General features: G+C 61.4%; 53 protein-coding genes (2 of these 53 only partly in view). 26 read left to right on the top strand and 27 right to left on the bottom strand.

Going from position 1 to position 55,835, the window contains the following annotated elements; translation table 11 throughout:
* A protein-coding gene (locus JQR87_RS18355) for a TonB-dependent siderophore receptor (protein ID WP_407294442.1) crosses the window boundary here: on the bottom strand, positions 1-963 show its start. The gene continues 1,176 nt to the left of window position 1, outside the view; the window shows 963 of its 2,139 coding nt (coding positions 1-963); its start codon is at positions 961-963; its stop codon lies beyond the left edge, outside the window.
* A 175-nt stretch (positions 964-1,138) separates the two neighbouring features.
* On the opposite strand from JQR87_RS18355, the gene JQR87_RS18350 reads away from it, so the two are divergent.
* The 4 genes from JQR87_RS18350 to JQR87_RS18335 all read left to right on the top strand — a co-directional run bounded on the left by JQR87_RS18350 (position 1,139) and on the right by JQR87_RS18335 (position 5,301).
* Positions 1,139-2,107: a helix-turn-helix transcriptional regulator gene (locus tag JQR87_RS18350; RefSeq protein WP_407294444.1), complete on the top strand. Its 969-nt coding sequence runs from the start codon at positions 1,139-1,141 to the stop codon at positions 2,105-2,107.
* Positions 2,108-2,444: 337 nt separating this feature from the next.
* Positions 2,445-3,215, top strand: a complete 771-nt coding sequence (locus JQR87_RS18345; protein WP_407294446.1) for a substrate-binding periplasmic protein — start codon at positions 2,445-2,447, stop codon at positions 3,213-3,215.
* Positions 3,216-4,559: a GGDEF domain-containing protein gene (locus tag JQR87_RS18340; RefSeq protein WP_407294448.1), complete on the top strand. Its 1,344-nt coding sequence runs from the start codon at positions 3,216-3,218 to the stop codon at positions 4,557-4,559.
* 16 nt (positions 4,560-4,575) lie between these two features.
* On the top strand, positions 4,576-5,301 hold the full coding sequence (locus JQR87_RS18335) for a substrate-binding periplasmic protein (protein ID WP_407294450.1): 726 nt from the start codon (positions 4,576-4,578) through the stop codon (positions 5,299-5,301).
* A 38-nt stretch (positions 5,302-5,339) separates the two neighbouring features.
* On the opposite strand, the gene JQR87_RS18330 is transcribed toward JQR87_RS18335, so the two are convergent.
* The 3 genes from JQR87_RS18330 to JQR87_RS18320 all read right to left on the bottom strand — a co-directional run bounded on the left by JQR87_RS18330 (position 5,340) and on the right by JQR87_RS18320 (position 10,976).
* Positions 5,340-8,222 carry an AsmA family protein gene (locus JQR87_RS18330; RefSeq protein ID WP_407294452.1) on the bottom strand — a complete coding sequence of 961 codons (2,883 nt, stop codon included), beginning with the start codon at positions 8,220-8,222 and terminating at the stop codon, positions 5,340-5,342.
* Positions 8,223-8,458: 236 nt separating this feature from the next.
* The gene (locus JQR87_RS18325) at positions 8,459-10,078 is read right to left on the bottom strand and encodes an NAD(P)/FAD-dependent oxidoreductase (RefSeq protein WP_407294453.1); all 1,620 of its coding nucleotides are present in this window, start codon (positions 10,076-10,078) and stop codon (positions 8,459-8,461) included.
* Between the two features lie 166 nt (positions 10,079-10,244).
* Positions 10,245-10,976, bottom strand: coding sequence for a carbonic anhydrase (locus tag JQR87_RS18320; RefSeq protein ID WP_407294455.1), 732 nt, complete (start codon positions 10,974-10,976; stop codon positions 10,245-10,247).
* 292 nt (positions 10,977-11,268) lie between these two features.
* Between JQR87_RS18320 and JQR87_RS18315 the strand changes: the two genes are divergently transcribed.
* A complete protein-coding gene (locus tag JQR87_RS18315; RefSeq protein WP_407294456.1) occupies positions 11,269-11,727 on the top strand; it encodes a DUF1456 family protein in 459 nt (152 codons plus the stop codon).
* Between the two features lie 63 nt (positions 11,728-11,790).
* Here the strand turns inward: JQR87_RS18315 and JQR87_RS18310 are convergent, their stop codons facing one another.
* Positions 11,791-12,183 (bottom strand): DUF4168 domain-containing protein, encoded by a 393-nt coding sequence (locus tag JQR87_RS18310; protein WP_407294458.1) that lies wholly within the window; start codon positions 12,181-12,183, stop codon positions 11,791-11,793.
* Positions 12,184-12,332: 149 nt separating this feature from the next.
* Between JQR87_RS18310 and JQR87_RS18305 the strand changes: the two genes are divergently transcribed.
* Together JQR87_RS18305 and JQR87_RS18300 are read left to right on the top strand one after the other, a co-directional pair.
* Complete coding sequence (locus JQR87_RS18305) at positions 12,333-13,820, top strand: ATP-binding protein (RefSeq protein ID WP_407297630.1); 1,488 nt, start codon at positions 12,333-12,335, stop codon at positions 13,818-13,820.
* Positions 13,807-15,207 (top strand): sigma-54-dependent transcriptional regulator, encoded by a 1,401-nt coding sequence (locus JQR87_RS18300; RefSeq protein WP_407294460.1) that lies wholly within the window; start codon positions 13,807-13,809, stop codon positions 15,205-15,207. The genes JQR87_RS18305 and JQR87_RS18300 overlap by 14 nt, the downstream gene beginning before the upstream one ends.
* Before the next feature lie 67 nt (positions 15,208-15,274).
* On the opposite strand, the gene JQR87_RS18295 is transcribed toward JQR87_RS18300, so the two are convergent.
* From JQR87_RS18295 to JQR87_RS18260, 8 genes are all read right to left on the bottom strand, one after another.
* On the bottom strand, positions 15,275-17,629 hold the full coding sequence (locus tag JQR87_RS18295; protein WP_407294462.1) for a putative bifunctional diguanylate cyclase/phosphodiesterase: 2,355 nt from the start codon (positions 17,627-17,629) through the stop codon (positions 15,275-15,277).
* Positions 17,616-18,695, bottom strand: coding sequence for an ABC transporter substrate-binding protein (locus JQR87_RS18290; RefSeq protein ID WP_407294463.1), 1,080 nt, complete (start codon positions 18,693-18,695; stop codon positions 17,616-17,618). Before JQR87_RS18290 ends, JQR87_RS18295 begins: the two co-directional genes overlap by 14 nt.
* 141 nt (positions 18,696-18,836) lie before the next feature.
* On the bottom strand, positions 18,837-19,412 hold the full coding sequence (locus tag JQR87_RS18285; protein WP_407294465.1) for an antibiotic biosynthesis monooxygenase: 576 nt from the start codon (positions 19,410-19,412) through the stop codon (positions 18,837-18,839).
* Positions 19,413-19,661: 249 nt separating this feature from the next.
* Entirely contained in the window at positions 19,662-20,762 is a 1,101-nt protein-coding gene (locus JQR87_RS18280; protein WP_407294467.1) for a PQQ-dependent sugar dehydrogenase, read from the bottom strand.
* Between the two features lie 32 nt (positions 20,763-20,794).
* Positions 20,795-21,238 (bottom strand): hypothetical protein, encoded by a 444-nt coding sequence (locus JQR87_RS18275; RefSeq protein WP_407294469.1) that lies wholly within the window; start codon positions 21,236-21,238, stop codon positions 20,795-20,797.
* A 66-nt stretch (positions 21,239-21,304) separates the two neighbouring features.
* The gene (locus tag JQR87_RS18270; RefSeq protein WP_407294471.1) at positions 21,305-22,309 is read right to left on the bottom strand and encodes an ArsA family ATPase; all 1,005 of its coding nucleotides are present in this window, start codon (positions 22,307-22,309) and stop codon (positions 21,305-21,307) included.
* Complete coding sequence (locus JQR87_RS18265) at positions 22,300-22,563, bottom strand: cory-CC-star protein (protein ID WP_407294472.1); 264 nt, start codon at positions 22,561-22,563, stop codon at positions 22,300-22,302. The genes JQR87_RS18270 and JQR87_RS18265 overlap by 10 nt, the downstream gene beginning before the upstream one ends.
* On the bottom strand, positions 22,560-24,242 hold the full coding sequence (locus JQR87_RS18260; RefSeq protein ID WP_407294474.1) for a carbon starvation CstA family protein: 1,683 nt from the start codon (positions 24,240-24,242) through the stop codon (positions 22,560-22,562). The genes JQR87_RS18265 and JQR87_RS18260 overlap by 4 nt, the downstream gene beginning before the upstream one ends.
* Positions 24,243-24,653: 411 nt before the next feature.
* Between JQR87_RS18260 and JQR87_RS18255 the strand changes: the two genes are divergently transcribed.
* The 11 genes from JQR87_RS18255 (at position 24,654) to JQR87_RS18205 (ending at position 37,046) form a co-directional block, all read left to right on the top strand.
* Positions 24,654-26,711: a methyl-accepting chemotaxis protein gene (locus JQR87_RS18255; protein WP_407294476.1), complete on the top strand. Its 2,058-nt coding sequence runs from the start codon at positions 24,654-24,656 to the stop codon at positions 26,709-26,711.
* Between the two features lie 82 nt (positions 26,712-26,793).
* The gene (locus JQR87_RS18250) at positions 26,794-27,753 is read left to right on the top strand and encodes a PfkB family carbohydrate kinase (protein WP_407294478.1); all 960 of its coding nucleotides are present in this window, start codon (positions 26,794-26,796) and stop codon (positions 27,751-27,753) included.
* Positions 27,746-30,145, top strand: coding sequence for a glycoside hydrolase family 65 protein (locus JQR87_RS18245; protein WP_407294480.1), 2,400 nt, complete (start codon positions 27,746-27,748; stop codon positions 30,143-30,145). The genes JQR87_RS18250 and JQR87_RS18245 overlap by 8 nt, the downstream gene beginning before the upstream one ends.
* Positions 30,146-30,248: 103 nt before the next feature.
* Complete coding sequence (locus tag JQR87_RS18240; protein WP_407294481.1) at positions 30,249-30,740, top strand: Na+/H+ antiporter subunit E; 492 nt, start codon at positions 30,249-30,251, stop codon at positions 30,738-30,740.
* Positions 30,740-30,991, top strand: coding sequence for a monovalent cation/H+ antiporter complex subunit F (locus JQR87_RS18235; RefSeq protein ID WP_407294482.1), 252 nt, complete (start codon positions 30,740-30,742; stop codon positions 30,989-30,991). Before JQR87_RS18240 ends, JQR87_RS18235 begins: the two co-directional genes overlap by 1 nt.
* Positions 30,987-31,280, top strand: coding sequence for a cation:proton antiporter (locus JQR87_RS18230; protein WP_407297632.1), 294 nt, complete (start codon positions 30,987-30,989; stop codon positions 31,278-31,280). Before JQR87_RS18235 ends, JQR87_RS18230 begins: the two co-directional genes overlap by 5 nt.
* Entirely contained in the window at positions 31,273-32,184 is a 912-nt protein-coding gene (locus tag JQR87_RS18225) for a hydrogenase subunit MbhD domain-containing protein (RefSeq protein WP_407294484.1), read from the top strand. Before JQR87_RS18230 ends, JQR87_RS18225 begins: the two co-directional genes overlap by 8 nt.
* Positions 32,181-32,480 (top strand): NADH-quinone oxidoreductase subunit K, encoded by a 300-nt coding sequence (locus JQR87_RS18220; protein ID WP_407294486.1) that lies wholly within the window; start codon positions 32,181-32,183, stop codon positions 32,478-32,480. Before JQR87_RS18225 ends, JQR87_RS18220 begins: the two co-directional genes overlap by 4 nt.
* The gene (locus JQR87_RS18215; RefSeq protein ID WP_407294488.1) at positions 32,477-33,901 is read left to right on the top strand and encodes a complex I subunit 5 family protein; all 1,425 of its coding nucleotides are present in this window, start codon (positions 32,477-32,479) and stop codon (positions 33,899-33,901) included. The genes JQR87_RS18220 and JQR87_RS18215 overlap by 4 nt, the downstream gene beginning before the upstream one ends.
* On the top strand, positions 33,898-35,394 hold the full coding sequence (locus JQR87_RS18210) for a complex I subunit 5 family protein (protein ID WP_407294490.1): 1,497 nt from the start codon (positions 33,898-33,900) through the stop codon (positions 35,392-35,394). Before JQR87_RS18215 ends, JQR87_RS18210 begins: the two co-directional genes overlap by 4 nt.
* The gene (locus JQR87_RS18205) at positions 35,391-37,046 is read left to right on the top strand and encodes a proton-conducting transporter transmembrane domain-containing protein (RefSeq protein WP_407294492.1); all 1,656 of its coding nucleotides are present in this window, start codon (positions 35,391-35,393) and stop codon (positions 37,044-37,046) included. The genes JQR87_RS18210 and JQR87_RS18205 overlap by 4 nt, the downstream gene beginning before the upstream one ends.
* A gap of 127 nt (positions 37,047-37,173) precedes the next feature.
* On the opposite strand, the gene JQR87_RS18200 is transcribed toward JQR87_RS18205, so the two are convergent.
* The 8 genes from JQR87_RS18200 to JQR87_RS18165 all read right to left on the bottom strand — a co-directional run bounded on the left by JQR87_RS18200 (position 37,174) and on the right by JQR87_RS18165 (position 43,547).
* Positions 37,174-37,569, bottom strand: coding sequence for a hypothetical protein (locus JQR87_RS18200; protein WP_407294494.1), 396 nt, complete (start codon positions 37,567-37,569; stop codon positions 37,174-37,176).
* Positions 37,570-37,756: 187 nt separating this feature from the next.
* Entirely contained in the window at positions 37,757-38,389 is a 633-nt protein-coding gene (locus JQR87_RS18195) for a DUF2238 domain-containing protein (RefSeq protein WP_407294496.1), read from the bottom strand.
* Positions 38,390-38,493: 104 nt separating this feature from the next.
* On the bottom strand, positions 38,494-38,937 hold the full coding sequence (locus tag JQR87_RS18190) for a ketosteroid isomerase-related protein (protein ID WP_407294498.1): 444 nt from the start codon (positions 38,935-38,937) through the stop codon (positions 38,494-38,496).
* A gap of 86 nt (positions 38,938-39,023) precedes the next feature.
* Positions 39,024-40,421, bottom strand: coding sequence for an ATP-binding protein (locus JQR87_RS18185; protein ID WP_407294500.1), 1,398 nt, complete (start codon positions 40,419-40,421; stop codon positions 39,024-39,026).
* The gene (locus JQR87_RS18180; protein ID WP_407294502.1) at positions 40,418-41,095 is read right to left on the bottom strand and encodes a response regulator; all 678 of its coding nucleotides are present in this window, start codon (positions 41,093-41,095) and stop codon (positions 40,418-40,420) included. Before JQR87_RS18180 ends, JQR87_RS18185 begins: the two co-directional genes overlap by 4 nt.
* Before the next feature lie 83 nt (positions 41,096-41,178).
* The gene (locus JQR87_RS18175; protein WP_407294504.1) at positions 41,179-41,784 is read right to left on the bottom strand and encodes an outer membrane protein; all 606 of its coding nucleotides are present in this window, start codon (positions 41,782-41,784) and stop codon (positions 41,179-41,181) included.
* A gap of 136 nt (positions 41,785-41,920) precedes the next feature.
* Complete coding sequence (locus JQR87_RS18170) at positions 41,921-42,931, bottom strand: SDR family oxidoreductase (protein ID WP_407294506.1); 1,011 nt, start codon at positions 42,929-42,931, stop codon at positions 41,921-41,923.
* A gap of 208 nt (positions 42,932-43,139) precedes the next feature.
* Positions 43,140-43,547 carry a hypothetical protein gene (locus tag JQR87_RS18165; protein WP_407294508.1) on the bottom strand — a complete coding sequence of 136 codons (408 nt, stop codon included), beginning with the start codon at positions 43,545-43,547 and terminating at the stop codon, positions 43,140-43,142.
* Between JQR87_RS18165 and JQR87_RS18160 the strand changes: the two genes are divergently transcribed.
* Entirely contained in the window at positions 43,531-44,430 is a 900-nt protein-coding gene (locus tag JQR87_RS18160; protein WP_407294510.1) for an acyltransferase family protein, read from the top strand. The genes JQR87_RS18165 and JQR87_RS18160 overlap by 17 nt on opposite strands.
* Here JQR87_RS18160 and csgH read toward each other — a convergent pair.
* The 5 genes from csgH to JQR87_RS18135 all read right to left on the bottom strand — a co-directional run bounded on the left by csgH (position 44,416) and on the right by JQR87_RS18135 (position 47,399).
* Positions 44,416-44,841 carry a curli-like amyloid fiber formation chaperone CsgH gene (gene csgH, locus JQR87_RS18155; protein ID WP_407294512.1) on the bottom strand — a complete coding sequence of 142 codons (426 nt, stop codon included), beginning with the start codon at positions 44,839-44,841 and terminating at the stop codon, positions 44,416-44,418. The genes JQR87_RS18160 and csgH overlap by 15 nt on opposite strands.
* Before the next feature lie 21 nt (positions 44,842-44,862).
* Entirely contained in the window at positions 44,863-45,792 is a 930-nt protein-coding gene (locus JQR87_RS18150; RefSeq protein ID WP_407294514.1) for a hypothetical protein, read from the bottom strand.
* A gap of 22 nt (positions 45,793-45,814) precedes the next feature.
* Positions 45,815-46,300 (bottom strand): curli production assembly protein CsgB, encoded by a 486-nt coding sequence (locus tag JQR87_RS18145; protein ID WP_407294516.1) that lies wholly within the window; start codon positions 46,298-46,300, stop codon positions 45,815-45,817.
* Positions 46,301-46,416: 116 nt separating this feature from the next.
* Positions 46,417-46,797 carry a CsgE family curli-type amyloid fiber assembly protein gene (locus JQR87_RS18140; RefSeq protein ID WP_407297634.1) on the bottom strand — a complete coding sequence of 127 codons (381 nt, stop codon included), beginning with the start codon at positions 46,795-46,797 and terminating at the stop codon, positions 46,417-46,419.
* A gap of 17 nt (positions 46,798-46,814) precedes the next feature.
* Entirely contained in the window at positions 46,815-47,399 is a 585-nt protein-coding gene (locus JQR87_RS18135; RefSeq protein ID WP_407297636.1) for a helix-turn-helix transcriptional regulator, read from the bottom strand.
* 280 nt (positions 47,400-47,679) lie between these two features.
* Here JQR87_RS18135 and JQR87_RS18130 point away from each other — a divergent pair, with 280 nt between their 5' ends.
* From JQR87_RS18130 to JQR87_RS18120, 3 genes are all read left to right on the top strand, one after another.
* The gene (locus JQR87_RS18130; RefSeq protein WP_407294518.1) at positions 47,680-49,380 is read left to right on the top strand and encodes an OPT family oligopeptide transporter; all 1,701 of its coding nucleotides are present in this window, start codon (positions 47,680-47,682) and stop codon (positions 49,378-49,380) included.
* A 201-nt stretch (positions 49,381-49,581) separates the two neighbouring features.
* On the top strand, positions 49,582-49,974 hold the full coding sequence (locus JQR87_RS18125) for a hypothetical protein (protein ID WP_407294519.1): 393 nt from the start codon (positions 49,582-49,584) through the stop codon (positions 49,972-49,974).
* Positions 49,975-50,126: 152 nt separating this feature from the next.
* Entirely contained in the window at positions 50,127-50,456 is a 330-nt protein-coding gene (locus tag JQR87_RS18120) for a hypothetical protein (RefSeq protein ID WP_407294521.1), read from the top strand.
* A gap of 475 nt (positions 50,457-50,931) precedes the next feature.
* On the opposite strand, the gene serA is transcribed toward JQR87_RS18120, so the two are convergent.
* Entirely contained in the window at positions 50,932-52,161 is a 1,230-nt protein-coding gene (serA, locus tag JQR87_RS18115) for a phosphoglycerate dehydrogenase (RefSeq protein ID WP_407294522.1), read from the bottom strand.
* A 198-nt stretch (positions 52,162-52,359) separates the two neighbouring features.
* On the opposite strand from serA, the gene JQR87_RS18110 reads away from it, so the two are divergent.
* From JQR87_RS18110 to JQR87_RS18095, 4 genes are all read left to right on the top strand, one after another.
* Entirely contained in the window at positions 52,360-53,754 is a 1,395-nt protein-coding gene (locus JQR87_RS18110; protein ID WP_407297638.1) for an FAD-binding oxidoreductase, read from the top strand.
* 16 nt (positions 53,755-53,770) lie between these two features.
* Positions 53,771-54,436, top strand: coding sequence for a fumarylacetoacetate hydrolase family protein (locus JQR87_RS18105; protein ID WP_407294524.1), 666 nt, complete (start codon positions 53,771-53,773; stop codon positions 54,434-54,436).
* A gap of 104 nt (positions 54,437-54,540) precedes the next feature.
* On the top strand, positions 54,541-55,500 hold the full coding sequence (locus JQR87_RS18100) for an SdiA-regulated domain-containing protein (protein ID WP_407294526.1): 960 nt from the start codon (positions 54,541-54,543) through the stop codon (positions 55,498-55,500).
* A 58-nt stretch (positions 55,501-55,558) separates the two neighbouring features.
* Positions 55,559-55,835, top strand: the beginning of a protein-coding gene (locus JQR87_RS18095; RefSeq protein ID WP_407294527.1) for an SdiA-regulated domain-containing protein. 632 nt of this gene lie beyond the right edge of the window; 277 of the gene's 909 nt are visible here — the first part of the coding sequence; it begins with the start codon at positions 55,559-55,561; its stop codon lies off the right edge, out of view.

The following is a 55,835-nucleotide window of genomic DNA, read 5'->3' as shown; positions in this document are numbered from 1 at the left end:
GACGCGCCCATAGGCGCCATTGTCGAAGCGATGGCTCAGCTCAGCGACGATATCTGTGCTGCGGCTGTCGAAATCGCCCCAGTCGGCGCCCAGGTAGGTTGAGCGGCTGAACTCTTCCAGGCTGCCGTTGATGGCGGCCGGATAGCCGTTGTGCGGCAGGATGTCCTTGGTCTGGTGGATCAGCCCGAAGGACACGACGGTGGCGTCGGATAGGTCAACGTCCAGTGCACCGTAGAAGCTCTCGCTGGTATTGGCGTTGTAGTCGACCTCGCCATTGGTGTCGGCTCGCGAGATGACGGTGCGACCGCGCACGCGACCTTGCTCGTCAAGCGGGCCGGACAGGTCGGCTTCAAGGTAGTTGGTGTCCCAGCTGCCGTAACGCCCGGTGACGCTGCCCTGAAATTCGCTGGTTGGGCGTTTTCGCACCATGTTGACGATGCCGCCCATCTCGCTCGTGCTGTTGAACAGGCCTGACGGGCCGCGCATGACCTCGACCCGATCGTACGGCGACAGCGAAGGCAGCGTGCCGTTGATGCTGGCCATCGGCGCGGGCAGACCATCGATGTTGAACTCGTCGTATTCGTAGCCGCGTGCGTAGATCGACGAGCGGCCGCTATCGTTGGTCAGGGTGCGCAGACCGGTAGAGTACTTGGCCAAGTCGTCGAGGTTCACGAACTGCCGATCACGGATGTAATCGCTGGTATAGACGCTGATCGATTGTGGAATATCGCGCAGCTCGGCTGGCGTCTTGGTGCCGACAGTAGCGGCCGGTACGGTATAACCGCCGCTCTGCTCCGACGAGGGCATGTCGTACAGGCGATTGCCTTCGACGGTAATGCTCTCTAACTGGGCTGGCTCGGCCTGCGTGGCGACGCTCTGCGCCAGCGCGCTCAAAGGAAATGGTGCGAGCAGCCCGGCGAGCAGCACTGGCCGAAGGCGTGGAACGTTGAGATATCTAACCATGGGCGGCTCCTGTCGCAATGAGCGTCGAACGGAGTTGGCAAGCGTTCGCGCCATCTAATGATAATGATTTGCATCGAGCATTGTCGACGCGTAGTCTGCCATGCGTCCGGTTGACGAACCTTTGCGTGACCGAACATTTGCTTTGCGATCACTTGCGTTCGAGAGGCAGCGCGGCATGAATCAACCTGATCACATCATTCGTGGCGAAGAGTTGCCAGCCATGAGCAGGCCGGGGCTGCGTCTGTCCAACGAGGATGACGACCGCCTGCTTTTCGGCCGGGTGAAATGGGCGCAGCTGCGCGATGGTCTTTCTCTGCACTGGTCCGACTGTGAGGAGCTACAGGACTTCGTCACTGAAAATGTGGTCGGCCCGCGCTTGTCGTTCGTGCTTTTTCTCAAGGGTCATAGCCAGGTCAGCTATGGTGACCTGTCGCTGACGCTTGGCCACCCTTCGACAGGGCGGGCACCTGAAGGTGTGGCCGTGTCGATGAACGAGCCTGTCCAGTTCCGCCGCCAGGCACGCCGCGGCAGCCATATCCGCAAGCTTGTGGTAAGCCTGACACCCGATTGGTTCGAGGGCCGTGGCGAGGTGATCGGTGCGACAGATGGGGCGATTCGCAGCTTCATGGCCAGTCATCTGGCGCCGCGTGTCTGGAAACCCTCGCCACGTCTGCTGTCGCTGGCCGACCAGATGCTCAACCCACCGGGTTACGACGCCTTGCTGGCGAGTCTGTATCTCGAGAGCCGGGCGCTGGAGATTGCCTGCGAGGCGTTGGCGAGCCTTGGCCGCAGCGCGGCCGCGGTCGAACCTGGCTTGCGGCCTCAGGAGTACCGACGACTGAAACGGATTCTCGAACTGCTTGATAGCGGAGAGGCCGACGATTGGAGCCTCGATCAGATCTCCCGAGAAGCGGGAGTGAACGCCACTACGCTACAACGCCAGTTTCGCTTGTTCAAAGGCATGACGATATTCGAATACCAGCGTGCACGGCGATTGAACGTGGCGCGTGAGGTTCTGGAGCGAGAAGGCGCCAGCGTTATCGAAGCCGCTTGGCGCGCCGGTTACAACAGCCCGGCCAACTTTGCCACAGCGTTCAAGCGGCAGTTCGGCATTTCCCCGAAGCAGGTGCGTGCACGGGTGTGAGCTGATGAGCTGTGAGTCCCACCGATGCCATCCGATTAGTGAGCGGCGGAAGCCGATAAACGGCTGACTCTTATAGCCAACCGTCTGGCACTGCTTCGGAAACAATCTGTTCCGGACCGCCAACACGGACCGCACGGCTCTCTGCAAGCCGCTGCCGGGTGCTCTTCTCAAACTGTTTATAGGCCCCATTCGTCGGCAGGCTTTGCTGGACGCAATCCCAGCGTTCAAGTCAGTCAGGGTTATGCCGACTAAAGGTGCTCTACTGCTGTTTGAATCGCGCCATCATGATGGCCAGTTCCTGTTGCACGCCGGACGCTAGTGTCCGAGAGGTCACCTGATGCTTCGAACCTCGCTTCCCCGTCTCACATTAGCCCTAACGCTGGTCGCAGTGCTGTTTGGCATTCCAGCCGCATCTGGCGCTCACAGTGTTACGGTCGTCACCGAGGAGCTGCCACCCTACAACATGACGGTCGATGGCAAGGTCACCGGGATGAGCACTGAGGTGGTGCAGGCGGTTCTGGACGAGGTAGGCGAGGTCGCGCGTATCCAGTCAATGCCATGGGCACGCGCTTACGACATTGCGCTGAACTCCGAAAATGTACTTATCTACTCCATTGCCCGCACTCCCCAGCGCGAGGAGCTGTTCAAATGGGTTGGCGTTATCGCGCCGACGCGCTGGTTCCTGTTCTCCCTGCCTGGCACCGAGTTCAAGCTCAAGAGCCTCGACGATGCTCGTAACTACCAGATTGCAACCGTCAAACAAGACGTTGGTGAGCAATATCTGATCGATAAGGGATTTGCCATCGGCCGTAATCTCCAGTCGAGCAACAAATACGAGCATAACTACGAAAAGCTCAAGGCTGGGCGGGTGGATCTATGGATTTCCAACGAGCTCAATGCTCACTATCTGGTCCGTCAGGCCAGCGGCAATCCTGACGATACGGCAATCCCTCAATTGAGCCTGGATGACCTCGATGGCGCGAACGGCCTGTGCATGGCCTTCAGTCGCAACACGCCGGATGAGGTGGTCGAGCGGTTCCGTCAAGCGCTCGCCCGCGTCCGTGCCGATGGCCGCTATGACGCCATCGCCGCTCGATGGCTTGAATGAATGAGCGACAATGCACCCAACCCCGCTCCTCCTGCGAATGCACCTCGGCAGACCTCCTCGCTCGGGCGTCGCCTGGTGCTGGTTACGCTCGGCTTTTGCCTGTTGTTCACTGTGGGTACCGTGGGGCTGCGGACCTGGCTAGCCTGGCAGGACAGCCTGACCGCCATGAATGCCGAATTGGTGCTGATCGACCAGGTGTTCCAGAGCAACCTGGCCAAAGCCATCTGGGAAATGGACAGTGATGCCCTGAGAACTCAGCTGGACAGCGTCGCCGAGGCTGCCCCGGTTGGCCGCGTCGAGCTGCAGGTCATCCGGGCAGGGCGTGCACCGGAAATCATTCAGCGGCAACGGGCCCAGCAGCAGGGTGCGCACCGCGCGCCGGTGCTGCAGCGTGTGCTTACCTACGAAGCCTATGCCGGCGCCCAAGAGACGGTCGGCGAGCTGAGGCTGGAAGGTAACGAAGGGCTACTCTGGGAGCGGCTTATAGATGAAGTTGCCGAAATAATCATCACCCAGGTCATCCAGTCGCTTCTTCTGGCGGGGTTGATCATGTGGATGTTCAACCGCACCGTGACGCTGCATGTACAACGGATCGCTCGACACCTTACTCGTCTCACCCCAGAAAATCTGAATCAGACTTTGCGCCTCGATCGATCAGTCAGACGCCACGATGAGCTGAGTCTGCTGGAATCGGGGATCAACAGTGTGCAGTCCAAGCTGTCGGCGTATCTGGAAAGGCAGTATCAGGACGAGCTAATGCTTGCCGCTCACCGGGACCGCCTCGCCGAATTGGTCGAAGAGCGAACTGCCGAGTTGCGGACCGCTAACGTGTTGTTGGAGCAACTGTCGCGTAGCGATCCGCTGACCGGATTGGCCAACCGCCGGCATTTCGACGAGATAAAGGAAGTCGAATTCCGCCGTGCGCTACGGCTCGGTCAACCACTGACCGTGCTGATGTGCGACGTGGATTTTTTCAAGCGCTACAACGACCAGTATGGCCACGCACAGGGCGACCAATGCTTGCAATCGGTCGCCGATACACTCAAGCACGTGTTTGCCCGTGCCGGTGAGGTGGTGGCGCGGCTTGGTGGTGAGGAATTCGTCGTGCTGTTGCCCGGCGTGGATGAAGAGTCCGCGTATCGTTCGGCTGTACGACTGCAGCAACGGCTTGCCGAGCGGGAGATGCCGCACGAAGCCTCCGCCGTTTCGCGTCACGTCACGCTGAGCATTGGCCTGGCTGGCGTCGATCCGGACAACATGGGCCAATTTGAACAACTTCTGCACCGTGCGGACGAGGCTCTTTACCGAGCCAAGACGCAGGGCCGCAACCGTATCTCCGACTGATTGCGAGGACCGCACGATGCGCCTTATTGCCTGGATCGCTGTTTCCCTGGGGTTACTTGGCGCGTTGGCACATGCCGGGCCGGTGCGGGTGGTGACTGAGGAGACGGCCTATAGCTATCTTCAGGATGGCAAGGTCAGCGGCCCGGCCACTAAAGTGGTCGAAGCGACCTTGCAGCGCGCTGGGCTGGCTGGCTACCAAATCAGCCTATACCCCTGGGCACGGGCCTACGACATGGCGCTACAGGAGCCAGACGTGCTGATCTACCTCATCGCGCGCTCTTCGGAGCGCGAGGCGCTGTTTCGCTGGGTGGGCGAGGTCATGCGCATCGACTATCACTTCTACAAGTTGCGCGAGCGGGACGATATCAAGGTGCCCGACCTGGAGGCGGCGAAAGCGTATCGGGTCGGGGTACTACGCGAGGATGTCCGCCAGCAGTACCTGCAGGCCAATGGCTTCAACAAGATCGTGGTGACTGCGCATAATCACGACAACTTCAAGCGGCTGCTCAACGGTCAGGTTGACATTGTGCCAATGCCTGAACGGGACATATTGGCGCTTTGCAGGGAGGCCGGCCTGGATCCGAACGAGGTCGAACGTGTTTTCACGCCCGATAGTCCGACGCGGCTGTACATGGCGTTCAGCCGGAAGACCGACGACGCCACCGTGCTCCGCGCGCAGTCAGCGTTTGAACATCTGCAGGCGGAAGGAACGGTGGATCGCCTGATGGGCGGGCAGCCCTGACCTCAGACACCAGACCCAAGCCATCGGCCCGGTCACGCTCAATTGCCATTCTTTTGTTCGAACTCGTTGAGCGCCCTGCGACAGCCGATACCGGACCCCTCTCCAAGTCCGGCTTCCAGCCAGGGGAGGATGGCCAGGGGTGGGGCGACCAAGGCGCCGACGGCACTGGCAATGGCACGAGCGGCCAGTTCGCCGGTCACTACGCTGACCTGAGGGTTGCTGAGCGTGCCCTTCAACTCGATTGGCGAGTTGCCGGACAGGAAACTGATGTCTTTGGCATGAGCCTCGAAGGCCAGATCCAGACGCTCGCTGTCGAGCTTGATGGTACCGCCTCCTGTGATGTTGCTATCGGTAGTACTGATGAGGAACTGCTCCAGTTTCGCGGTGCCGTCAGTCGAATCGAAACGCAGGTAGGTGCAGTTCATCGGGACCTGATCGACGTTCGAGAGCGCTGCAACCGCAGCCTCCCCCGCATCCAGGCCGAGCAGCTCTACGGCCAGTACATCCAGCTGGCCGCCCGACATGGCCAGCTCCAGTTTGCCGTCCAGCGCGGCCGCCATTTCTCCCAGGGACTCACCTTCGAATACCAGGTCCAGCTGCCCGCCGATGGTTCCTGCGGAGTCCTTTGCAACCTTGGACAGGTCGGCTTCGCGCAGAACCGGAGAAAGGTTGATGCTGGTGATATCCAGATGCAGCTCACCGGTCGGTTGCTCGGGGCGAACGTCGAGCCGCAGGCGGCCGCTCGCCGTCCCTTTGCCGATGCTGAGCGTCAGAGGCTCAGTTACCAATACACCTTCGTCCAGCTCGGCTTTGAAGTCGACAGCGTTCAAAGGAATCTCATTGGCCAATACCGTGTCCGCCTCGTAGCGAATGATGGCGTCGCGGTCGCGCAGGGCATCGAGCCCAAGCGGTTCGCTGGAAAATACCTGATCGTCGTTGGGGTCTGTCGGAGTGTCAGGCGCCTTCAAGTCATTGAGGTCAAGCGTGTCTGAATGCAGGTTGGCCCAGAGCATCGGGCGACCAGCGAGGCTTAGGCGAACGTCACCGCTGAGATCGCTTTGGCCCCATTTGGCTCGGAGATCCTGCAGGCGCAGCTGTGGGTCGTCCCAGAGCAGTTGGCCGCTCAGCTGATAGCCCGCAAGTGAGGGCAGGCTCAAGCCAGTGAATGGGTTGAGGTTGGCCGGGTTCGGGCCTTCAAGCGATACCGCGAGTTCAGCTGCGCTGAGCTGCAACGGGTCGGTGACCGTGCCCTTTACGGTCAGGTGGCTTTGGCGCGACTGCACGGTGCCCTCGACGGGGTATGGTTGATCGTCGAAAAGCGCTTCCAGCGCGCCGACATCCAGCTCGAAATGCAGCGGGACCTCGTTGCGCCAGGCATCGCCCGTCAATTGCAGGCCGGAGTCAGTGGTGCTGGCGTCGACCTCGACCCGCAGGTCGCGTGCCGGGCTTTCATAGCGCAGGTGCGTGTCGCTAAGGCGGGCAGAATTCTGTGCCAGCTTCGTGTGCAGCTCGCCGTCCAGCGTGCCCAGTTTCGAATAGCCCACTGGCTCAAGCGCGCGACCTAGGTCGATCTCTTCGATCATCAGGTCGACTGTTCCGCTGAGCGAGTCTTTGATCAGATCAAGGGAGCCGTTGGCGCTGATGGCGCCCTCGCCTTGCGCTACGTGTAGCCGCTCGATTTCCAAACGTTGCTGGGCCAGGCTGCCCTTGAGCACGATGTCGCTCAGTGCGGAGCTGCCGTACAGAAGCTGCCCCAGCTTGAGGTCCACCTCGCCGCGATAATGACGTAACGGTTGCAGCAAAGCTTGCGCGCGCTGTTGCAGCGACCGCTCTTGCGATTGGCCGCCGTCCTGCTCAGATTCGAGAAGGCGCATTACGCCCCAACGATTGAGGTCGAGCTTGTTGCCTTGCATTTGCAGAGTCAGCTCGGGTGTATCGCCACGCTCCAGGACCAGCGAACCGGTCAGATGACTTTCGCCTGTCTTCAGGTCCATGTCCTGTAGCGCCCAACGCTGTCCGTCACGCTTCAACTGAGTGTTGAAATCGAATGCTGGCACGTCGATCGCCGGGTTATCGAAGCTCATCAGTTCGGCCGTATCCGGGGCGCTTACCTCTAGGGTTCCCTGCAGTGCATCGAGCTGTGGTAGTTGCTTGGCTTCACCATTGAAGTGCGCCTGAATCTCGCCCAGCTGCCCATCGAATCTCACGGCATAGGGCGCACCGCTGGCCAACGCCTGCGACGGTGGCTCGCCTGTCAGACTCAATGTCAGTGGCTTGCCCTGAATGTTGCCGGTGCCTTCGATAGACAGTTGACGTTGACCCGGAGCGTTATCGGTCGTCGCAATGTCGAGTGTCACGCGGGCGTTCAGTCCGGCGTCGCGATAGGTCAGCTGACCGTTATGGATACGGATCGTATCCGGCTGAATTGGCAGCGCATCGCCACTTGCGCTGCTTTCGTTCGAATCTGAGCTGGAGCTGGAGCTGGAGCTGGAGCTGGACTTGGACTTGCCGTCGTCCGGCTTGCCGCTGCTTCCGGTCAAGGCGGCCCAGTTGGAGCGGCCGTCTTCCTGTCTGGCAAGGTGAATCTGGGGCTGGTCGAGTTCGAGCAATTGCAGGTTCAAGTTGCCCGTCAGTAGTGCACCGACATCGAGTTTCGCCTGCATGGCGTCAAGCTTGAGCATATAAGGATGCTTGGCCCACTCGGGGTTGTCGATCTGGACATCGTCAATGTTGATCCCCAGCGGAAAGCCCCAGTCGATGTCGAGGTTGCCGATTTCGACGGCGCGCCCGTCGAGGCGCTGACTCAGCTGGGCTTCGATCTTTTCGCGGGCCCACTGGGTCTGTACCAAGACTGCTGCCAGTACTACCAGCAGCACCAAGGCCGCCAGTACGATCCCAATGATTTTCGCTGCCTTCGCCACCTTGCCTCCCGATCCGGTCCGCTCGCGCATGAATGAGGATGAGCTGCGTCAGGTGCAGCCGTGTAAAGGTGTCGACCCCACACTGACCGAAAAAGATCACTGTCAATTTCCAGCGCAGTTTCGTGGCGTGCAGCCGCGAATGCCGCAGACACGCGGAGCGAAGGGGGTTCGATGAGTGTGGGTGTTCCGAGAGAAACACGGACGAACGGCATCGCCATTGTCCGTGTTGAAGAAGGTCAGCCCTGAAGATCGGCCAAGATTGCCGTTGCCACCGCTTCGGCAACCTTGATGCCGTCGACACCAGCCGAGAGGATGCCGCCAGCGTATCCAGCACCTTCACCGGCGGGATACAGACCGCGGGTATTGATGCTCTGTAGCGACTCGTTGTCGCGCTTGATCCGCACCGGTGAAGACGTGCGTGTCTCGATACCGGTAAGAATCGCATCGGCGCGGTCGAAGCCGCGAATCTGTTTGCCGAACGCGGGCAAGGCTTCGCGGATGGCCTGTATCACGTAATCCGGCAACGAAGGCGCCAGGTCGCCCAAACGCACACCGGGCTTGTAGGACGGCTCGACTTCGCCGAATTCGCTGGACGCACGACCACGGATGAAATCGCCCACCAGCTGGCCCGGCGCGCAATAATCGCTACCGCCCAGCTCGAAGGCGCGCGATTCCAGCTGTTCCTGCAGCTCCACGCCGGCCAGAGGTCCGCCGGGGAAGTCCTCATCGGGATTGATACCAACGACGATGCCGGCGTTGGCGTTGCGCTCGTTACGTGAATACTGACTCATGCCATTGGTGACCACGCGGTTCGGCTCGGACGTAGCCGCCACCACGGTGCCGCCCGGACACATGCAGAAGCTGTAGACCGCCCGCCCGTTTTTGGCGTGGTACACCAGCTTGTAATCGGCCGCGCCCAGTTCCGGATGCCCGGCGTACTTGCCCAGGCGTGCCTGGTCAATCAGCGATTGCGGGTGCTCGATGCGAAAGCCCACGGCAAAGGGCTTGGCCTCGATGTATACGCCCCGCTCGTGGAGCTTGCGAAAGGTGTCGCGCGAACTGTGACCCAGTGCGAGCACCACGTAGCGGCTGCGCAACTCTTCTCCGTCGGCCATAAGCACGCCCTGGATGCGGCCATCTTCAATGATGAAATCGACCACGCGGCTATCGAACCGCACGTCGCCGCCAAGTGCCTTGATTTCCTCACGCATGGTGGAGACCACGCCGGTCAGGCGGAAGGTGCCGATGTGCGGCTTGCTGACAAACATGATCTCTTCCGGCGCGCCGGCGCGGACAAATTCATGCATCACCTTGCGGCCGTAGAACTTCGGGTCTTTGATCTGGCTATAGAGCTTGCCGTCAGAGAACAGCCCCGCGCCGCCTTCGCCGAACTGCACGTTGGATTCGGGGTTCAGCACCTTCTTGCGCCACAGCGCCCAGGTGTCCTTGGTGCGGCTGCGCACATCGCGACCACGCTCCAGTACGATCGGCCGGAATCCCATCTGCGCCAGGGTTAGCGCGGCAAACAGCCCGCACGGGCCGAAGCCGATCACCAGCGGGCGCTCCTCTAGCCCGTCGGGCGCCTGGCCTACCGGGTAGTAGCCGGTGTCCGGTGAGACACGAATGTTGCGGTCGTCCGACAGACGCGCCAGCACCTTTGCTTCGTCCGCCACGCTGGCGTCGACGATGTAGACGAAGGTGATCTCGCTGTTCTTCTTGCGCGCGTCATAGCTGCGCTTGAATACATTGAAACCGACCAGTTCGGTATCGCTGATCCCAAGGCGCGTAACGATCGCGTGGCGAAGGGCCTCGGCGGGATGGTCGAGCGGCAATTGCAGTTCGTTGATGCGGATCATGACAGGTCCTGGCCGGTGACCCCGGCAGAGGGAGAGTGGAGGCGCAGTGAACCGGGGCGGCTCGCGCGGCGCGCAGTGTAGCCGGGGCAAGCCAGGCTGTCATGAGTGCGGACGGAGTGGAACGAGTCGGCCTTCGCGGATGCGACGGCCGGTCGGCTCGGTAGGGTTACTGCAGTATCACCCGAGCGTTCACGGGTTGCAGTGGGCGATTATTGGCATGCCCCACGGCATCGGTCAGGGCTTGGATCTGCTCGCTTGATGCCACGACAGGTTGCTTGAGCACCAGCCAGCGAACCCCTTCCGAGCAGGGCGGCGTGGTCAGCGAGCCATTGAAACGGTAATAATCCAGATCAGCCGGCAGCATGTCGCGAATGTTCACCTGCTGCGCTACGGGCTGATTCGTACCCTTTGCCGGCGGGGTGTTCCACAGGTTACGCAGCACGGCGTTCTGCTCGCCTTCTTTGAACATGACGGCCACTACAGCCAGTTTGCCGTTTTCGTCTGCATGCACCAGATGGCCCTCTAGCGGATACGACTGGCCGTTGATGTGGTTTTCGCTAGGCATGTGGAAGTGAAACTGGATCAGCTGAAACGTCTTGCCATCCAGCGTGAGCGTGCTACCGGGTTCATAGGCGACCTGCACGGTATGACCGTTGTTCACGACCTCACTCGCACCGGCCTTGTAGTCGATTGCCAGAGGTTTGAGCTCCGCTTCCACAAAACCTTCCAGATTGACCGGCGACTGGTTTTGACCGCCGCATGCACTGAATTCGGGAGTAAGCGTCGCCCAGTTTTCCGGGCCGGCCTCGCCCGAATAGTCCCAGTGCATGCTGGGGGTGACTGCGACAGCGCTACTGCAGAAGAGCAACGTTGCCAGCGAAGGGGCGATTATTTTCATGTGGTTTTTCCTCGGCTTAAGTATCGAACGTAGCCATTGCACGGCCCGGTGAGAACCGCTGGCCGGTGCGTGTAGCTTTCCGCACCCATTGCGGTCTAAGCGCGTGATGGTGCAGCTGAGGGCAGGAGTCTTGTTTTTGCCGCTCAGATTGTTTGTCGCCTAAAGCCTGGCCATGTTCGCCTCATCCGACAGGGGGCGATCGCTGTCTAACGGGTGAGCATTCCGCTTCCCTTTCTGGTGAGCGGACTTCACCATGCGCGCCTTGTTTACGGTTTTGAAGTCGGAGCGACCCATGATCAATAACGATGTGATGCGCAGCGTGCGCTACATCCTCAACGTCAACGACGCCAAGATCGCGGAGATCACGCGGCTTACGGGTTGCGATATTCCCGACAGCGAAGCGGTGGCCTATCTGAAACGGGAAGATGAGGACGGCTTCAAACCTTGTCCGGACCGGATCATGGCGCATTTTCTCGACGGGCTGGTGATTTACAAGCGCGGCAAGGACGAGAGTCGCCCAACGCCGCCCATTGAGCTTCCGGTGAGCAACAACACGGTGCTGAAGAAGCTGCGTGTCGCCTTCGAACTGAAGGAGGACGACATGCATGCGATTCTCCGGTCGGTCGACTTCCCCGTTTCCAAGCCGGAGCTGAACGCGCTGTTTCGCAAGGCCGGACACAGCAACTACCGGGTCTGTGGCGACCAGCTGCTGCGAAATTTTCTCAAAGGTCTGGCTCAGCGAGGCAGCTGACCGATCGCTGCGCACAAAATAGCCCCGCGATGTCTGCGGGGCTATTTGTCGGCGCGAGCAGGCTTAGCTCTGAATCATCGAAATGACCTTGTCGCGCAGCTGAGGGTTGTTCTGTACCGCCTGGTTGATGGCGTTGTACTCCTCAATGCTCAGGTCGTTGTCTTCTACCGTCTTCATCATCTGCTGGTTAGCCTGCTGCTGCAGTTGCTGGGCTTCGGCCGGGTCACCGATTTCCTCCAGTTTGGCTGTAAAGTCCTGGCGGATCTCCATGATCTCGCCCAGCGAGTCCGCGAATTTTTCAAGCTTCTTGTCGCTGATATCCGACGCCTGCATCACCGGTGCGACTTGCTGCGGCTGTGGCTGGCTGGCTTGCTGAGCGGAAACTTGCGAAACACCAGCAGCCATGAAAATAGAGAGCAGGCTGGCGGAAACGAAGCGAGCATTGGGCTTGGTCATGGGGCGATATCCTTTGTTTGAAGACGGCCAGACCAGTGCATCAGCCATGCCAATCTTCAGTCGAGCGGCTATGTAACTGATTTTAATGCTAATTGACCATCCGTCCTGTTCGTCTCGACGGGCCGAAACGCGCTGTGTATCGTGCCAAAATGGCACATGTAGCAGTTTGGCGAATAACTTCAAACTTGCGCGGCGCGCTTTTATTGAAGGTTGTAATCCCTCTGGTCGCGATCATGCTCGGCTTCAGCTATCTGTTGCTGTGGACGGTCGAGCGCAACAGCGAGCGGCGCTTGCAGGAAGAGGTCGAGCTGGTGGCTCGGGCGGTGCGGCTGCCACTCAGTGACAGTCTGGAGAAGAAGCACGAACGCACCTCGCAGCAAGTGCTCGAGTCGGTACTCGGCGTGGGCCGGGTCTATGGGGCCTACCTCTATGATGACAAGGGCGAGCTGGTGGCCTTCGCTGGGGCGATCGAGCCGGACCTGGACCAAACTTCTGTTCAAGCGTTGGCAGCTGATGGCAAGCACCGTGGTGGTTATCAACGGATCCGTGGCCGCGAGGTGTATTCCTATTTCCTGCCGTTGGAGCAGAACGGCGGACGCATCAACGGGTTGCTGCAGGTAACCCGTCGCTGGAACGACTTCGAGCGCGACACTCGCAGGCTGCGGTTCATCGCGGGCATCTCGGCGGCGGTGCTGGCGCTGGCAGCGGTCTGCATCGTTCTGCTCGGACACTGGTCGGCGATTGGCAAGCATTTGCAGCAGCTGACCCAGAGTATGGCCCGAGTCGCTGCTGGCGATCGCGAGCATCGTGCGCCACGCAGCGGCCCGCAGGAGATTGCCGTGCTGGGTCGGGCATTGAATCAGATGCTCGACAGCATTGCCGATGCCGAGCAGCGCATGGCAGAACAGAAGGCGCGCGAGGCGGAGCTTGAGGCACGCTTGCGGCGATCACAGCAGCTTGCGGCGGTGGGTCGGTTGGCAGCGGGCGTCGCCCACGAACTGGGCAGCCCTCTTAGCGTGATCGACGGCAAGGCTCAACGCGTGCTGCGCAGCGAGGCGTTGGAGGATAGGCAGCGCAAGGGCTTGTTGCAGATTCGCAGCCAGGTGCGGCGCTTGAGCGAGATAGTCCGCCAGTTGCTGGACTTCGGCCGCGCCGCCGGACGGCCGGCACGTCGCATGAGTGCCGACGTGCTGGCCCATTCCGCCGCCGCCGCAGTGGCCGATGAGCTGGCTGCGCTTGATGTCACTCTTGAACTGCAGGCCAGGTCTGCTCCCCTGTACTGTGAGGTCGACCCGCCGCGCTTCGAGCAGGCGCTGACCAACCTGTTGCGCAACGCCGCTCAGGCCAGTCCCGGTGGACGAGTGCTGATGCGTTGGTGGCGCGAGGATGAGTGCCTCGTCTTCCAGGTTGAGGATGATGGCCCCGGCGTCGCCGAACAGCACCGTACCACTCTGTTTGAACCGTTTTTTACCACCAAGCCGGTTGGCAAAGGCAGCGGCCTTGGACTTGCTGTCGCTCACAGTGTGGTCGCCGAATGCGGCGGACGGATCGAGCTGGTCGAGAGCTCGCTGGGGGGCGCAGCGTTTCGTATCTCCCTGGCCCTGGCCGACGAGGAGAACAGCAATGCAAACGGCTGATGGCCCAATCCAGCGGGTGCTGGTGGTAGAGGATGACGACGGTCTGCGCCAGCTGCTGGTCGAGGAACTGGAGGACCGAGCCCTCCAGGTTCGATCCGTTGCGAGTGCAGAGGAGGCCGTGCCGCTGCTGGACGGCTGGGAGCCGGATCTGGTGCTGAGCGATCTGCGCCTGCCGGGCGCCGATGGGATGGCCTTGTTGCGGCGGGCCAAGGCCATGCAGGCGTCGCCGGCATTTCTGGTGATCACGGCGTTCGGAAGCATCCAGCAGGCGGTGGCGGCGCTGAAGGAAGGTGCCGACGAGTTCCTGACCAAGCCGTTGGATCTCGACCATCTCGGCCTTGCTGTGTCGCGCGCCTTGGAAACCCGGCGCTTGCGCGACGAAGTGCGGCGTTTCCAGCAATTACTCAGTGATGACCGTTTCCACGGCATGCTGGGACGCAGCCGGGTGATGCGTGACTTGTTCGGTCAGATCCGCCAGCTGGCCCGTGCGTCAGGCCCGGTGCTGGTCATCGGTGAAAGTGGCACCGGCAAGGAGTTGGTTGCGCGCGCGGTGCATGCCGAAAGCGAGCGGGCAGGGCGGCCGTTTCTTGCAATCAACTGCGCGGGGCTGCCGGCCGAACTGCTGGAAAGCGAATTCTTCGGTCACACGGCTGGTGCTTTTACCGGTGCCAGCCGCGCCCACAAAGGGCTGTTTCAGCAGGCTGATGGCGGCACTTTGTTTCTCGACGAGATCGGCGAAATGTCGCTTGCGCTGCAGGCCAAGCTTTTACGTGTGTTGCAGGAGGGCACCATCCGGCCGGTGGGTGGCGAGCGCGAGCTGAGTGTCGACGTGCGCATCATTGCGGCGAGCAATCGCCCTCTTGAAACCGCTGCTGGCCGCGAGTCCTTTCGTGAGGATCTGTTCTTTCGCCTGGAGACCTTCATCCTGCAGGTGCCGCCGTTGCGTGATCGCGAAGAGGATCGCGAGCTGCTCGCCGCCGGCTTCGTCGCGCACTACGCCGCACGGGACGGCCGCCCGGTGCGTGGCCTGTCGCAGCCAGCGCTAGAGCGGATCAGACGGTATCCCTTTCCAGGAAACGTGCGGGAGCTGCAGAACGCTATGGAGCGCGCGGTGACCTTCTGCCATGGCCGCAGTGTCGAGCCGGAGCACTTACCGGCACGCATTGCCGGTTTTCAGGACAGTCCGGCCGAACCCCAGGCGGATGAATTGCTCGGCCTCATGATTGACGGCCCTTTGCTGCCTACCCTCGAAGAGTTGGAGATGCGCTATATCCAGTATGTGCTGGAGCGCGTCGAGGGCAACAAGCGGCGCGCCGCAGCGTTACTCGGTATCGGCCGGCGCACGCTGTATCGCCGTTTGGGCGAAAAGGAACAGGATGAGAGCTGAGGCTCGCCGCAAACATTCAGAATGCCTGAGGTGCAGGCAATCCAGCTGAAACTGAGTTCGGCCTGTGCTAGTGGCTCACCAGTGGCTCAAGGCGCGGGTCGCCTTGAGCGCGCTCGCGGATCGCTACCCACTCAGCCAGTGCGCTGATCGAGCGCGGCGGTGAGATCAGGTAGCCCTGGAACAGATCGCAGCCGGCCTGCAACAGTGCCGCCTGCTTTTCCATGGTGTCGACGCCTTCGGCATTGACCCGTTTGCCCTGTGCGCGACAGAAGGCAACGATGGCCGCCAGGCTTTCCTGCATGTCAGGACGGGTCAGGCGTCTGATGATGGCCATGTCCAGCTTGATCGTGTCAGCCGGGTATTCGAGCAGCTGTTGAATGGAGGTGTAGCCAACGCCGAAATCGTCGATTGCTACGCGAAAGCCCGCGGCTCGGATCTCCCGCACCACGCCCATGGTGGAGCTGCTCAGCTCGGCGGCGTAGGTTTCGGTCAGCTCGATTTCGATCTGTCCGGGCGCGACGCCATGAAACGCGGCGCGCTCGATCAGGTAGCGGCAGATGTGATTATCAGTCAGCTGCGCCGACGAAATGTTGATCGCGAGGATGACGCCTTCGCCGAACAAACCGACCAGGTCCGGGTAACCCGCCAGTGCGCGATCAATTACCCAGCTGTCGATCTTTGGAAACAGTCCGGCGCGCTCGGCTATGGGAATGAACTCCCCAGGCGATACCGTGCCCAGCGTCGGAGAATGCCAGCGCAGCAGCGCCTCACAGCTGACCACAGTGCCGTTACGGTCCACGGCCGGCATGTAGACCAGGCGCCATTGCTCATCGCCACCCAGCGTACGCAATTGTTCCTCGATTGTTCTGATTCGCTCATTCTGTTGTTCAAGTTCAACCGAGTACGCCACTGCGGTGTTCTTGCCTTCGGCCTTAGCCTGGTACATCGCGGTGTCGGCGCGGGTCAGCAATTGGGTGACCGAGCTGGCGTCGGCCGGGTAACGCGCGGTACCGATACTGACGCTGACGGGATAGGTGCGCTCGGCCAGGCGAAAGCCCCCGCGGCAAAGCGCGACCAGCGCATCGGTCAGCGCCGACAGCGAGTCGTCCACGGCGCGTGCTGTCAGTAGAATCGCGAATTCATCGCCAGACAAACGGGCAAAAGCTGTCTCTGTGTCGGAATATTCCGCTTGGTGCTGGTCAAGGACGCCCTGCACACGTTGCGCGAACATGCGCAGCAGTGCGTCGCCGGCATCATGGCCGTGTTGATCATTGACCCGTTTGAAATTGTCGAGATCCAAGAACAGCAGGGCCAACTGTCGGCGTTGCTGCGAGCACTTGGCGTACATAGCAGTGGCCAGCACGCCGAAATGCGCGCGGTTGCTGATCTGGGTCAGGCTGTCTGTCCAGGAGATCTCCTGGATGCGTTGCAAGGCGGCAGTGTTGCGCTCGTGCAAGGTCTTCATGTTGGCCGTCAGGCTGCCGATCTCACCACCGACACGCGGGTCGTCGAGCGCTTCGCGTTTGCGTAACAGCAGCTCGGTGAGTTGACTGTCCAGTTGGCTGATCGGGTCGGTGACATAACGCCGAATCAATAGCAGCAGCAGGCCGATCGAAATCAAACAGAGCCCGCCGCCTCCGATGATGAAAGCCAGGCTGAGCATCCGCAGCCGGTCGGCGATGTAATCGGATGAGGGCGTCAGCCGTGCAGACAGCGAGCGCGACAGCGCAATGTCAGCTGAAAGGCCCAACGCTGCGGGTTGCAGCTTCGGCGCGATCTCGACTACAGCGTCGTATTCCTGTTCCAGCCGTTGCTTGAGCTTGATGAAGCGTTCCGGACGCACCGCCAGTTGTAGGGCGAAGGCCTCCCCTCGCTGGCTAGGCAGTGGCCGGCTATTGGACGCCGGCAGGATGAAGTCGGTATCGAGCAGCAGCGCGCCGCCTTCGGCATCCTCGACGTAGGTCATCTCGCCGGTGTCTGGGGCTTGCTTGGCCTTGCGAACGATTTGTTGCTGGGTGGCATTCATGGTCGCAAATGGCGACAGGCTGCTTTCGAAGTAGTAAGCCACTTCGCCATCGGGTTGCACGATAGCAAACGAAACGAACGACATCCGAGTGGTCGAGAGTGAGCGGATGCTCTGCTGGATGCGCAGGCCTAACGTTTCATTGCGGTATGCCGTGTCGGATTCGCGTAGAAACAGCAACAGCGCTTCGCTGTCAGTAATCGCGTAGAGCATGCTGCGGTTGAACGCCTCGTAGTCCAGATAGGCCGACTTCAAGGCGAGCAGTTGTTGTGCCAGTCGCGCCTGTTCAAGGCCCAGCAGCGAGGCGCGTTGGGTCAGATAGGCAGTCATGGCGGCTAGCAGCTGGATGATCAGAATGACAGGAAAGATCACCAGCAGTGCGCGTTTACCGAGCGTCATGGGCATTGATGAGCGCACTGATGATGCGCCGCCGCGTCTGTGTCGCCTCCAGTGGTCGCGGCTCGTAGATCTGGCTCGTTCGCACGACCTGCTCGGGCGGGTAGATGCTCGGGTCTTGGCGAGTCTCCTCAGGCAGCAACGCCTTGGCCGCGGCGTTGGTGGTCGCGACACCGAGTTCGGCCGCATTCAGTGCGGCGATTTCAGGGTCGTTGAGAAAGTTCAGGAAGCGGTAGGCCAGCGCTTTGTTCGGGCCTTGTTTGACAGGCACCGACAGGCAGTCGACCCACAACAGCGTGCCCTCCTTGGGTACCACGTAGCGCCAGGGCTCGCCTTCGATGCCTTCGACTTCGTTCAGCACCTGCTGGTCGCCGCTATAAGCCAGAGCCATATCGGCTTTGTCGAGGTGCCGCTGGCTGCGCAGCGAGGTGATCACATATTCATAGGTGAGCACGGCGTTCGACTGCCTCACCAGCAGGTCGAATGCGGCCTTCAATTCGTCGTTGTTGGAGGTGTTGATCGACCGTTGTTGATAAAGCAACGGGCCTGCGAGGATGTCTTCGTGATCTTCCATCATGATGATGTGCGGCTCGTCGCGTGCGGCCGGCTCCAACAGGTCAGCCCAGGACGTGGGCGCGACCGATAGGCGATCGGTGCGGTAGGCGATACCAAGCGTGCCCCACATGTAGGGAATGCTGTACGGCCCGCAGCTGTCGCGCCAGCGCTGCGGTACATGCTTGAGGTTGGGCAGCAGCGCTTCGTCGATCGGCTCCAGAAGGCCTCGGTCGCCAAAACGGTTGGCGCTGATGCGCTCGGTCAGGGAGAGGTCGATCTGATGGTCCGGCTTGGCTAAAACCTCGTCGCGCTTGTCGCCGCTATCGAAGTAAACCTGCTGAATGTCGACACCGGTTTCGGCCCGCCAACGCTCGATGACGGTTTCGCTGATGTACTCCTCCCAGTTCAACAAGCTCAGCGTTTCCGCAGCATGCGTCGCTGCCGAGGGGTACATCAGGCAGATCATGGTTAGCAGTGTGCTGCGACCCAGACAAGGTTTTTTCTTATTGTTCATCATGTGTCCATTCGCGGCTGAAGTGTCCGAGGCGCGCCAAAGGTGACTATAAGGTCAGCGTAACGGCGCGCGGTGGTGGCACTTTAATGGCGTCAGGCGAATGGCGGCAACAAATTTGTAATGGTAGCGTTGCCGTTCCGATCAGCGGGCCGTAACCGGCTGTTTGGACGCGCGTGCTCGGCCGCGTGGCGAGGCCTGCAACCAGGGCGCAAGCAGCCGCGTGGACAAGGGTATGAACAGGTAGGTCATCAATGGCGTCAGTGCTAGAGTGCTGAGCAATATCCGCATGACCAGGCTTAGCTCGCCAAGCAAGCCACCAAACATCACGTTGAATAGCAGCGAGACTGGGAAGAACGCCAGCCAGATCGCCACGCTCTGTTTCCAACGTGGCGGCGGCGGGCTGTCAGTGCCGCCGAACCAGGCATCAATGCCGCGTGCGCGATGCTCGTGGGGCTGACCGAAAAGCTCGCTGCCGCGCTGCAGCCAGGCCCGACGGGAAGCCGAATGCTCCCATGAATCGAGGGTCTGCTCATCGGCAAAGCGGAAGACGATTTGAAACTCGTCATCGCCAGGCGGAGGCGCCAGTACGCCGGAGCCGAGATAGCCGGGAAAGTCGGCGGCCAGTAGTTCACCTTCATGCAGCCAGGCGAGAAGATCATGGTAGCGGCCATCGCGCACGCGGCGGGCCACCATCAGAGTGACGGGTTCGGTAGACATTGTGTATCTCCAGCATCAGACCGGCCACCCGGGTAGGGCATTCGGCAAACGCAGCGCCGGGGTATTGGGCTGCGAACTAAGTCAGGCAAGGATCATGCCTTGGTCGTCGGACAGCGCCCCGCCTGGTTAGGTCGGTAGATGCGACAGACGACGGCGCACTATACGGAGATTTTGTGCGCTTGGAAGGGGCGCCGTACGACGCCCTGCACGGAAGTCGAGCAGAAGGTTCAGGCCGACGGTTTGCTGGACTCAGTCCTGATCTGAATCTGATGCCGGCGTCACTTTCAGGAGGCGGCCTTCAGGGCCATCTGTGAGTAGATAAATGGCGCCGTCTGGCCCAGCCTGGACATCCCGTATCCGCTCGTCTAGTTCGGCAAACAACGTTTCCTGTTCGGCGACCTTGCCGTCGATCAAGCGGACCCGGCGGACTTCCTTGGCGGCCAGCGCTGCGTTGAACAGGTCGCCCTGCCAGTCTGGAAACAGGTCGCCGTCGTATATCGCCAATGCGCTTGGCGCGATGGAGGGTGTCCAGTGCAGTAAGGGTGCGACAGTATCCGGCTGGCTCTGAAAAGGGCTGACCTGCGCTCCGGTGTAATCGAGGCCGAATGTCGCCAAGGGCCAACCGTAGTTGGCCCCGGCCTCGATCAGGTTAATTTCGTCACCCCCCTTCGGGCCGTGCTCGTTGATCAGCAGCCGGCCGTTTTTTCGGTCATAGGCGATGCCCTGGACGTTGCGGTGGCCGTAGCTGTAGATCTCGTTTGCCATGCCAGTGCGGCCATGAAAGGGATTATCCTCGGGCGCTTTGCCATTGCGCGTCAGGCGGACCAGCGTTCCTAGATGGTTATCCAAGTTCTGAGCCTCTTCGCGGTAATCGAAGCCGTCGCCCAAAGTCAGAACCAGCGTCTTGTCGGAAAGAAACGCGATGCGCCCGCCGTAATGCGAACCGCCCGCCTTGGCGGGGCGTGCGTCGAACAGTGTTTCCACCTGTTCCAGACGGTCCTCCACGAGCCGCCCTCGTATCAGCCGCGTATTGTTTGCGCTGTCGGTGCCGTAGGCCAGGGTCAGGTATACCCATGGAGTGGTCCTGAAGTCGGGGTCCAAGGCCACGTGCATAAGGCCAGCTTGGGCGTTCTGATAACCCATGGGTACGCCTTCTATGGGCTCCTCGCGAAGCTCGCCATCAGCCTCGATCATTCGCAGCCGGCCCACGCGCTCGGTTACCAGCATCCGCCCGTCGGGTAGAAACGCCAGCGCCCACGGATACTGCAAGTTTTCGGTCAGGATTTCGATCCGGTATTCGCCGCGTGCGGCTGTGTGATTTACCAGGGCGAAAGCTAGTGCCGCTGCCATGAGCGGTTTCTGGAGCCTTAGCATGAGCGCTCTCAATGGCGTGGCCTCCGAAGCGTGGCGAACAGAAGACCGCCGAACGCGCCGCTGAGCATCATGGCAGCGGTGCCTTCGGCGCTGCGCGTGGCGGCGATCAGCGTTGGCATCGGCGCGACCGCGTCGGCGATCTGAAATGCCGCCAGCAAGCCAAGGCCCCCGGCCAAAAAGTACAGAGGCAGCCGCCAGGCGGGCAGAAGTCGGGACGCGAGCGAGGCAAGGGGCATAGCGAACAGAAGCGTGACGGCCATGATTGCTGCGTACGCCGGGGTGAAGCCCAGCAGGTCATGAGCAGTAGCGTTCAGCCGCACCGGCAGACTGATCGGTACGCCCAGGCCCTGAATCGCAGCTAAGTTGATCTGGGTTTGAATGATCGAGCCGAGAACCGTGGCAAAGGCCGTGGCCAGTAGGAAAATCAGGACGGCGCGCAGGTAGGCGGTCATGCTCAGCTTCCGGAATTTGTACCGAGGATTATCTACAGGCCTCGTCGCTTAGCGTCATAAAGACTGTTACGGGGTTTTTTCCCGATCAGCTAGGCGCCTCCCAAACGCATCGAGCGCGGCTTCACCGATCACCTCTTCGGCCAGCAGTGGCAATTGCTGCAGTGGCAGGTCCGCTAACGCCTCGTGCAGTGCGTTCAGGTGTCGCTGCTCCACCGCATGGCGTTCGGCGAGAAAGGCCCCGGCGTCGGCGGGTGACCGCTTGTTCACGATCAGCCCAGCCACATTGATACCGCTGCGTTGAAGTTGGGCATGTAATTCGATGGTCTCCAGTACCGGCAGGCGTTCGGCGGCCAGGACGATGACGAAGGCGCAGCGCTGTTGATCCTGGATCACGTCGCGCAGCTGACTGAAACGTTCACGGCGGCGGTAGAGCAGCTGGCGCACGCGCTGCTGGCGATCCTCGCCGTCTGCCTGTTCCTGGCCGAGTACGCTTTCGCCAAGACCGCTGTCGTCCTTGCCGAAGTTGCGCAGCACATCGCCGAAGCGCTTGCTACGTTCCTGGCGTTGCAGCAAGCCTTCGGTCCAGGCTGTCATCATTTCCGGTAATGCCATCAGGCGCGAGGTATGGCCGGACGGCGCGGTGTCGAAGACGAGCAGATCGTAATCAGCAAGCCCATTGACGACGGTATCGGCGATGCGTTCGAGCAACGCTGCTTCGTGCATCCCGGGCGCGTCGCGCGATAGCGCCATGTGCTTGTCGACCTCGCCGGCCAGGTGCGGTGGCATCAGCCGTCGCAGGGCTGCGCCGACCTCGTCGAGGTGTTGGCGAACGGTCTCGTCGGGGTCGAGCTCCAGGCCGTCGAGCCCGGCCGCCAGGCGCACGGTGTCCGAGCCAATGGCACGATTCCAGAGATGCCCGAGGTTATGGGCCGGGTCGGTGGAGATAAGCAGCACGCGGCGCCCGGCGCGCGCCTGTTGTAACGCGACGGCAGCCGCGACAGTGGTTTTGCCGACGCCGCCCTTGCCGCCTATGAACAACACCCGTCTCTTTGCAGCCAGCGTCAGCAACATCCAATGTGGTCCAGTGGGGAATGCTCCATGCCCATGCGCAAGTGCCAGTCATGGAAGCGCTCGTAGAGTTCCGGCATCAGCTCCAGGGTGTACCAGGCGGCGGGGTTGGGCACGCCCAGCGCCTCGGAGAACACCAGCAGCATGAACAGGTCGTCCTCGTCGCGTCGTGCGCGGGCGAAGGTACGTCGATACGGTGCGACGTAGAACTCCTTCAGCCCGTGCGACAAGCGCTCCAGAAACGGTTGCTGTGTCATGGGAGCGGCTCGTCGGTGGTCATCTCCGCGGCAGGGTCGCGGCCTTTGCGCATGGCGATCACCGCTTCGAGCGTTACCCATAGCGCAGCGATCAGGATCACCACATCCATGCCCAGCAGTAGCCAGTTCTCTGCGCGGTAAAATTGGCCCATCTGCACCAGCAGCGCGTAGATGGACATCGCCAGCAGGAACACCAACGGGACCAATGTAAACATCGCCGGGCGACCCTGCTTGATCAGCAGCACAGTGATGATCGACAGCGTCAGCCCCGCCAGTAGCTGGTTGGTGGTCCCAAACAATGGCCAGATCGCCATGCCACCGCTGCCCTCGGAGCCGGCCCCGAAGGCCAGCGCCATGCACACACCGACGGCGATGAAGGTACCGACCACAGTGTTGACCTTCATGCCTGCCAGCTCGCCGGCCTCCTGGATCACGAATCGTTGCAGGCGCAGCCCGGTGTCCATGGTGGTGCCGGCAAAGAGGATCGCCATCACTGCGAGAATGGTGGCGCCGAGATCCGCCGGCAGGCCCAGGCCGTTGGCCAGCAGGGTGCCGCCGCCCTGGACGAAGGCATTCACGCCGCCCTGACCGAACGCCGTGTACACCTGTTGCCAGTCGAGCAGCGTGGCGAAGCCAGCGGTGCAGCAGATGATGGCGGCTAGCGAGAGCATGCCTTCACCCACCGCGCCGAAATAGCCGACGAAGCGGGCGTCGGTTTCCTTGTCCAGCTGCTTGGAGGTGGTGCCCGAGGCGACCAGTCCGTGGAAGCCGGAGATCGCCCCGCAGGCAATGGTCACGAACAACAGCGGCACGATGCTCGGGCTGTCGGCTGGCAATTCGGCGTTGTAAGCCGGTGCCACCAGCTCCGGCGCGCCGAACAACACGGCGAGATAGAGCAGACCGAGACCGACGAACAATTGCAGGCCGTTGATGTAGTCACGCGGTTGCAAGAGCACCCACACCGGCAGCAGCGAGGCGATGGCGGCATAGGCGAACAGCAGCAGAATCCAGAATGACTTGGCGCTCAGGCCCAGCACCGTGTCCGGCAGTGTGACCGGGAATTGGCTGCCAAGCAGAATGAGTAGGTAGAGCACGATGACCCCGCCCAACGAGGGCCAGAGCAGTTTGACGTTGTAGCGGTAGATCAGCTGGCCGATCACCAGCGCGACGACGATCGCACCCCACACAGGAATTACCGAAGTAGGCGTCGAGACCAGCAGGTTGGAGATCACTGCAGCAAAGGCGCCGTTGACCATCAGCAGCACCAGGAAGATCACCACCAGGAAAAGACTGCGCCCACGCGAGCCGATCAGCCGGCCACTGAGCATGCCGACCGACTGGCCCCTGTTGCGCGCACTGGCCCAAAGCGCGCCAAAATCGTGGATGCCGGCAAAGAAGATCGTGCCCAGCACTACCCAGAGAAACGCCGGAACCCAGCCCCAAATCACCGCAATGGCGGGACCGACAATGGGTGCCGCGCCGGCCACGGACGTGAAGTGGTGTCCCCAGAGCACGAATTTGTTGGTCGGCACGTAATCGACGCCATCGCGCATGGTGTGGGCCGGCGTGCGGTAGTTCGGGTCGAGGCGGTAAATCTTCTCGGCGATGAACTTCGAGTAGAACAGATACCCCAGCGACATAGCCGCCAGCCCCACAATCATTAACGCAATCGCACTCATCGAAGGCTCCTCGCACGCGTGCCCGATCCAGACACCACGCAGGCTTGGGCTACCGCCCACTGATCCATGCCACCGGCGTGGGTGGCGGTCCGCTATTGTCGGCGCGGTGCCGACGTTGGTGATTCGAGCGGTAGTAGCGCGAAAGGTTTCGCAGCGCTCGAGAACGGGGCGTTGCGCCTGTCTTTGGTGCACGAGCGCCGGTGCCGTTGAAGTGCGTCCAGCACTCTGTCAGGCAGAACCGTAGAAGCCGACTAAACTTGCCGTGACGGCATGGTGGCGTAGTGCCTTTATCGTCGAGCTGCTTTTGTTGTTCTCCCAGTCGCCCGGGTGGTGGCTCGCCATTTGCTTCGCATCACGCAACACACCGGAACGCCGGTTCGTAGAACGTCAGGACGATCAAGGAGATCGGCAATGAATGCCTTGTTGTTGCCAGGAATGCGCACCCTCGAGCGCTTCAGTTTTGCCCGCAAGTTTCAGCTGCTGGCGCTGATGTTCGTGTTGCCAGTGGGGTACGCGATCTGGACCATCGGCCAGGGTTACACCGACAAACTGCAGCTGGTTGCCAACGAACGCTCCGGCGTGCGTCAGCTCGCAGCGCTGGACCAGGTCGAGAGGTTGCTGGTCTCGCAACGCAACCTGACGGCTCGCTGGAAGGCCAGCGAAACCAACCGCGAGATCAGTAACGAAACCCAGGCCCTGATAGACGCCATGAGCCTCAGCGAAATGGAGCTCGACAAGCGTCTATCAGCGCTACAGGCGCGCTTGAGTGACGAGGGCAGTAGTGCCGAAGTGCTTGCAGCCGTGGGCAAGCTGCAGGCGAAGCGCGACGGTTTGCGCACCGCGGCATTGGCCGGCACGGCCTGGTGGCCTGACGCCTACAACCTCTTTACCGATGCGCTGCAACAGGTCGTGACCGTGCGCGAGCAGATCGCCACCGACAGCGGCCTGATCCTCGACCCCTGGCTTGAAACCTACCTGATGATGCAGATGGTTACTCAGGGCACCCCGAGCCTGCTGCAGCAGCTCGGGGTGCTGGCCAGCGTCGGTCAGGGCGTGGTCGCTTCCGGCCATTTCAGCATGCAGAGCCGCCTGCAATTGCGCGATATCCGCAGCGACAGCGGCGCCTTGCGTATTCAGTTGGGCAAATACGGCGATCATCTGCAAGGCAATCTCCCCGCTTCGCTGACTGCCTGGGAACAGGGCTACCGCGGCAGCCTGCAGGCTGTCGATGCGTGGATGGCGCAACTCGACACTGACCTGTTCGACGGCAGCGTCAAGCTGGATGCCAGTGCCTTCGAGCAGGGCATGGACGCTGCGCTGCAGCAGACCCACCAGCTGCAGACGGCCACCTTGGCCGCGCTCGATCAACGCCTGGCTGAGTATCGCGAGCAATCGCTGCGTGCCTTGACGCTCACCGCCATCGCGTTCGGCCTGCTGGTGCTGCTGGCCTTGTACACGCTGATCTGCCTGCAGGCTTCGATTCGTGCCAGCACGGCGCGTATCACTGCGATGGCACAGGCGCTGCGCGACGGCGACCTGCGCTGCGAAACCCCTACCCATGGCCAGGACGAGCTCGCGCGGATCGGTACTGCATTGAACGAGGCGGTCGCACAGTTGCGCGACTCGCTACAGGGCGTCAACCAACAGAGCGCAGGTCTGGGCGGCACCGTGCAGATCCTGGCCGGGCAGGCGCAGCGATCGTTGCGCTCGGTGGAGGAGCAGCAATCGCAAGTCAGCCAGATTGCTACTGCTGCGACTGAAATGGCGGCTACTGCGCAAGCCGTCGCCGAGAGCTGCGAACAAGCCTCGCAGGACGCCGAGCAGACACGCCAGATCGCCGAGCAAAGCAACAAGCGCAGCGTGCAGACCACTGCCAGCATGCGCCAGCTGACCCTGCGGATGGGCGAGACGTCCGCCGCGCTGGGGCAGCTGCGCGAGCAGGCGCAGCAGATCGACCGCGTCGTCGACGTCATAAAGGGCATCGCCGAGCAGACGAACCTGCTGGCGCTGAATGCGGCCATCGAAGCTGCACGGGCCGGTGAGCAGGGGCGCGGTTTCGCGGTAGTGGCTGATGAAGTGCGCAGCTTGTCACAGCGCACCCAGGAATCGACCCGCGAGATCAGTGCAACGGTAGAGGCCTTACAGCGGGTGGTCCTGCAATCGGTGGAGTTGATGGATGCTGCGTGCTGCCAGGCCGACAGCGATGCTGGTGCGGTGACCGAACTGGGTGATCACCTCGGCGAAATTGCCGGTGCGGTGCAGCGCGTCAGTGACATGATTGTGCAGATCGCCACCGCCGTGGAGCAGCAAGCCGCTACCGCCGAAGACGTCAGCGGCAACATCCAGCGTGTCGATCAGGCCGCGCTGAGTCTGCTGGAAGGTGCCCAAGCCGTCCACGGTGTGGCTGATCGGCTCGGTGAAGGCACGCGCAGCCTGGCGCAGAATACCGCGCGTTTCCGACTTGGCTGAGTCGGCTCGCTCAGCGAAACGCGAACCCTCGCCGGCGGTTCAGGTCCGTTGAAGAACGAGCCTGAGCCGTCGGAGCATACCCATGCAACGCCTCACCCTGCTGTCGCTTGGCAGTATCAATGCCGATTTCCAAGTGCGGGTCGACGACCCCGCTGGCAGCCGCGAAACCCAGCTCGCCCATGACTTGTGTCGCTTGTCCGGCGGCAAAGCGAGCAATACGGCTTTTATCGGCGCCCGTTTCGGTCATCGCAGCCTGTTGCTCGGCCGCGTCGGTGACGATGAACTGGCCGAGCAGGCGCTCGGCCCGTTGCGCCAGGCAGGTGTTGAGGTCGATAACGTCGGGCGCGCTGCCGGCCAGCACACCGGGGTGTCGATGATCATGGTGCCTCCTGGCGGCAAGAAGAACATTGTCCTGGCGACGAACGCCAATGACTGCTGGGAAGATGCGGCGATTGACGCTATGGCTGCAGCGATCGACAGTTGCAAAACCCCCGCTTTGCTGGTGTTCGACTACGAAGTGCCAGCCCGGGTGGTAGACCAAGCCCTGGAAGCGGCAGCGCGAAGGAACATCCCCGCAGTGCTCGATCCGTCCTTTCCGGACCGGGTGGACCAGAAGCTGTTGCCCAGGCTGCATGCAATTACCCCAAACGTTTCAGAAGCCGAAGGGCTGGTCGGTCATTCACTCGATTCGATAGACAGGCTCGCCAATGCGGCGCGCCAACTGCAACGCGACGGGCCTGTTGTGGTGTGCATCAAGCTGGGCGATGGAGGTTGCGTGCAGGCGACTGCTGACCAGACCCTGCACATCCCGCCGAGCGACGTGGAGCCGGTCGATACCACGGGCGCCGGCGATGCCTTTACCGGCGTGTTCGCCGTCGCCTTGCTCGAAGGCCTCGAGCCACGCCAGGCTGCCGCCTGGGGCGTGGCGGCGGCGAATCTTGCTGTCAGGGGGTACGGCTCGCAGCCTGCGTATGCCGATCGGCAACAGGTGGTTGAGCTGGCACAGAGGTTACTGAACAGCGCGAGAACGCTCGATGGCTGAGCCGAGCACACGGTGCCAGATCGTCTTCGATCATTACGATCGCAACGATGAGCGCCGTCGCGAAGCGCTGCTCGCCCTTGGCAACGGTGTCTTGTCGTGGCGCGCCAGTGCGCCGGAAGCGTCAGTTCAGCCCCATGCGGATCAAAGCGAGCACTACGCAGGGTTTTACCGTGCCGGTTGGTATGACGAGGCACCGCGCAAGGTCAATGGCGAATTGGTGCATATGGCGGCGTTGGTCAATCTACCGGACCCGTTCGGACTCAGCTTCGCGTTGGAGGATACCGACTGGTTCAGCCTCGACAGAGTGGACCTGAAGCGCTATCGGCAGGCGCTGAATCTGGACGACGGCGTGCTGGAGCGGCAGCTCGAGTTCAGGCTTGCCGCGCATCGGGTGCGACTGCTTGAACGGCGTCTGGTCAGCATGGCGACCCCGAATCTCGCCGTGTTGCGCTGGGAGCTGCAGCTGCCGCCCGGCCTCAAGCTACGCCTGCGCGCAGTGCTGGACGGTGGCGTAAGCAACGCCGGCGTAAGCCGCAATCGTGCTTATGAGGGGCGGCGACTGCAGCATGTTGCGTTCGATCAGGACGAAGCGGGCACTGCCGCACTCAGTGCCCGGCTGCATGATCATCGTCGTCGATTAGCGATTGCGACGCAGATCCGGACGCCGGAACACCAGATGCAATGGCGCGCGATGACCTGCGAACAGCGGCTGATTCAGCAGGCGGAATGCAGGGTGCCTGGCGACGGCCGGCTGATTATCGAAAAGTATGCGGTGGTGCTCATCGACGATGAGCGGCCGGCAGCCGACGAAGATGCCCGTTTCGAGGCGCTGCGCCAGTTGCCGCGTGCAAGTTTTGAACTTCTCGAGCAGGCGAGCGCCGGGGACTGGCAAAAGCTGTGGCAGGGTCACGCACTCGCGTCGGATGAACCAGAGCTGCAGCGCACGCTGCACTTTCACGCTTTTCATTTGCTGCAAACGGTGTCGCCACACACTGTCGGGCGCGATCTGGGCTTCCCGGCCCGTGGCTGGATGGAAGGCTATTACGGTCAGGTGTTCTGGGACGAGCTGTTCGCGTATCCCGTACTTGCAACCCATTGGCCCGAACTGGCCAGAAGCCTGCTGGACTACCGCTATGCGCGACTCGACAAGGCGCGCGAGCGTGCCCGTCGCGTCGGGCTGCGTGGTGCCATGTTTCCCTGGCGCAGCGCCCGAACAGGCGAGGAGGAGACCCCGCCCTGGCAGTGCAACCCGATGTCGGGGCGCTGGATGGCCGATCACACCGGCCTGCAGCGACACATTGGTTCAGCTGTAGCTTACGATGCCTGGCAACTCTTTCTGGCCACTGCCGACGAGGCGCTGTTGGCCGGGCCCGTTGGCGAGCTGATCATCGAAGTGGCGCGGTTCTGGGCCAGCATCGCGCGGTTCGATGCGTCACGGCAGCGTTACCTGATCTGCGGCGTGATCGGCCCCGATGAGTATCACAACAGCTACCCGGACGCTGCAGAGCCAGGCCTGAACAACAACACCTACACCAACCTGATGGCGGCTTGGACGCTTGACCGCGCGCAACAGGTGCTGGCACTGCTCAGCGAGCCTGATGCGCTCGCCCTGCGACAACGGCTGGCGCTGGAGCCAGACGAGCCGGAGCATTGGCAAGCGGTCGCAAAAGGTCTTTACCTGCCCTTCGTCGACGACCAGCTGCTCAGCCAGTTCGAGGGTTTCGACAGGCTGGAAGCGCCCCCCCAGGAGTGGCTGCACGGTGACCGGCCGCGACTGGACTGGATGCTCGAAGCGCGGCACGACAGCTGCGACCGTTATCAGCTGACCAAGCAGGCTGATGTGCTGATGGCCTATTACCTGCTGCCTCAGCACCGGTTGGAGCGGATTCTTGAACGCCTTGGGTATCCCCATGATGACGCCAGTACACGCCGCACCTTGGCGTATCACCTGGCTCGCATCACCCATGAGTCGAGCCTGTCCAAAGTGGTCTGCGCCGGTGCGCTCGCCAACATCGACCGTGAAGCGTCCTGGTCGTATTTTGAACAAGCGCTTGAAACCGACCTGGGTTCGCCAGGCAACGGCGGTACGCAGGAAGGCGTGCATCTGGGCGCTATGTGCGGTTCGCTCGATGTGCTGCAGCGCCACTATATGGGCGTTCAGCTGGAGCTCGATGGGTTGCATTTGACTCCGTCACCGCCGGCTGCCTTGCCGCCGCTCTCATTATCGTTACTGTTCCGGCAGGCACGCCTCTATCTGCGACTGGCCAATGGCTCGCTGGAGGTCAGGGCCGACGCCAACAACGCGAACCCGGTGCCGCTGCACTACGCTGAAGGCGCGCGCCTGCTGGCGCCAGGCGAATCGCTGGAGATCCATTGCAACCCGCAGAGCTGACCTTTCGGCAACGCATTGAAACAAGCCTGAACGCCTGATCAGCGGAACGCCATGGCGTCGGCTCGTTCAATACAGAACGTGGCAAAACAAGGGGATGGATCGAATGAGCGGACTCGGAGGGCGGCACCGCTGGCTCGACGGGCTGGGCTGGGTGGTTCTGTATGCGATGGTCTGGGCGCTGTTTACCGAAGGTGGCGGCTGGGCCCTTGGCGTACCCAGCATTCTGCTCGCCGCTGGGTTGTCGCTCTGGCTGGGCCTGCGACCCTGGCACCCTTCGCTTCCTGCTCTGCCAGGCTTCCTCGGGTTCTTTCTCGGCAACATGGCTGCTGGTGCCTGGGACGTGGCGTTGCGCGCAGTGCATCCAAAAAGGCCGCTGCAGCCGGCCTGGCTCGACTACAGCCTCACATCTTCGTCGCCACAGGTGCGGCTGGTGCTGTCGGCGTTGGTCGGTCTGTTGCCGGGCACGCTGGCCTCTCGGGTGGAAGGCGACCGGATGCGCGTGCATGTGCTTGATCGACGCCAGCCCTGGGAGGCAACCGTGCAAACCCTCGAACGGCGACTGGAGCAATTGCTGTCACACGGAGACAGGCCTTGATGGCGCTGTATTCCGCTTGTCTGCTGCTGACCATCCTTATTGGACTCGGGCGCGTCGTGCTCGGGCCAGCTCAGGTCGACCGGCTGCTGGCCGTTCAGCTTTTCGGTACCACCGGCACGGCCTTGCTGCTGGTACTGGCCCAATGGCAACAACAACCGGCGTTGCGTGATGTGGCGCTGCTGCTGGGCTTGCTGGCGGCCGTAACAAGCGCTGCGCTGGTGCAGTTGCTGCGCAGGGGGCGGCATGATTGAGTCGCTGCTGGTTGGCTTCAGCTGGCTGCTGCTTATCGGTGGTTTGCTGTTTTTCGTGGCAGGGAGCATCGGCCTGCTGCGCTTTCCGGATACCGTCAGCCGCCTGCATGCCCTGACCAAGGCCGATACCCTGGGCCTCGGACTGGTCATCGCCGGCCTGTCGCTGCGTGCCGACAGCCTCTGGGAAGTCGGCCAGATGGTGCTGACCTGGCTATTGCTCCTCGCATCCAGCGCAACCGCGTGTCAATTGCTGGCACGTCAGGCCGGAGAGGCACCGCACGATGACTGAGTGGCTGTTCGACGGGGTGCTTGGTCTGCTCGTGCTCGGGCTTGCTTTCGGCGCGCTGCATGGGCGCAACCTCTACGCCAGCGTGTTGCTGTTCATTGCTTTTGGGCTGGCGCTGGCGCTGATTTGGGCGCGTCTCGGCGCTGCGGACCTGGCACTTGCCGAAGCGGCCATCGGTGCGGGCCTGACCGGCGTTCTATTGTTTACCGCATTGGCGCGCCAGCCAGGCTCGGCACATCGGCCAGACGTTACCGGCACCCGACTGCGCCTCGGCGCAGCGTCTGTGGTCCTGCCGATGCTGATGCTGCTGGCGCAGGGGCTCGCGCCGTTGACCGAGGCCGAGCCGCGTTTGGCAGCGCTGATCGACCAGCATCTGGATCAGACCGGCGTCGGCCATCCGGTGACCGCCGTGCTGCTGAACTACCGCGCCTGGGACACGTTGCTCGAACTGGCCGTCCTGCTATTGGCACTGCTCGGTGCGCGGCAACTCGGGCCGCGGCCGCTGGATCTGGCAGAACCCTGGCCTCTGCTGCGTGCCTGGGCGCGTGCGCTGGCCCCGCTGCTGGTGCTGGCCGCCGGCTACATTCTCTGGCGGGGTGCGAGTGCGCCCGGTGGCGCCTTCCAGGCCGGTGCGCTGCTGGCCTCGGGGGTGGTGCTGCTGCGGTTGTCAGGGCAGATTCCCCGGCTGCGCTGGTCGTTCGCACCGCTGCGCCTGCTGGTGCTCGGGGGCTTGCTGGTGTTCGTCAGCGTCGCGCTGGTGACCGCCTGGCTGGGTGGGGGCTGGCTCACCTATCCGCTTGGGGCAGCCAAGCCGCTGATCCTGTTGATCGAGGCCGTCGCGACGCTGTCGATTGCCGCTAGCTTGAGCCTCTTGGTGGTGGGCGAGGGGGAGGACGTCTCCTCATGAGCAGCAGCCTGTTCTGGATGATCGTCGGTGCTGCGCTCTGGCTGCTCGGGCTGCATGGGTTGCTGACGTTGCGCGAGGCGCTACGCCGGATCATCGCTTTCAACCTGATGGGCAGCGGTGTGTTTCTGGTGATGATTGCGCTGGCGTCGCGCCACCAGCCGAGCGATCCGCTGCTGGTGGCGTTGGTGGTTACAGGACTGGTGGTGGCAGTCAGCGCCACGGCGCTTGCGCTGCGTCTGGCCGGCGTGGCGCAGGGCGGAAAGGCGCAGTCGCATCAAGAGGATACGCAGCAATGAACGCGGCGCTGTGGAGCCTGTCATTGCCGTTGGTTGCGGGCCTGCTGCTGGTGTTGCTGCGGCCGGGTCGCAGCGGTCTCTGCGTGATTCTGATGAGCGTCGCCAGCCTGATCGCGGCGGCGTTTGCCTTGCAACAGGCGATAGACCTCGGGCCACAACTGATGCAGATCGGCGATTGGGAAACGCCTTTGGCGATCCGCTTCCAGCTGACCCCCCTGACGGCCCTGCTGATGGTGTTCACCGCGGGACTGCATTTGCTGGTCGCTCTGTACGCGGCACGCAGCCCGCACGCCACGGGCAGTGAAGATTACTGGCCGTTGTCCTGTCTGTTGCATGCCTCGCTGGTGGCGCTGTGGCTGTCGGCGGATCTGTTCAATCTCTACGTGACGCTCGAGCTGCTCAGCCTCTGTGCCGTAGCGCTGGTTGCGCTGGCCGGCCGCAAGGCTTATCGCCCCGCCTTCAACTACCTGATGTTGTCACTGGCCGGTTCGCTTGCCTACCTGTTCGGTGTCGCGCTGTTCTATGGTCGCTATGGTGTGCTCGACGTACCGGTGCTGGCCGAGCTGGCCGAGGCCGATAGCACGACCCGGTTGGCGCTGTTGTTGATGAGCCTGGGGCTGATGCTCAAGGCGGCGCTCTGGCCGCTGCACCTCTGGTTGCCGCCCGCACACGCTGGCGCGCCGACGGCCGTCAGTGCCTTGCTTTCGGCTCTCGTGGTCAAGGGGCCCATTTATATCCTGTGGCTGATCTGGAGTGAGATCGCGCCGCCAGAGCTGGGACGTCAGGCCGGGTTTCTGTTTGCCGGAGCCGGCATTCTTGCGCTGATCTCCGGTGGTTGGTCGGCCCTGCGTGCGCCGCGTCTGAAGGTGCTGGTCGCCTATTCGACCGTTGCACAGCTGGGCTATGCCCTGTTGGCGCTCGGCCTGCTGCTTCACTGGCAGGAGCCGCGAATGGAAGCAGCTTTGTGGCTGTTCATTCTGGCGCACGGGCTGGCCAAGGTTTCGATGTTCTTAGGTGCCGGTGAGCTGCAACGGGTGCTGGGCACGCGTCGGGTACGCGCGCTCAAAGGTGCCAGCCAGAACATGCCGGTGGCCATGGCGACGTTCGCCGTCGCTGGGGGCAGTTTGATCGGTCTGCCGCCCAGCGGAGGCTTCCTGGCCAAATGGCTGATGCTGCAACCCCTGTTCGAGCAACCGCACCATTGGCCTTGGGCTTTTGGTGTGCTGCTCGGCACCTTGATGTCGGCAGCCTATGTGTTTCGCGTGGTGGCGCTGGGCTTTGATCGAGCGCGGCCCAATCCACCCAGCATCAAGCCGGATCTCGTCGCGCAATGGCTGGCGATGCTGCCGGCACTGCTGGTGCTGAGCCTGGCGCTGATCAGCGAACCCTTGCTGCTCTGGCTCGGTGGGGTGGCGCGATGAACTGGACGCACTGGCTTCCACTGGCCATCGTGTTCAGCTCGCTGGTGCCGGGGCTGCTCATTTTTACCCTGCGTGAAGATCAGCATCGGCTGCGGGTCACGCTCAACCTCGTTGGCGTGGTGATCAAGCTGCTGTTGGTGGCGGCAATGATCTATGGCGTCAGCCGCGGCCTGGAGTTTCGTTTCAGCCTGCCGTTCTTGCCCGGTGCGCCGCTGGTGCTTCAAGGGGACGCGCTGTCGCTGTTGTTCGTCGCGCTGTCGTCAGTGCTGTGGATGGCCACGACCCTTTACGCCATTGGGTATCTGGAAAACTCACCGCTGCAATCACGCTTCTTCGGTTATTTCAGCCTCTGCGTCAGTGCCACGGTGGGCCTCGCCCTGGCGGGTAATCTGGTCAGCTTTCTGCTGTTCTACGAAATGCTGACCCTGGCGACCTTTCCTCTGGTGGTGCATCGCGGTACGCCGGAATCGCTGCGGGCCGGTCGTGTCTATCTGGCGTATACCGTAGGCGGTGGTGCGCTGGTGCTGATGGGCGTGGCGCTGCTACATGGGCTGGCAGGCGGCCCGGATTTCCAGCCAGGCGGCTATCTACTGCAAGCGGTCGGTGAGCACGATTTGGCATTGCGTGTCGCCTTCGTTCTGCTGGTCGCCGGGCTTGGGGTCAAGGCGGCGCTTATCCCGCTGCATGGCTGGTTGCCCAAGGCGATGGTGGCACCGGCGCCGGTCAGTGCGCTTCTGCATGCGGTGGCGGTGGTGAAAGCCGGCGCGTTCGGCATCATCCGGGTGGTTTATGACGTCTACGGGGCCGAGGCACTGGGCCAGCTGGATATGGCCGGGCCCCTGCTATGGCTGGCCGCGGCGACCATTCTTTACGGCTCGATGCGGGCCCTGCAGCAACAGGAACTGAAGAAGCGACTAGCGTATTCCACCATCAGCCAGGTGTCATACGTCACCCTTGGCGTGGCGCTGCTCGGACCGATCGCAGCGGTCGGCGGGCTGGTGCATCTGGTCCATCAAGGGCTCATGAAGGTCACACTGTTCTATTGCGCAGGCAATTTCGCCGAAACCCTGGGTATCCATCGTATTCGCGAGCTGGACGGGGTTGGCCGGCGCATGCCGCTGACGATGGCCGCGTTCAGTATTGGCGCGCTGGGCATGATCGGGATTCCGCCTATTGCCGGCTTCGTCAGCAAGTGGGCGCTGGGCATGGGCGCGCTGGAGGTCGGTCAGGACTGGGTGCTGCTGGTCTTGATGGGCTCGGCGCTGCTCAACGCGGGTTACTTCCTGCCGTTGCTCTGGCGCGGCTGGTTTGCAGAGCCAGCCGACTGGCATGACGACAACTGGCGCGAGGAGCGCTGGGAAACCCACTGGATGTTGCTCTTGCCTGCGCTGTTCACAGCGGCGATGTCCGTGCTTGTGGGTGTGCTAGCGGGTACGGCCCTGAGCCCACTGGGCTGGGCGCAATTGATCGTCAACCGGGAGTTCGCGCTATGAGCGGTGCCTGGCTCTGGGTGTTGGTGCCGCTGGCACCGCTTTTGGCCGCGGCCAGCCTGGGGATTTGGCGTGAGCGCGCAATCGGTTGGCTGTGGCTTGCCTGCATTCCGGCACTGGTGCTGACCGCCCATCCAATGCCAACGCTGGGCTTGCCGATGCTAGTGGATGGCGTGCGCTGGGGCGTCGATGATGAACTGTCCCGCGCCTGGCTGGCATTCACCGCGTTGCTCTGGGGATGTGCAGGCATCTTCGCTTCCAGCAGCCAGAGAAACGATCCGCAGCGGCTGCGCTTTTGGACGTTCTGGTTGTTGGCCCTGACGGGTAATTTATTGCTGATCATCGCTACGGACGCACTGAGTTTCTATCTCGGCTTCAGTGCAATGAGCCTCGCCGCCTACGGGTTGATTGTCCATCAGGGCGGACCGGGCCCGCGACGTGCCGGGCGGCTGTACCTGCAACTGGCGATCTTCGGTGAGATGGCCCTACTGGCCGGTTTGATGCTGCGCAGCCACGCTGCGCAGGGCGAATTCAGCTTCGCCGCCTGGCAAACGCTGCCCATGGATGGGCTGTCATTGATACTGCTATTGATTGGTCTGGGGTTGAAAGCAGGGTTTTGGCCTCTGCATGTCTGGCTGCCGCTGGCGCACCCGGCCGCGCCAGCGCCCGCAAGCGCAGTGTTGTCCGGGGCGATGCTCAAGGCCGGGTTGCTGGGTATCTGGCGCTGCCTGCCGGAGAGCGACCCGTTGCTGTCGAGTTGGGCGGACGTACTGCTCGCCATGGGTATTTTCGGTGCGGTCTATCCGGCAGTGCTCGGGCTTGTTGAGGGCAAGGCGAAGGCGGTGCTGGCCTATTCGTCGGTCAGTCAGATGGGTTATCTGGTGATGCTGCTGGCCCTGGCCTGGCGGCATTCCGAGCAGCTGTCGGCAATGACCGTTGTGCTGATGCTCTACGGCGTTCATCACGGCCTGGCCAAGGGTGCGCTGTTTCTGGCGGCAGGTTTGATCCATGCGGGTCGCTTGCCGCGCATCGGCTGGTTGATTCTGGTTGTACCGGCACTGGCGATCATCGGGTTGCCATTGAGCACCGGCGGGGGCGTCAAGACGGCCCTGAAAGACGTGTGGCATGTCGGTGAGTTCGAAGGTTGGCTGATCTGGCTCAGCCTCAGCAGCCTGACGACCTCGCTGTTGTTGATACGTGCGCTGTGGCTGCTACGTCTGGAGGGTCGAGATGCGCCGGCAAGCCGCCCGCCGTTGGCCCAGCTGCTGCCCTGGGCTCTGCTCAGCAGTTGCTCGTTGATCTTGCCCTGGCTCTGGCCCGCCTTGCGCGAGCCGATGCTTCACGGCCTCTATCCGGGTGGCGTCTGGTCTGCACTGTGGCCACTGCTGTTGGCGTTGGGTTTGGCTGGCGTGGCGCTCAAGCGTGGCTGGAAGGTTCCGACACGCCTATCCCATCTACCCAACCCGGCAGTGTCGTTTTCGCTGCGGCTGCGACGTCTGGTGCTCCGCCCCCCGGTGCCTGTGCCAACTGTCCGGCTGGATGCCTCGCGATGGCGACAACGGGAACGCCGCTGGAATCGTTTCTGGAGTATCGGTGCACTTTCCATGAGCGCCTGGCTATTGGCCGCTTTGCTGTGGTTAGGCTGGATATGGTGAGGACGAAGTACGGTTCCGATTGTTTGGTCATGCTTATTGCTAGTTAAAAGTTACCCTGGCCAGTTCTAAAGCGATCTGGGTAAAGAATAAAAAAGGCGCCAACGGCGCCTTGAATTGAAGCGTTTATTCAGACCGTGCCGAGCCCGGTTCGGTCGCTGCCATCCTCTGCCAGTAATTGCCCGAGCGGAGTACGGTCGAAGCCATCATCGGCAATGCGGTCCGCTTGTGGTGTCAGGTCGAACCCGTCTTCAGCGAACTGCTCGCTGAGTGGCGTGCGGTCGAAGCCATCATCGGCAATGCGGTCTGCTTGCGGTGTCAGGTCGAACCCGTCTTCAGCAAACTGCTCGCTGACTGGCGTGCGTTCAAAGCCATTTTCGGAAACAGCTCGGTCTGTAGATAGGCCCTGTTGCACGGTTGCTGCGCTCCGTGCTTCACCCAGTAGAGGTTGCGGGTGGCTTGGCGGGATGGCGAACGCAGTGGAAGCGACGCTTGCCATAATTACGCTTGCGAATAGCTTTTTCATGAAAGTGTCCTCGGTAGTAGTGGGTACGGGACTTATGCTACGGCCGAGAACGAATTGGACAAACGTGAGCGTATCAATAGTGCAAATCGACGAATGCGATAGTTCAAGAAGTACTGATTAATTACGCCGCTCATAATTTAATTTAATTGAGGCGATAGCATTTACAGAGTGAGTTATCAATAAACTATTAGGCCGCTCGGCTTGGCTGATGGATACCGATTGCGGCCATGCTTCGGTCATGTGATTTCACCATCAATGTCATCGCGGTCAGGCTGCCAAGCAGCGCGCAGAACATATCGGCCTGGGTATCCCACTGGTCACCCTGCATGCCGAGAAAGGCTTCGGCTCCCTGACCAAGCGCCAGCGCCGCCGCCCACTCGACCAGTTCGTAAACGGCGCTGAGCATCATCGCCATGCTTACGCAGACAAAGGGCAACAGGTGCTTGCCATGAACCCGGTCCTTGCGCACCAATAGCTCGCGCGCGATCAGCGCAGGCACAACGCCTTGGAAGAAATGCCCAACCCGGTCGTATGGGTTGCGGCTGAGTTCCAGCCAATCCTGCAGCCAGAAGCCGACCGGCACGCGGGCGAAGGTGTAGTGACCGCCGGCAATCAGGCCAAGCGCCTGTATGGTCAACAGAACGTACAGCAAGGACGAGAGCGGAAATCGCTTGTGGGTGTAAACCAGTACCGGCAGCAGGATGGCCACTGGAAGGACCTCCATTAGCCAGGTGGTGCGGTCGTGCGGGTTGATGGCCGATGCCACCCAAGCAAGTACAACGAGGCACATCAGGGTTTTGAGCAATAGCTGTCGGTGCATTCCACCTGCCTTTTCAGAGTCGGTCACTATGCAATGGACCACGAAACCGAGGGGATGACTGCTGCTAAGCGCTCAATCGCTCCGGTCCGGGCAGTGTAACGTCGTCAGGGCAGGGCTTTCTGGGCGTAGGAGCGGGTCTCGAGTCCAAGCTGAGATCGGAAGCTTTCCATATCGAACATGGTGCAGATCTCGCGGATCTGCAGGCCCGGCGTCAAAGTCCAGAACGCCATCGCCGAGATGCTCAACACCTTGTCACTGGTTGGGTAGCCGAGCGCGGGTGTTTCGATGGTCCCGATCAAGGTGCTCCAGGTGACCACCTTGTCGCCCTCGGCGACGCACTCTTCTACAACCACTTCCAGATCGGGCATAGCGGTACGGATCTGGGTCACCATCGCGGCGAACTCGGAGCTGCCCAGCGGGTGGCCGACGAAGGAACTCTTGTAGAGAAAATCCTTGCTGTGCAGCTTCTCGGCCAGTGCCAGGCGTCCGCGGTTCCAGCTCAGGTCGATGTGTTGGCGGACCAGCCGTTTGTTGTCGTCCAGTGACATCTGTCGCATCCGGTGAAGTGTCGGGCTACGAACTGTAGCAGCCGCTAGCTGGCGCTTGCATCCGTCCGCAGCCCCCCTTCGTCGGGTCAGTTGAGTGGCAGGCGTAGTCGGAACGCAGCGCCGCCCAGCTTAGAGTCATCCAGCCTGAGCTCACCGCCGTAGCTATCGATGATGTCCTTTACGACCGCCAGGCCGATGCCCTGGCCAGGGTGCTGGGCGTCCAGCCGCTCACCGCGACGGAGAATCCGCGCTCGCTGGTCAACCGGCACGCCAGGCCCGTCATCCTCAATGCTCAGCATCAGATGATGCTCACCCTGCTGCAGGCTGATGCGAACCTGATGGAGACAGAGTCGGTAAGCGTTCTCCAGAAGATTGCCGAGCAGTTCCATCAGCGCGCCCTGTTCCAGCGGGACGATCGCCTTTGCTGGAAGCTGCATGTCGACCTGCACACGCTTGTCCTGATAGACCTTGTCCAGAGTGCTGCACAGCCGAACCAGCAGCGGCTGTAGCGCCACACGGTGCCGCACCAAGCCGCTCTGGCCGAGGCTCGCCCGCTGCAGCTGATAGCCGATCTGCTGGCTCATGCGCTCGATCTGCGCACGCATGACACGGGATTGTTCCCTGTTGTCGGGCTGGGTGCTGATCACGTCACCAACGCTTTGCAGGACCGTCAGCGGTGTTTTAAGGCTGTGGGCGAGGTCGCCTAGCGAGTTGCGGTACTGCTCGCGCTGACGGCGCTCACCATCAAGCAGTCGGTTCAGCGAACGGGTCAGGCGCAGCAGTTCGCGTGGATGCTCATCGCTGAGCCGATCCAATCTGCCAGCCTCGACCTGGTCCAGCTCGTGGCTCAGTCGCTTGAGCGAGCGAAAGCCCCAGGTCAGGCCAAGCCAGAGCAGCGTCAGCAGCACCAGCAGGCCCCCGCCGAGCCAGATATAGAGTTGTTGCCGAAATTCCTCGAACAGGCTGCGGTATTCACTGGTGGGCTGCATGGTGACAAAGCTGTAAGCCTGCCGCTGGTCATTGGTCATGCGCAGCTCGACGTCGTAGACGAAATACTCGACGCCATCGTCCCCTCGGACACGCAGGAATTCGGCGACGTCACCTTCGAGGCGCGGCTGGTAGCCAATGGACTCATCTTTGGCCGAACGTGACTGCCAAAGCCGCTCGCCTTGCGGATCGAAGATGTAGCCCAGCAGCTTGGCATCGGGCAGGTCAAACTCTTCGTCAGGCAACCGATCCGGCATGATCAGCCGTCCCGCTTCGAGGCGCGATGCGGTAATCAGCGTGTTGGCATCGGCAGCCAACCGCTCTTCAATGACGCGTTCGAACGCCATGCTGAACGCAGTCTGCAGTACCGGCAGGAGGGCAAGCATGAATAGAATGGCGAGGCAGGCCGCACCCAGCATCAGTCGCAGGCGCAGCGACAGGGTGGCGTTACGCGACGCTCTTGCCAGAATCAGACAGCGTCGCCAACGGCGGCTCATCGGCAGCGCTCGGTGAAGAGGTAGCCCAGGCCTCGCACGGTGTCGATGGGTTTAAGCCCGCCTTGGGCTTCCAGTTTGCGACGCAGCCGTCCGACTAATACCTCGATGACGTTAGCGTCGCGCTCGTTGTCGTCCGGGTAGAGCTGTTCCATCAGGCGTTCCTTGGCTACCACTTGCTGCTGGTGGCGCATCAGGTATTCGAGGATACGGTACTCGAAGGCGGTCAGCAGCAGCGGCTCGTCATCCACCAGTGCCTGTTTGCGGTTGAGGTCGAGCTTCAGCGGGCCCGCCTCGATGCTCGCCTGGGTAAAGCCGGACGAGCGACGCAGCAACGCGTTGAGTCGAGCCTCCAGCTCCTCGAACTGGAAGGGTTTGACCACATAGTCATCGGCCCCTGCGGCCAGCCCTTCGACCTTGTCCTGCCAGTTACCGCGCGCTGTAAGAATCAGGATGGGAAAGCGCTCGCCGTTGCTGCGCAGCTGGCGAATCAGATCCAGGCCTGAGATGCCCGGCAATCCGAGGTCGACCACTGCCAGGTCATGATTGAACTCACGAGACTGGTAAAGCGCCTCTTCAGCATTAGCCACCGCGTCGACCACGTGCCCGCTTTCGCTCAGGCGAGTCAGTAGGTGGTGGCGCAGCAGCGCCTCGTCTTCCACCACCAGCACTTTCATGTGCGGCTCCTGTCATGCAAAACGGCCGGGACAATCCCGGCCGTGTTCTCGTTGTTGCAACCTTGCGGGTTGGAACCCTCTACTTAGAACTTGTAGTTCACGCCGAGGTAAGCCTGCTTGGTGCTGTGCAGGTCGATCGAGCCGACCTTGCCAACGCCGCGCTCGGCTACTTCCGTGCCGGCATTGCTGCGCAGGTAACGGTAGCCCGCTTCGATAGAAGTGTTGTTGCCTACGTCTTGCAGTACACCAGCCTGCAGGCCCACCAGATACCCGATATCGCTGTCGCGGCGGTAACCGCTGGACTCGTTCTCGAGCTTGGTCAGACCGGCGCTGGCACCACCGAACAGGCGGGTGGTATCACCGACCGGCAGGAACATGTCGTAGCTCCCGATCAGGTTCTGCTGACGCAGCTTGAGCGAGTGGCCGTAGTCATCGGATACGTTTTCATAGGTGGCATAGTACCGCGCTTCGTCGGTCATTTGTCCGGCACGGAGGCCCCAGGTACCGCTGTTCTTGATGGTGTCATCGAAGCGGTTCGTACCCGGCATGTTCTGCTTCAGGGTGCTGGAACGGTCAACGTTGACGGTGCTCTTGCCCCAGGTGAGTCCGGCGAAGTTGTCGGCGGCTTGGGCGCCGAGGGTGAAGACGCTGAGGGTGGTGGCAAGGGCCAGAGTGTTCAGCTTGTTCATGTGTTGCTCCTTTTCAGGCGTGGTAAAAGTTCACGTCTTCATCCTGCCTGCGGGCCGCTGAACCGATCCTGAACCCTGACTGAACCTAAGCTGAACGGTTGCAAGACGGCGCAGCGTGAGCTGCGCCGTCGATCTCCTAGCGCCCGCGGCGACCCAACAGGGCGACCAGCGCGGCCGCACCCACGGCTACGGCGGCAGTGGTGGCGACCGGATGTTGCGTGGCGCGGGTATATAGGCTGCGGGTCAGCACCATCCCCGGATAGTTGCCGCTGGCGCTGCCGTCACCGGCGCTGCCGACATCGCTTGCGTAAAGCGCGCCGCGGGGGTGTCGATCCGGCCGGCCGCTCTTGATGGCGTCGTAGACAAAGGTGCGGTTGACCCAGTCGGCCAGGTGCGGTGCGTTTTGCGCGAGCCGCGAGAGCAGCTTGGCGTTACCGATATAAACGTCGCGCTGCGGGTGTTCGGCGGCATGCAGGATTGCCCGGGCGACCACCTCCGGTGCATAGACTGGCGGCGGAAACACCGGCGCGCTGGGCAGGTAATTCTTTGAGTGGTCCATGAACTGGGTGTCGGTCGATGAGGGACGTACCAGGGTCACCGACACCGGCGTGCGCGACTTCTGCAGTTCGACGCGCAGCACATCCGTCATCGCCTTGATCGCGTGCTTGCTGGCGCTGTAGCTGCTGTGAAATGGCAGGGCGTTGGCTGACTCGACACTGCCGATGTTGATCAGCGCACCGCCCTTGTCGCGCAAGTGCTTCACGGCAATGGAGGAGCCATAGTGGGTGCCCCAGAAGTTGGTCTGCATGACCTGATAGTGGTCCTGGTCGCTGACTTCATCGAAGCGTCCCCAGACCGAGCTGCCAGCATTGTTGATCCAGGTGTCGAAGCCACCGAAGCGGGCAATGGTTTCGCTGGCGACACGCTCCAATTGCTCACGCTCGCCGACGTCGGCCTGAACGTGGAACACTCGGTCTCCGGCATTCAGTTCGCGCTCGATATCGCTCAGGGCGTCTTCGTTGCGAGCCACCAGCACCACGCGGGCACCTTTTTCGATGGCGAGGCGGGCAGTGGCCAGGCCGATGCCGCTCGAAGCGCCAGTGATGACGATGACTTGCTCATGCAAAGGTTTGAGAGAAATGCGCATCGGATCTCCTCGGATAGCGTCGATGTGGATTGGCTCGGTAGAAGCCATGGCCCCGCTTGGGGTTCCGGACAGGCGATGGATGGCGACGGTTGATCAACCCTGGGAACTGACTGCCGCTGTGGCGTCAGTTTTGATGCAGGTCATGGGTGCGGGCCGATGCAGCTACGCTTCGGCTGGATGGCCGTGGCGCTGTGTATTACAAAGTGTTTCATAAACCTCGGAACTCTTTTGATGGCCAATTGCTCTCAAGTTGGCTCCGGAGGTTCCTCCTGATGACCCCATGGACAGGAAGCCTGCACGGTGTCGTGCAGCGGTATGCCTCGACTTCAAGCAAGGTGCAGGAATGAAACGCTTTGTTGTGCTGGACAGTTTTCGCGGTATTTGCGCGGTCGCGGTGGTGCTGTTTCACACGCAGATCTTGCTGAGTTTTTCCGAACTCAGTTTCTTCCGGCATGCCGACTTGTTCGTCGAATTCTTTTTCGTGCTCAGCGGGTTTGTGATGTTTCACGCTTACGGCAGGCGCGAATTCGGGCGCGATGTGCTCAGGCGTTTCATCATCAGCCAGCCGCACCTTTCGGCTGTATCCCCTGCATTTGCTGATGTTGTTCGTCTTCATCGGGCTGGAGTTCGGCAAGCTCTGGGCAGAGCATCATGGGTTCTCATTCAACGATGCGGCCTTCACGGGCAAGACGGCGCCTAGCGAGATCCTGCCCAACGCTCTACTGCTGCAGAGCTGGCTTGGCGAGTTCAACAGCTTGTCCTTCAATACGCCCGCCTGGAGCATCAGCATCGAGTACTACCTGTACCTGATCTTGGGAATGGTGCTGCTGGCAATGCCGAGTTATTCCGGACGAATCCTGGCTCTGGCGACGGCAGTGTCGTTCGCGGCCCTGTATGTCGAACTGGACGTGATCAAGCCGTTCATCTGGCGGGGCGCCTCTTGCTTCTTTGCCGGTGCGCTGACCTATCGGCTGTATCAGAAGCTGGAACCGGCCATCAGCGGCCTTGACGACCGACTGTTCTTTACTGTGCTCGAGTTGCTTTGCCTGCTGCTGGTGTATCGCACGCTGACTCACGAAACGCTGCATCAGGGCATCATCGCCAGTCTGCTGTTCTGTGCTGTAGTCCTGGTCTTTGCCTGTGAGGGCGGTTCGGTTTCGCAGCTCTTGCAGCGTCGCGGCTTTGCCCGGCTGGGCGAGCTGTCCTTCTCGATCTACCTGACTCATGCAGCGGTGATCTTCGCTTTCACCAGTGCGGCGGTCGTACTGTCGAAGCTTTCCGGCACCGAATACACCACCATTGTGCAGCAGCCAGGAAGCGAGCAGATCATGCGTTACATCAGCAGCGGCAGCGTGCTGGTTGACGACCTGCTGACGCTGCTTGAACTGGCGATGGTGCTGGCGCTGTCGAGCCTGACTTACCGCTACGTGGAATTGAAGGGCATCGAGGTGGGGCGCAGGCTCGCACGCAATGAGCCGAGACAGCTATCTCAGGTTTGAATCGGCCATGACGACTGACGTATCCGCCCCCGGCGTCGGGTTTTGAGCTGGCGGTGCGGAGCCTGCCGGTTCGGTTGACGGGTACGTCTGGTGCAACGGCGTTTGCTGCTGGCCATCGACGGACCAGGTGACGGTCGCCTCGATATGGCTGTCGGTCGCGATGCCGAGTCGGTTGTTCAGCGGGCACTGCGTTTCAGGCCCGCTGGTCAACTCTCCCGATTGACGACTGCGGCTGGTGCCGGCGCGTCCCTTGGAAACCACTTCTAGCTGATAGCTGAGTCGGTGTGCTTCGGCACTGCTGAAGCACAACCGCAGATTCAACTGGTCGGCTTCGGGCCGCAGTTCCAGACGAGCATCAACTGGGCCGGTGGCGGAAGCTAGCAGCATGGCGGCGAGGGTCGCGGTGAGCATAAGCGGGGGCCAAGGTTTGGTTCATTGTTGAACAACGGTGGCCATATTGCCGGCCCCGGTCTGCGAAATGACCGCGTTCATGAGCTCGGCGCTTTGAGTGATCGACGCCTGGTTCGCCATCCCGACCTGATTGATGCGGGCTTCGTTGGCGCTGGCCAGCTGACTGATGGATGCGATGTTGTCGTCACCCGCTTGCACGACGCTCGCCTGGCTGTCGTCGAACCCCTGTACCAGCTCTACGCTATTGCCGTTGCCGGTTGACGAGCCGCTGAACGCATTGCCGCGCCCGGTCTGCTCGACGACGAGCAGGTTATCGTCGCCTGCCTGATTGAACTCGACTTCACCAAACAGGGTGTTCTGCGAAATCGTTGCGGTATTCAGGTTGCCATTCTGCGCCAGCTTGATATTGCCAGCATCGCCCTGCTCGACGGACGCGCGGTTGTCATCGCCGACCTGATACACCGCCAGCGTTGTGCCGTGGTAGATGCCGTACTGATCCAGAATGATCGAGTTGTTGTTACCGATCTGATACGCCTGACCGCCCGCAAAACCTTGCTGGATTGCCGAGATGCGGTTGTTGTCACCGACACTGCTGGCCTGCAGATCATTGGCATACCAGGTCTGTTCGACGTCAGTGCTGTTACCGGCGCCCTCCTGATAAATGCTCGCGGAGGAAAAATGGCTGTCTGGACCTTGATAGACCACGGCGTTGTTGTCACTACCGACTTGAACGAGGTTCGTGAGGTTCGATTCTGCGACGTCATGCTGGTAAACCGAACCGACGTTGGCTGTGCCGTTCTGTCGTATGACCGCCTCGTTCAGTTGGCCGGTCTGTTCGACGGTGGCGCTATTGTCATCGCCTGTCTGCGCGATGGTAGCGCTGTTATCGGCTTGAGCATTGATAGCGGCACCCAGCAGAGCGGCCGATGCGATGAGCTGCAGCCTGCGCATAAGGGTTACCCCGACGTTGTTATTAGCGATATTGAACAATCTGGATCTGCTGGCCGCTGCCATACTGCGTAACAGCACTGCTCAGGCCGCTGCCCAGCTGTTCGATGCTGGCGGTGTTGTCCGAGCCGATCTGGGCAATCGCAGCCTGGTTGTCGCTGCCGATCTGGCTGATGTCGGCCAGGTTGCCCTGTCCGATCTGAAGAATGGTGGCGATCTGATTTTCACCCTGCTGCAGGATGAACGCCTGCTGGTCGCTGCCTTGCTGCACGATATTGGCCAGCTGGGCTGTGCCGGTCTGGCTCACATCAGCCAGGTTGTCGTTACCGGTTTGCAGCACGCGGGCGACCTGCATGTCGGGCAGGTGCAACGCAGCGGCAGCTGAATCAGTAATGCTCAATGATCCCCCCGCAAGGTCGCCGTTGTCCATCAGGTCGGCTGCGTAAGTGGCTTGGCAACTGAGCAGAAGTGCGGCGAGCAGGCCGCGGCGGAGCTGGGCTAGACGATCCATGCAGGCACCTCGAAATAGTGCTCGGATTCTTGACTGCAGACGGGACGCTGAACATCCATCGAACGGTGCAAAACAAGCGCTACGTGATGAGCGGAGCGGATTAAGTCCTCGGCAGTTCAAAGCTCGTCCCGGTCCATGTCGAATGTGTCCTGGAGCAGGTTCTGCAGCTTGCTACGGTTAACCTGTTCCAAGATCTGTTGTGCCGCTTGGTTTGCGATGTCTTCGATCTCGGCTACGTTGGGCTGCAGAAAGCGTCGGTAGACGGTCAGCTGCCCATACTCCACCCACACCAGGCTGCCCCAGCGCGCTGAAGGGCGCTCCCGTACTACCAGATCTCCGTCGAGTGCGCTGGCGTCCTGAAGTTGGAAACTGAGATAGCGGTGAAAATCATGGCCGAATCGGGTAATCGTGTTGTCGATGATCAGCCCGCTCAATTCGGCTTCACCCTGCGCCTGGTCGAGCGGCTCTTCAGCCTGCACGGGACCGAGCAGGCTCATCAACAGCAGGCACCGCGTCAGGCGTGACACGACTCGGACCAATCCAGCCGGCCACGCAGCAGGAAAGCCGCCTCGGCCCGGTTGGAGGCGCCGATCTTGCGCAACAGGTTGTGGATGTGGCTCTTGATGGTATGCGGGCTCAGACACAGCCGCTCGGCGATCTCGGCGTTTGACAGGCCCTTGCCGGCCAGGCTGAGAATTTCCCGCTCGCGCAGTGTCAGCGAGGGTTTGCTACCTGCGAGGTGACGCATGCGCCGCCATTGGCTGAGCAGGCGCTCGGTCAGAACCCGCGGCAGCCAGTCGCCGCCGTCGAGCAACACCTGAATGCCGTCGAGCAGATGCTCGCGCGTAGCGTGGCTGTAAAAAACGCCGCGGATGGCCGGATGCTTGTCGACCAGTTGCTCGGCTTGCGCCGGCGCGATATTGACTAATGCGACCGGGGTCTGCTCATCAAGCTGATCGAGCAGTGTCGACAACTCTTCGGTGTGGCTGTTTCCCGAGTCGAGCAGGTAGAGGTCGGTGGTCCCCGGAACGATTTTGTCGAGCCTGGCCAGGGCTACTTCCAGCTGAGCCTGTTCACCAAGAAAGTGTTTGAAGAACAGTCCCAGGAGTTCATTGCCGGTCAGTAGCGTGACGATAGGCCGGTTACGTTCCAGGTGGGTGAAGTCCGCTTCGTCCATGTTCAATCCTTGGTCTGGGTGCCGTTATGCTGCTGGAGAAAAGTTACTAAACGACCGGCCAGAAATGACGAAGTTCAGCGTTTACGTTGGGATTAGGCCGGCATCTGCGCCCTAAGCACGTTAACCCGACAAACGGTTAAGGAAACGGTCTGGTAGGCGTAATGGACTAAGGTGAGTCAATCACCCGTTCGATGGAGCCGGCATGAGCGAACCCAATCGCGAACTGACGCTGCGCGCGTTACTGACCGGGCTGTTGCTGGGGGCGGTACTGACGCCTTCTAATATTTACTCGGGGCTCAAGATCGGATGGTCGTTCAATATGTCGATCATTGCGCTGCTGATCGGATTCGTCTTCTGGCAGGGATTGGCGCGCATGCTTGGCCGGCCTGCCTGGACGCTGCATGAGAGCAATATCAATCAGACCACGGCATCATCTGCCGCCTCGATCATTTCCAGTGGGTTGGTGGCGCCGATCCCGGCTTATACCCTGATTTCCGGTCAACAGTTCGACACATTGCCGCTGATGGCGTGGGTGTTCTCGGTCAGCTTTCTTGGTGTCTGGGTTGCCTGGTATCTGCGGCCCTCGCTGATTGTCGAGGCCCAGCTGCGTTTTCCCGAAGGCATGGCGACTCTTGCAACGATGCAGCAGATCTACAGCCACGGGGCCGAAGCGGCTCGGCGGCTGCTGGTGTTGGGCTCGGCTGCGCTGATGGCGGCCGTGGTTAAATTGGTGGACGGCCTGTTCTGGGCCTTGCCGCGCTGGGCTCCCAATGCACAATTGGAACGCCTGACCTTTACCCTCGAGCCCTCGCTGCTGCTGGTTGGATTCGGCGGGATCGTCGGCTTGCGGGTCGGTCTATCTTTACTGCTCGGTGCGCTGATCGCCTGGGGGGTGCTCGCGCCCTGGTTGGTGGCGCGGGGCCTCGTGACGCTGCCGGCGGACGCCAGCGGGCCGCAGTTTGCGCTTCTGATCGAGTGGTTACTCTGGCCCGGCGTCAGTCTGATGGTGTGCGCCACCTTGACCTCGCTTGGGCTGCGCTTTGTGCAGGCCCGGCGCGCCAGCACGTCGACCGATCGACGATGGGCCCGGCCTTCGGCGCTGCCGGCACTTGGCATGGCGCTGGCGGCGTTGCTGGTGATCACCTTGCAGATGACGCTGTTCGGCATTCATCCCCTGATGGCGGCGCTCTCTATCCCCCTGGCTCTGTTGCTGGCGATGGTGGCGGCACGGGTGGTCGGGGCAACTGGCATCCCTCCGATTGGTGCAATCGGCCAGCTTTCGCAGCTGAGCTTTAGCGCCATCGCGCCGGGGCAGGTGGCGATCAATCTGATGAGCGCCAATACCGCCGGTGGGGCGGCGGGCCAGTGCACCGATCTGTTGAACGACTTCAAGGTGGGCCACGCGATTCGGGCGGTGCCGTCCCGGCAGGTGGTTGCGCAATGCCTGGGCATCCTGGTCGGCAGCCTCGTTGGTGTGTTGGTCTACAAGCTGCTGATTCCCGATCCCCAGTCGATGCTGATTACCCCCGAATGGCCCGCACCTGCGGTCGCGACCTGGAAAGCCGTGGCGGAGACCTTGACATCGGGGCTGGGCTCGATCAGCCAGGACGTTCGCTGGGGCATGCTGGCGGGTGCGCTGGTGGGTGTGGTTCTGGGCGCGCTTGAGGGTATGGCGACCGCCTCACGATTGCGCTGGCTACCGGGCTCCGCGGCGCTGGGCCTGGCGTTCATCATTCCTGCCTCGATTTCCCTGATGATGGCTTTCGGCGCGCTGCTGGCCTGGCTTTTCAGCGCACGTTGGGGCGGCCTGGCCGAACGTTTCGTGATTGTTGCGGCAGCCGGGCTGGTGGCTGGTGAAAGCATGGCCGGTATCGGCATTTCGCTTTGGCAACTGCTTGGTTAAAGGTCAGTCAAGGTTTTAATACGCTCGCGGAGGTCGACGGACGGTTGCGTCGTCGCATGTTGACGAACGGCAATGGGGTCTGCATCGCCCGAGTCCCAAGGCTTGAGCCGATCCTGAAAGATTCTGTCATGTCAAGGGCTGAACTTTCTTTTTGCGGGCGCTGCCCGAACATGTGAACCCCTTGGAAACAGGAAAACGATCATGCAAACGACGAAAATCGCGGCGCTTACTCTGGCTGGTCTCATGTCCACCGCTGTATTTGCGGCGGGAACAACCGATAACGAGGCCATTCATGACAAGGGCCGCTACGACTCCAATAGCAGTTCAATGAACAGCGGTCAGCAGGGCGGAATGATGAATGATCGTGGTGTCGGTTCCATGGAGAACGACCGTCGAGACGGCACCATGATGGATGGTAGGACTACGGACGACACTGATCGCAATGGTATGTCGACTGGCCCAGGCGTCACTACTGGCTCCGGCCAGCAGGCAGGCCCAGGCACCGGCACTGGCACCGGCATAGGCAACACGACTGGTACCGGTAATAGCGCTACTGGCGCTGGTACTGGCGGCACCGGTGGCACTGGTAATTGATGTGCTCGCTGAGTTGTGCAGAGTCCCCGGCCTCGGCCGGGGCTTTGAGCGACATCTGGGGCTACTGGCGATACCGAAAGACTGTCACGTTATGAGCTGATTTTTGGCGCCAGGCGCCCGAACATGAGACCCCTTGAAGCAGGAGAGTGACCATGCAAACGACTAAACTTGCAGCGCTAACGCTGGCCGGCTTGATGTCTACAGGCGTCTTTGCTGCGGGCTCATCGGATAACGAGGCCATGCATGACAAAGGCCACGATTCCACTAGCAGCACCATGAAGAGCGGCACCCATGACGGCAAGATGGGTGGTTCTCATGACGACACCATGATGGATGGCAAGACCACCGACGATACTGACCGCAGGGGCCTGACCACGGGTGCAGCGACCTCTGTCGATGGTGAGCGAGCAGGTCCTGGGACCGAAACTGGCACTGCGGTGGGCAACACGACGGCTACCGGTAACAGCGCGACCGGCAATTGATGCAAATCCGGCTTGAAGGAGAGCCCCGGACCTTCTTCGGGGCTTTTTCTTGCGCAGCTTGAAGCGTGCCGCTGTTGCGGCTGATCGCGCCGGCTACTGTCTGGGAGAAGGTCATGGCTATACGCACTTTGTTATTCGTTTCGACCGTATTGGCCGCGTCGCTGGCGAGCGCTGCCGGAACCGGTTTGACTCAGCCGGAGAAAAGCCGCGAACACCCACTCGACACACGGGAGCCGCGCCAGGATGTGATCGAGAGCAGAGGTGACAGTCAGGGGAAGCCCAGGCCTCCCACGCTGGAGGCGCCGCCTGTAGTGTCGCCCGAAGAGCCTTCGCAACCGACTGGCTCAGAGAGCCGCCCTGGCGAGAACGGCCAGGAGCCTGCCTCAGCGAATTGACTGTCCCAGCTGTGCAACAAGCAGGGCAGAAACGAAAACGGGAGACCTGAGCCTCCCGTCTACCGGCGCCTACCTATTGCTTAGAACAGTACACGGCTGCGTATGGTGCCGTTGACCTGCAGAAGCTTTTCCTGGGCCAGATCGGAGTATTCCTTGTCTACGTCGATCACTACGTAACCAACCTCGTTATTGGTCTGCAGGAACTGACCGCAGATGTTGATGCCGTTGTCTGCGAATACCTTGTTGATCTCGCTCATCACGCCCGGAATGTTGCGGTGGATGTGCAGCAGGCGATGCTTGCCCGGGTGCGACGGCAGGGCGACTTCAGGGAAGTTGACCGAAGACACTGAGGTACCGTTGTCGCTGTACTTGACCAGCTTTTCAGCGACTTCCAGGCCGATGTTGGCTTGGGCTTCGGCAGTGGATCCACCGATGTGGGGGGTCAGGATAACGCGGTCCAGCCCACGTAGCGGGCTTTCGAACTCCTCGTCGTTGGATTTGGGCTCGACCGGGAACACGTCGATGGCTGCGCCGATCAGGTGCTCGTCCTTGATCGCAGCGGCCAGGTGATCGAGCTCGACCACGGTGCCACGCGCGGCGTTGATCAGGATGGCGCCTTTCTTCATGGCACGGATTTCCTTTTCGCCGATCATCCACTGAGTGGACGGCAGCTCAGGCACGTGCAGCGAAACGATGTCGCACATACCCAGCAGCTCATACAGCGAGCCGATCTGAGTGGCGTTGCCCAGAGGAAGCTTGGTCACGACGTCATAGAAGTAGACTTGCATGCCAAGGCTTTCAGCCAGTACCGACAGCTGGGTGCCGATGGAACCGTAGCCGATGATGCCCAGCTTCTTGCCCCGGATCTCGAAGGAGTTGGCCGCCGACTTGATCCAGCCGCCGCGATGACAGGAGGCGTTCTTTTCCGGAATACCGCGTAGCAACAGAATGGCTTCGGCCAGTACCAGCTCGGCCACCGAACGGGTGTTGGAGTAGGGCGCGTTGAAAACAGCGATGCCGCGTTCGCGGGCGGCATTGAGGTCGACCTGGTTGGTGCCGATGCAGAAACAGCCGACGGCGATCAGCTTGTGTGCGGCTTCGAACACTTCTTCGGTGAGCTGGGTGCGCGAACGGATGCCGATGAAATGGACGTCTGCAATCTTTTCCTTCAACTCCGCATCGGTCAGTGCGGTCTTGAGATACTCGATGTTGGAGTAGCCTGCGGCCTTGAGGGTGTCGACAGCGTTCTGGTGAACACCTTCGAGGAGAAGGAACTTGATCTTGCTCTTGTCGAGAGAGGTCTGGCTCATCTGCGTTAAAACCTTAAGGCCGAAGGAGAGGACAAAGTGTCCAGCGAAGGCTGGCCGACCCGGTATCACCAGTGTCGGGAGTCTGCCGAGGCACGTTTCAAAGGGGGGCGTATGCTAGCATACGGGCCCCTCGAAACACCCCCTGTCCTGAGCTGAAGCGTACTCAGGGTGACCATGAATCGAATGAGAGTTCCGATGATGACCGATCTTGTTCTGATCGATGAGCTGAAGTCCCTGGTAGAGCCTGGCAAGGTGCTGACCGATGCTGATTCCCTGAACACCTACGGCAAGGACTGGACCAAACACTACACTCCCGCGCCCACGGCCATCGTGTTTCCGAAGACGGTCGAACAGGTGCAGGCCATTGTGCGCTGGGCCAATGAGCGTAAGGTCGCGCTGGTGCCATCGGGTGGGCGCACCGGGCTTTCTGCCGCAGCTGTGGCGGCGAATGGTGAAGTCGTGGTTTCCTTCGACTACATGAATCAGATCCTCTCATTCGACGAGATGGATCGCACCGCGGTTTGTCAGCCGGGCGTGATTACCGCTCAGCTGCAGCAGTTCGCTGAGGACAAGGGGCTCTACTATCCAGTGGATTTTGCCTCGTCCGGTTCGAGCCAGATCGGCGGTAACATCGGGACCAATGCTGGCGGAATCAAGGTCATTCGCTATGGCATGACCCGTAACTGGGTGGCGGGTCTGAAGGTCGTCACCGGCAAGGGTGACCTGCTGGAGCTGAACAAGGACCTGGTCAAGAACGCCACCGGCTACGATCTGCGTCAACTGTTCATCGGCGCCGAGGGTACCCTGGGCTTTGTCGTCGAAGCGACCATGCGTCTGGAGCGTCAGCCCACCAATCTCACAGCAATGGTGCTGGGCACGCCGGATTTCGATTCGATCATGCCGGTGCTGCATGCGTTTCAGGACAAGCTGGACCTGACCGCCTTTGAATTCTTCTCCGACAAGTGCGTGGACAAGATCCTCGGTCGCGGCGACATCCCGGCGCCGTTCGAGACCCGTACACCCTTCTATGCGCTTCTCGAATTCGAAGCGACCACCGAGGAGCGCGCCGAGCAGGCCCTGGCGACCTTTGAACATTGCGTCAATGAAGGCTGGGTGGTCGACGGCGTGATGAGTCAGAGCGACCAGCAACTGCAGAATCTGTGGAAGCTGCGCGAGTACATCTCCGAGACGATCTCCCACTGGACGCCTTACAAGAACGACATTTCCGTCACTGTTTCCAAAGTGCCGGCGTTCCTCGCGGACATCGACGCCATCGTGACGAGCAACTACCCGGATTTCGAAGTGCTTTGGTATGGCCATATCGGTGACGGCAACCTGCATTTGAACATCCTCAAGCCCGAGGCGCTGTCCAAGGACGAGTTCTTCGACAAGTGCGCGGCTGTCAACAAGTGGGTGTTCGAGACGGTCGAAAGATATAACGGCTCCATTTCGGCTGAACACGGCGTTGGCATGACCAAGCGCGATTACCTGACCTATAGCCGCTCCGAAGCGGAAATCGGCTACATGAAGGCGATCAAGTCAGCATTCGATCCGAATGGCATCATGAACCCAGGCAAGATTTTCGCTGTTTGACAGACAGGAACTCTCCATGACCTATAAGCACCAGTACACCGACGGCGCGACGATTCATTTCCCGCTGGGCAAGGTGGTCTGCATTGGCCGCAACTACGCCGAGCACGCCAAGGAATTGAACAACCCGGTGCCCACCGAGCCGCTGCTGTTCATCAAGGCAGGTAGCTGCACGGTGCCGTTGGCTGGCGGTTTCAACATCCCGACCGACCGTGGCGCGGTGCATTACGAGGCGGAAATCGCCGTGCTGATCGGCAAGCCGTTGTCACGCAAGCCGAACGAAGAGGAAGTCCGTGATGCGATTTCCGGCTTCGCCCCGGCATTGGATCTGACCTTGCGCGACGTGCAGGCCAAGCTGAAAGAAAAGGGCCACCCGTGGGAAATTGCTAAAAGTTTCGATGGCGCCTGCGTGCTGGCGCCGTTCGTGCCCGGCGATGCGGTGCAGGACCTGACAGACATCGGCATTCGTCTGAGCATAAACGGGGAGGTGCGTCAGGACGGCAACAGCAACCAGATGCTCAACGCCATCCTGCCGCTGCTACAGCACATTGCCGGACACTTCAGCCTTCAGCCGGGCGACGTGGTACTGACCGGCACGCCGGTGGGCGTTGGTCCGCTGAGCCGGGGCGATCAGCTCGTGCTGGAGATGGTCGGCTTGTCGCGTTTCGAAAGCCGCGTGCTCTGATCCAGCCTGGGCCGGGTACGTTTCGACGTACCCGGCATCTTCGCAACTGTATCCCAGCCGTTGCGCTCATGTTGTAATCAACCCTCTTTCCTGGGTTTGATTCAATGCCTGATACCGCCACCCGATCCTCGCGGCTGCGCCTGGCTCTCTACGTTCTGCTGTTTCTGACAGTGGCTGCCACGTTGCTCATTGGCGTGCTGCTGCGCTGGGACGAACAGCTGAGGCTCTACTGGCAAGAGCAATCCGCCGACTCCGAGCACCGCGCCGCAAGCATCTGGCTGCCCGATTACGAGCTGGCGCTGCAGACGACACTGGTGGGCCTCGAAGAAGACGAGACCTCTGGTCTGACCTGGAATCCCGCGACCGGGACGCTGTTCACCGTCACTGGGCAAAACCCGCAGCTGATCGAATTCACCACTGGAGGCGTGGTTCTACGGCGTATAGCCCTGACCGGATTTTCCGATCCTGAGGCAGTCGAGGCGCTGGGTGACGGTCGTCTGGGCATTGTTGACGAGCGCCGCCGACTGGTCGCGGTGTTTCGCCCCGCGTTGGGTATCGAGCGTCTCGATCTTGATGATATGGCCACCTTCGACCTCGGGTTCGATGGCGCTGGCAACAAGGGGTTCGAAGGGCTTGCCTGGAACCCGCAGACCCAACGTATGTTGCTGGCAAAGGAGCGCGATCCGTACGGCCTGTTTGAACTGCCGTTCCCCGGTGAAGACGGCGCGGTCGGCGTGCTCGAGCCGCTGCCCTATCAATCGTTGCTGGTACGTGACATCTCGTCTGTGACCATCGACCCTCGCACCGGGCATACCCTGATGCTGTCCGACGAGTCGCGCCTCTTGGTCGAGCTTGACCGGTTGGGTCGCCCGCGGAGTTTTATCAGCTTGGTTGGGGGCCTGAACGGGCTTGTGGATGGCATCGATCAGGCCGAAGGCGTCGCAATGGATGCGATTGGCACTATCTACGTCGTTGGCGAGCCGAATCGCTTCTACGTATTCAGCCGTAAGGGTAGAGACCGTGATGACTGCGGTCATGACGTGGGTCCCGCTTTTAGCTGTTAAGGTTCGACTAAGCCTGGCAGCGCACAATCGCGGCCCTTCCTTCCTACAGAGTGGCACTATGCGTCGAGCTTTGAAATTACTGCTGGCCGGCTTCGTCGGCCTGGGATTGCTGCTGGGGATTGCGGCAGGCCAACATTATCAACTGTTCGAACGCGGCTGGTTTCACCTTTCGCAGTGGTATCAGGCGGGGGAGCGCCCGAATGCTTCGCTGGGGCTGCAGGATTATCACGCCGTGACACAGGCCAAGCCAGTCGCCGGCATTGCCGATGATCTCTCCGCGCTGACGTACGACCCTGACCGGCAGAGCCTGATGGCCGTGACCAACGGCAACCCTC

Origin of the sequence: Stutzerimonas stutzeri (assembly GCF_051028275.1) — a bacterium.
GTDB classification, from domain to species: Bacteria; Pseudomonadota; Gammaproteobacteria; order Pseudomonadales; family Pseudomonadaceae; genus Stutzerimonas; species Stutzerimonas stutzeri_AS.
Note: the sequence above shows the minus strand (reverse complement) of the source record. Positions and strands in the feature narration are given on the sequence as shown.

What these genes read in the sequence shown, in the direction of transcription:
- JQR87_RS18160 (WP_407294510.1), top strand. Translation starts at nt 43,531, where the DNA reads ATGTTGTTCGTCTTCATCGGGCTGGAGTTCGGCAAGCTCTGGGCAGAG.
- JQR87_RS18140 (WP_407297634.1), bottom strand. Translation starts at nt 46,797, where the DNA reads ATGAGCCTGCTCGGTCCCGTGCAGGCTGAAGAGCCGCTCGACCAGGCG.
- JQR87_RS18275 (WP_407294469.1), bottom strand. Translation starts at nt 21,238, where the DNA reads ATGACCGCCTACCTGCGCGCCGTCCTGATTTTCCTACTGGCCACGGCC.
- JQR87_RS18185 (WP_407294500.1), bottom strand. Translation starts at nt 40,421, where the DNA reads ATGAGCCGCCGTTGGCGACGCTGTCTGATTCTGGCAAGAGCGTCGCGT.
- JQR87_RS18345 (WP_407294446.1), top strand. Translation starts at nt 2,445, where the DNA reads ATGCTTCGAACCTCGCTTCCCCGTCTCACATTAGCCCTAACGCTGGTC.
- JQR87_RS18300 (WP_407294460.1), top strand. Translation starts at nt 13,807, where the DNA reads ATGCAAACGGCTGATGGCCCAATCCAGCGGGTGCTGGTGGTAGAGGAT.
- JQR87_RS18235 (WP_407294482.1), top strand. Translation starts at nt 30,740, where the DNA reads ATGGCGCTGTATTCCGCTTGTCTGCTGCTGACCATCCTTATTGGACTC.
- JQR87_RS18215 (WP_407294488.1), top strand. Translation starts at nt 32,477, where the DNA reads ATGAACGCGGCGCTGTGGAGCCTGTCATTGCCGTTGGTTGCGGGCCTG.
- JQR87_RS18260 (WP_407294474.1), bottom strand. Translation starts at nt 24,242, where the DNA reads ATGAGTGCGATTGCGTTAATGATTGTGGGGCTGGCGGCTATGTCGCTG.
- serA (WP_407294522.1), bottom strand. Translation starts at nt 52,161, where the DNA reads ATGAGCCAGACCTCTCTCGACAAGAGCAAGATCAAGTTCCTTCTCCTC.
- JQR87_RS18320 (WP_407294455.1), bottom strand. Translation starts at nt 10,976, where the DNA reads ATGAAAATAATCGCCCCTTCGCTGGCAACGTTGCTCTTCTGCAGTAGC.
- JQR87_RS18190 (WP_407294498.1), bottom strand. Translation starts at nt 38,937, where the DNA reads ATGTCACTGGACGACAACAAACGGCTGGTCCGCCAACACATCGACCTG.
- JQR87_RS18350 (WP_407294444.1), top strand. Translation starts at nt 1,139, where the DNA reads ATGAATCAACCTGATCACATCATTCGTGGCGAAGAGTTGCCAGCCATG.
- JQR87_RS18250 (WP_407294478.1), top strand. Translation starts at nt 26,794, where the DNA reads ATGCAACGCCTCACCCTGCTGTCGCTTGGCAGTATCAATGCCGATTTC.
- JQR87_RS18105 (WP_407294524.1), top strand. Translation starts at nt 53,771, where the DNA reads ATGACCTATAAGCACCAGTACACCGACGGCGCGACGATTCATTTCCCG.
- JQR87_RS18145 (WP_407294516.1), bottom strand. Translation starts at nt 46,300, where the DNA reads ATGGATCGTCTAGCCCAGCTCCGCCGCGGCCTGCTCGCCGCACTTCTG.
- JQR87_RS18305 (WP_407297630.1), top strand. Translation starts at nt 12,333, where the DNA reads ATGGCACATGTAGCAGTTTGGCGAATAACTTCAAACTTGCGCGGCGCG.
- JQR87_RS18315 (WP_407294456.1), top strand. Translation starts at nt 11,269, where the DNA reads ATGATCAATAACGATGTGATGCGCAGCGTGCGCTACATCCTCAACGTC.
- JQR87_RS18255 (WP_407294476.1), top strand. Translation starts at nt 24,654, where the DNA reads ATGAATGCCTTGTTGTTGCCAGGAATGCGCACCCTCGAGCGCTTCAGT.
- JQR87_RS18295 (WP_407294462.1), bottom strand. Translation starts at nt 17,629, where the DNA reads ATGACGCTCGGTAAACGCGCACTGCTGGTGATCTTTCCTGTCATTCTG.
- JQR87_RS18120 (WP_407294521.1), top strand. Translation starts at nt 50,127, where the DNA reads ATGCAAACGACTAAACTTGCAGCGCTAACGCTGGCCGGCTTGATGTCT.
- JQR87_RS18265 (WP_407294472.1), bottom strand. Translation starts at nt 22,563, where the DNA reads ATGACACAGCAACCGTTTCTGGAGCGCTTGTCGCACGGGCTGAAGGAG.
- JQR87_RS18150 (WP_407294514.1), bottom strand. Translation starts at nt 45,792, where the DNA reads ATGCGCAGGCTGCAGCTCATCGCATCGGCCGCTCTGCTGGGTGCCGCT.
- JQR87_RS18200 (WP_407294494.1), bottom strand. Translation starts at nt 37,569, where the DNA reads ATGAAAAAGCTATTCGCAAGCGTAATTATGGCAAGCGTCGCTTCCACT.
- JQR87_RS18130 (WP_407294518.1), top strand. Translation starts at nt 47,680, where the DNA reads ATGAGCGAACCCAATCGCGAACTGACGCTGCGCGCGTTACTGACCGGG.
- JQR87_RS18340 (WP_407294448.1), top strand. Translation starts at nt 3,216, where the DNA reads ATGAGCGACAATGCACCCAACCCCGCTCCTCCTGCGAATGCACCTCGG.
- JQR87_RS18240 (WP_407294481.1), top strand. Translation starts at nt 30,249, where the DNA reads ATGAGCGGACTCGGAGGGCGGCACCGCTGGCTCGACGGGCTGGGCTGG.
- JQR87_RS18125 (WP_407294519.1), top strand. Translation starts at nt 49,582, where the DNA reads ATGCAAACGACGAAAATCGCGGCGCTTACTCTGGCTGGTCTCATGTCC.
- JQR87_RS18280 (WP_407294467.1), bottom strand. Translation starts at nt 20,762, where the DNA reads ATGGCAGCGGCACTAGCTTTCGCCCTGGTAAATCACACAGCCGCACGC.
- JQR87_RS18100 (WP_407294526.1), top strand. Translation starts at nt 54,541, where the DNA reads ATGCCTGATACCGCCACCCGATCCTCGCGGCTGCGCCTGGCTCTCTAC.
- JQR87_RS18175 (WP_407294504.1), bottom strand. Translation starts at nt 41,784, where the DNA reads ATGAACAAGCTGAACACTCTGGCCCTTGCCACCACCCTCAGCGTCTTC.
- JQR87_RS18245 (WP_407294480.1), top strand. Translation starts at nt 27,746, where the DNA reads ATGGCTGAGCCGAGCACACGGTGCCAGATCGTCTTCGATCATTACGAT.
- JQR87_RS18180 (WP_407294502.1), bottom strand. Translation starts at nt 41,095, where the DNA reads ATGAAAGTGCTGGTGGTGGAAGACGAGGCGCTGCTGCGCCACCACCTA.
- JQR87_RS18325 (WP_407294453.1), bottom strand. Translation starts at nt 10,078, where the DNA reads ATGATCCGCATCAACGAACTGCAATTGCCGCTCGACCATCCCGCCGAG.
- JQR87_RS18285 (WP_407294465.1), bottom strand. Translation starts at nt 19,412, where the DNA reads ATGTCTACCGAACCCGTCACTCTGATGGTGGCCCGCCGCGTGCGCGAT.
- JQR87_RS18220 (WP_407294486.1), top strand. Translation starts at nt 32,181, where the DNA reads ATGAGCAGCAGCCTGTTCTGGATGATCGTCGGTGCTGCGCTCTGGCTG.
- JQR87_RS18210 (WP_407294490.1), top strand. Translation starts at nt 33,898, where the DNA reads ATGAACTGGACGCACTGGCTTCCACTGGCCATCGTGTTCAGCTCGCTG.
- JQR87_RS18335 (WP_407294450.1), top strand. Translation starts at nt 4,576, where the DNA reads ATGCGCCTTATTGCCTGGATCGCTGTTTCCCTGGGGTTACTTGGCGCG.
- JQR87_RS18270 (WP_407294471.1), bottom strand. Translation starts at nt 22,309, where the DNA reads ATGTTGCTGACGCTGGCTGCAAAGAGACGGGTGTTGTTCATAGGCGGC.
- JQR87_RS18165 (WP_407294508.1), bottom strand. Translation starts at nt 43,547, where the DNA reads ATGAAGACGAACAACATCAGCAAATGCAGGGGATACAGCCGAAAGGTG.
- csgH (WP_407294512.1), bottom strand. Translation starts at nt 44,841, where the DNA reads ATGCTCACCGCGACCCTCGCCGCCATGCTGCTAGCTTCCGCCACCGGC.
- JQR87_RS18195 (WP_407294496.1), bottom strand. Translation starts at nt 38,389, where the DNA reads ATGCACCGACAGCTATTGCTCAAAACCCTGATGTGCCTCGTTGTACTT.
- JQR87_RS18205 (WP_407294492.1), top strand. Translation starts at nt 35,391, where the DNA reads ATGAGCGGTGCCTGGCTCTGGGTGTTGGTGCCGCTGGCACCGCTTTTG.
- JQR87_RS18170 (WP_407294506.1), bottom strand. Translation starts at nt 42,931, where the DNA reads ATGCGCATTTCTCTCAAACCTTTGCATGAGCAAGTCATCGTCATCACT.
- JQR87_RS18225 (WP_407294484.1), top strand. Translation starts at nt 31,273, where the DNA reads ATGACTGAGTGGCTGTTCGACGGGGTGCTTGGTCTGCTCGTGCTCGGG.
- JQR87_RS18290 (WP_407294463.1), bottom strand. Translation starts at nt 18,695, where the DNA reads ATGAACAATAAGAAAAAACCTTGTCTGGGTCGCAGCACACTGCTAACC.
- JQR87_RS18310 (WP_407294458.1), bottom strand. Translation starts at nt 12,183, where the DNA reads ATGACCAAGCCCAATGCTCGCTTCGTTTCCGCCAGCCTGCTCTCTATT.
- JQR87_RS18110 (WP_407297638.1), top strand. Translation starts at nt 52,360, where the DNA reads ATGACCGATCTTGTTCTGATCGATGAGCTGAAGTCCCTGGTAGAGCCT.